Raw genomic sequence first — 57,671 nt, 5'->3', positions numbered from 1 at the left:
TGCGATCCGGGCAGGCGTTCGGCGACCTGCCGGGACCGCGCCAACGGGCATGCCATGCTGACTGTGGAAGAACTGAAACAGGGCTTGCGCCCGCTGCTTGCGGGCGAGACCGGGTCTCGCGGGGGGGCGGATGCCGGTACCGGCGCTGCTCCGTCCGGGGGCGCCTGGTTCGACGCCCTGGCCCTGCGCCTGGAGGACGGGCGCCTCGTGGTTGGCTTTCCGCACAGCTATTTCGCCCGCTGGTTTTGCGCCCACAAACAGGCCGGCTTTGAAAGTGCGCTGGCCCGCTGTTTTCCCGAAATGCCGGGCATCCGGTATGAGGAGGCGCCGGGGGGGCCGGCCGGCCTTTTCGCACTCCGTGAGGCCCCCCGGATGGCCCAAGAGGCCGTGCGCGCCCCGGAAACAAATTTCCCGGCCGCGGACGAAACTGCGCCGGACGAAGATATGCCGGCCGAAGACGCTTTTGGCCGCTTCATCGTCAACGCCAAGAACGCCTTCCCCCTGGCAACGGCCAAAAAAGCCGCGGCCGAGGGCGCTCCGGCCGACGGTGGCGCCCTGGTGTTTTGCGGCAAGAGCGGCACGGGCAAGACGCAGCTGCTCACGGCCATGGCGGCCACGCTGGCGCGCCGCCTCGGGCCGGAGGCCATTACCCTGTGCGGCGCGGCGAAATTTTGCGGCGCTCTTGACGAAGGGGGCGCCGCCCCTGTGCAAGGGCGCGCGGAAGGTTTCTGGCACAAGTGCCACGCGCTCCTGCTGGATGACATGCAGGATCTGGCCGGCGAGACACGCTGGCAGCGCAGCCTCGCGGCCCTGATGGACGGCCGGCCGGCCGGGCGCCTGCTCGTGTTCGCCCACGCCGGCCCGGCCCGAGAGCTCGCCCGCCTTGTGGCTCGCCTGCGCAGCCGCCTTGAAAGCGGCCTCGTGCTGGAGCTGCTGGAGCCCGACCTCGACGTGCGCCTGCGCTATCTCCAGCGCGCCGTGCGCGAGCGCGAGCTCCCGCTCACGCGCGAGCAACTGCTCTATCTCGCGCAGCGCTGCGTGCAGTTCAGCCTGCTCCAGGGCCTGTTGCGCAAGGTGGAGGCGTTTGCCCAGCTCAATGGCCGGCCGCCCCTGCAGGCGGACCTTGAGAACATCGTGCGCACCGGGGGCAGCGTGCGGCCCGCGGGCTGCCGCGAGATCGTGGGCTTTGTGGCGCGGGGCTTCAACCTCAGGGCCGAGGACGTGCTCGGCACTCGGCGCCGCCCGGACCTCGTGCTCGCCCGCCAGGTGGCCATGTATCTCTGCCGGCGCAAGCTCGGGCTCTCGTATCCTGAGCTCGGCCGCGCCTTTGGCGGCCGCGACCACAGCACGGTCATCCATGCGGTGAAGAAAATTCGCAAATTGCTGGATACGGACAAAGTTGTGCACACCCTGGTGACAGAGCTGGAAAATACGGTGCCCTGAGCGTCCCCAGGGGCGCGTCACGCCGCCGACGCACCCGCGGGCTGTGCGCCCCGTGCGCAGACCGTGCGCAGGAATGGACGAAAATTTTCCCGCAATCTCAACAGGCTGCCGCAGTTAAGCACAAAGGTTCACCCCCAATAACAAGGACAATCAAATGAAACTTGCCGTTAACAAAGAGCAGATCATCGAGGGCCTGCAAAAGGCTGCGGCCATCATCCCCTCCAAGGCGGGCGCGGCCTATTTGCGCTCCATCTGGCTCCGCGCCGGCGAGGACGGGCTTTCGCTCATGAGCACGGACGCCAACATCGAGTTTACCGGCACCTATCCCGCCGAAGTGGCGGAGCCGGGCCTCATCGGCGTGCAGGGCCGCTCCTTCGTGGACCTCGTGCGCCAGCTGCCCTCGGGCGTGCTGCACCTGAGCCTCGACGACGCGGGCACCCTGCTCCTCGAGCAGGGGCGCCGCTCCTACCGGCTGCCGGTGAACGGGCCCGAGTGGTTCCAGAACTTTTCCGAATTTCCCGAGGAGAATGCGGTCATCTGGTCGGCCGATATCCTCTCCGGCCTGCTCGACCGCGTGAGTTTCTGCATCAGCGACGACGACGCCATGGACGCCATCGCCTGCCTGTGCCTCAAGCCACGGGGCGAGGGCCGCATCGACGTGTGCGGCCTCAACGGCCACCAGTTCGCGCTCGTCACCATCACCCATGACGAGCTCGCGGCGCGCCTCCCCGAAGCCGGCGTCCTCATCCAGAAGAAGTATCTCCCCGACATCCGCAAGTGGCTCGGCGAGGACGAGATCGAGCTCAACCTCACGGACAAGCGCTTCTACCTGCGCCGCCTCGACCGCGCCGAGACACTGAGCCTGCCCCGCGCGCTCTATGACTACCCGGATTATACGGTCTTCATGGCCCGCCTTGAGGACGAGGGCGCGAGCCGGCTCGACCTTGACCGCAAGGAGGGGATGGACGCCCTCGGACGCATCCTTATCTTTAATACGGAAAGCGACCGCTGCGTCTATTTTGACCTTGCCCGGGACGAGGCGCGCCTCTCCGCCCAGGGCGCCGACGTGGGCTCGGCGCAGGAAAACCTGGAAGTGCGCTATGACGGCAGCATCAGCCGCATCGCCTTTCCCACGCGCAACCTTATGGACGTGTTCTCGCACTTCGTTTCGCCGCGCGTGGACATGACCCTCACCGGGCCGGAGGGGCCCTGCGGCATCCGCGGCGCCGAAGACCCGGACTATACGGTCATCATCATGCCCATGAAGGTTTCCGAGGCGGCCTACTATTCCGAGGACGACGTGTAGGCCGTCCGCCCGGTATTTTGGTTTAAGCCGCTTCTGTTTCGCCCTGAAGGAAGGAACCATGTCGCAAAGCCAGCTCCCCGCCACGCCCGGAACGCCCGCCGCGCCCCAAGCTTCGGGCGCCTCCGGCTACAATGCCTCGTCCATCACCATCCTCGAGGGCCTGTCGGCCGTGCGCAAGCGCCCGGCCATGTATATCGGCTCCACGGACGCGCGCGGGCTCCATCATCTCGTGTACGAGGTGGTGGACAATTCCATCGACGAGGCCATGGCCGGCTATTGCACCAAGATCACCGTCACCCTGCATGCGGACAATTCCGTCACCGTGCGCGACGACGGCCGCGGCATCCCGGTGGACATCCATCCCAAGGAGGGCGTGCCCGCGGTGCAGGTGGTGATGACCAAGCTCCACGCGGGCGGCAAGTTCGACAACACGAGCTACAAGGTCTCGGGCGGCCTGCACGGCGTGGGCGTGTCCTGCGTCAACGCCCTTTCCGAGGAGCTTACGGTCACGGTGCGCCGCGAGGGGCGGCGCTACCGCCAGCACTATTCGCGCGGCGTGCCGCAGGATGCGCTCGCCGTCATCGGCGAGGGCGTGGAGGGCCACGGCACCACGGTGCGCTTCAAGCCGGACGAAGAGATCTTCGAGGTGCTGGAATTTTCCTTCGAGACTCTGAAAAAGCGCTTCGAGGAGCTGGCCTATCTCAACAGCGGGCTCACCATCGAGTGCATNGACGANCGCACCGGCGAGAGCCACATCTTCCACGCCGAGGGCGGCATCCGGCAATTCGTGGGCGACCTCAATTCCGGCGAGCAGGGCATCCANCCNGTCATCTCNGGCGACGGCGTGNTNGACAGCGTGAGCGTGGANTTNGCCCTGCAATANAACGCGGGCTACAAGGAAAATATCCTCACNTTNGCCAACAATATCCGCACCAAGGAAGGNGGNACNCACCTCGTGGGCTTCCGCACGGCGCTCACCAGGGCCATCAACGGCTATATCAAGGGCCAGCCCGACCTTGTGAAAAAGCTCAAGAACACGGCCCTTTCCGGCGACGACGTGCGCGAGGGCCTGACGGCCGTGGTCAGCGTCAAGCTGCCCCAGCCGCAGTTCGAGGGCCAGACCAAGACCAAGCTCGGCAACTCCGAGGTGGCGGGCCTNGTGGCCGGNCTCACCTATGACCGGCTNAACGTGTTNTTTGAGGAAAATCCGCGCGATGTGCGCCTNATCATCGACAAGGCGCTGGACGCGGCCCGCGCCCGCGACGCCGCCCGGCGCGCCAAGGAGCTNGTGCGCCGCAAGGGCGCGCTNTCNGACAATTCGCTGCCCGGCAAGCTCGCCGACTGCCAGAGCAAGGACCCNGGNGAGTCGGAGCTGTTCATCGTGGAGGGCGATTCGGCCGGCGGNTCGGCCAAGCAGGGCCGCAACCCCAAGATCCAGGCNATCCTCCCNCTGCGCGGCAAGATCCTCAANACCGAGCGCACCCGTTTNGACCGCATGCTGGCNAANAANGAAGTCAANGCGCTCATCACCGCCATGGGCGCGGGCATCGGCGANGAAGACACGGACCTCGACAAGCTGCGCTACCACAAGATCATCATCATGACCGATGCCGACGTGGACGGCGCGCACATCCGCACCCTGCTNCTGACCTTCTTNTTCCGCCAGTACCAGGAGATGGTGGAGCGCGGNTTCGTCTATATCGCGCAGCCGCCGCTCTACCGCGTGCACAANGCGCGCATGGAAAAATTCATCAAGGACGACGCCGAGCTCAACGCCTTNCTCCTCTCGCGCGTGAGCGAGGACGTGAGCGTGGTGGCNNCCAACGGCAAGACCTTTGCCGGCAAGGAGCTNATCGGGCTCATGCGCCGCATCGAGACCCTTGAGCAGCGCGTGGCCGAGGCCGAGAGCGGCGGCATGNCGCGCGACCTCTTCCTCACGCTCGTCACCTANCCCACNNGGGTGGACANGGAGACGCTGGAGGAGCTGCTTGCCAAGGGCGAGNGCGAATTCACCGAATGGCTCAACAAGAACGGCTACTTGCTCACNCTNGAGCGCGAACGCAGCGAGGAGGACGACGANGTGCGCCTCTTCGCCAATTTCGAGAACGCGGGCAGCCACCACACCAGGCGNGGCATGGAGTTTTTNGCCTCNNGGCTNTACCGNCGCACCTGGCAGCTCTTNANCGAGCTGCGCGAGGAATGCGGNGGCCTTGCCTTCACNCTNGTGCGCAAGGACGGCGAGGCCAGCGTGGACGATGTNTTCCGCCTGCTCGCNCAGGTGCTGGACGAGGCGCGCAAGGGCATCAATATCCAGCGCTACAAGGGCCTTGGCGAGATGAACCCGGAACAGCTCTGGACCACCACCATGAACCCGGAAAACCGCGTNCTGCTCCAGGTGTCCGTGGANGACGCGCTCTCGGCCTCNGAGGCCTTNGAGGAGCTCATGGGCGACCGCGTGGAGCCNAGGCGCGAATTTATCGAGCGCAACGCGCTTTCCGTGCAGGACCTCGACATCTAGCNGGCAGGGAGAAAGCACATGGCCGAGCAGCATGACGACGCGCNGCAGNTGGCGGAAAGCGCCNCGGCGAAAAGGCCCACCGGCTGGCTCTCCTGGGTGGTGGCCGTGGCGGGCTGGCTCATCTGCGCCGGNTTCTGCCTCTGGCTGACCATCGCCCTCGAGGCGTGGCCCTATGCCTATGAGGTGTTTTTCCCGGCGATTTTGCTCATCCTGTTCTGCAATATCCTGGTCTTCCTCTTTGTGGCCACGCGCTGGGCNAGCCAGACCAGGCGGCTTTTCGGGGCCGTGGCCCGCGTGTGCNTNGGCGAGGGGCTNTTGCTCCTCCTCATGTANGNNGCNGGCCGCTACGGCATCGGCAGCATANCNGGCNCTTNCCCCTTTCACCGTCATTTCCCTGCGAGGGCAGCGTGGCAGACAGCGAACAGTATCCGGCCGAAACGCATCCGCGCATCAATATTGAAAAGGAATTGCGCCAGTCCTATCTGGAGTATTCGCTTTCGGTCATCATCGGCCGCGCCATCCCGGACGCGCGCGACGGCCTGAAGCCCGTGCATAGGCGCATCATGTACGCGCAGCACGAGCTCGGCAACAGCTACAACCGGCCGCACAAGAAGTCCGCGCGCATCGTGGGCGATGTCATCGGCAAGTACCACCCGCACGGCGATTCGGCGGTCTATGACGCGCTGGTGCGCATGGCCCAGGATTTTTCCATGCGCGACCCGCTGGTGGACGGGCAGGGCAATTTCGGCTCCATCGACGGCGACTCGGCCGCGGCCATGCGCTACACCGAGGTGCGCCTTTCGCGCCTTGCGCAGGAATTTCTCGGCGACCTCGACAAGAACACCGTGGACTTCCGGCCCAACTACGACAACACGCTGGAAGAGCCCACGGTGCTGCCGGCCAAGGTGCCCAACCTGCTCCTCAACGGCTCCTCGGGCATCGCCGTGGGCATGGCCACCAACATCCCGCCGCACAACCTGGGCGAGCTTTGCGAAGCCCTGCTGCTGCTGCTCGAAAACCCGCAGGCCCCGGTGGACGAGCTCATGGACATCGTGCGCGGGCCGGACTTCCCCACAGCGGGCTCGGTCTATGCCGGCAAGGGCCTTGCGGACGCCTACCGCACGGGCCGGGGCACCGTGAAGGTGCGCGGCAAGACCGTCATCGAGGAGCGAAAGAAGGGGCTCCAGTCGGTCATCATCACCGAGATCCCCTTCGGGCTCAACAAGTCTTCGCTGGTGGAAAAGATCGCGGCCCTCGTCAATGACCGCAAGCTGGACGGCATTGCGGACTTGCGCGACGAATCCGACCGCAAGGGCATCCGCATCGTCATTGACTTAAAGCGCGGCACCATCCCGGATATCGTCATCAACGCGCTCTACAAGTTCACGCCCCTGGAATCGAGCTTCGGCATCAACATGCTGGCCGTGGCCGACAACCGGCCCGTCCTGCTCAACTTGAAGAGCGCGCTCACCTGCTTCATTGACCACCGACGCGAGGTGGTCATCCGGCGCACGCGCTTCGACCTTGAAAAGGCCGAGGCCAGGGCCCATATCCTCGAGGGCCTGCGCATCGCCATCGACCATATCGACGAGGTGGTGGCGCTCATCCGCGCCTCGGCCACGCCCGAGGAGGCGCGGCTCGGCCTCATGCGCACCTTTGACCTCTCGGAGGTGCAGGCGCGCGCCATCCTCGACATGCGGCTCCAGCGGCTCACCGGGCTCCAGCGCGACGAACTGCTCGCCGAGTACCAGGAATTGCTCAAGAAGATCGAGTTCTTCCGCTCGGTGCTGGAAAATCCCGAAGTGCTGCGCGGCGAGATGGAGCGCGAGATCCGCGAGGTGAGCGAGGCCTTCGCCACCCCGAGGAAGACGGAGATTTTGCGCGAGCCCCTTTCCGGCATCGAGATGGAAGACCTCATCCCGGACGAGGAAGTGGTCATCACGCTCTCGCGGCGCGGCTACATGAAGCGCACCAATCTCGAGAACTACCAGCAGCAGAAGCGCGGCGGCAAGGGCATCGCCGCGGTGCACACGTCCGAAGACGATTATGTGCAGGAATTCCTCGTTACCTCCAATCACCAGTATCTCTGTCTCTTCACCAACAAGGGGCGCATGCACCAGCTCAAGGTGCATCAGGTGCCCGAGGGCAGCCGCACGGCCAAGGGCGTGCATATCAACAACCTCCTCCCGCTGGAGGAGGGCGAATGGGTGACCACGGTGCTGAGCTTACGCGAGTTCGCCGAAGACAAGTACTTCCTCTTCGTGACGAAGCGCGGCATGGTCAAGCGCTCCTCGGCGTCCCTCTACGCGCGCTGCCGCCGCAGCGGCCTCATGGCCGTGGGCCTGCGCGAGGACGACGAGCTCGTGGTGGTGCGCCCCATCCGCGACGACGAGCACGTGGTGCTGGCCACGGCCGACGGCCTGGCCATCCGCTTCTCCTGCGCGGATATCCGGCCCATGGGCCGCACGGCCACGGGCGTCAAGGGCGTGGCCCTCAGGCGGCACGACAGCGTGGTGGCCTGCGTGGTGCTGAAAGACACGGACCAGACCACCGAGATCATGTCCATTTCCGCCAACGGCTACGGCAAGCGCACGCGCGTGGACCTCTACCGCGTGCAGTCGCGCGGGGGCAAGGGCGTCATCAATTTCAAGGTCACGGGCAAGACCGGCCCTGTGGTGGGCGCCATGCCCGTGCGCGAGCGCGACGGCCTCATCCTGCTCACCTCGGCCAACAAGGTGGTCCGCATCGGCGTGGACGAGGTGGGCAGCAAGGGCCGCGCCACCATGGGCGTGATGCTGGTGCGCCTCGACGAGGGCGCGCGCGTGGTGGGCTTCGACCGCGTGGACGACGGCGGCCAGCAGGGCCCCGGCATGATCGAGGACGAGGAAGTGGCCGAGGCCGTGGCCGCGGAGGACGCGGCGCTGGCGGCCGATGATGCGGAAAATTCCGGCGACGGGGACGCGGATGCCTGAGCGGCGGCTCGCGGCCCTCGCGCTCCTGTGCCTTCTGGCGTTTGCGGGCGCAGGCTGTGACCGCGGGCAGATCCTCGCCGACGACCTGGCGGACGCGCGCGCGGCCGTGGCCGAGCGCAACTGGCCCCTTGCCGAGCGCCTTTTGGAGCGCTATCTCCGGGAGGAGACGAAGGACGCGGAGCGCCGCGGCCCCGAGGCCGAACGCCGCTGGGAGGCTTGGCAGCTTTTGCTGCAGGTGCTCAATTCCGCGGGGCCCGAGTCGCGCGCGAGCCTGGAAGTGCTGGAGGCCATGCGCGCGGAATACGAGGACGACGACGGCCGCATGGCCGACATTTTGGAGCACATGGGCCTTGTGTGCGAGCGCCTGCGCCGCTATGACCAGGCGGCCGGGGCCTGGGCGGCCTATACGGGTCTGGCGGGCATCGGCGGCGCCCGCCGGGTGGAGGGCTTCCGCCATCTCGCGGCCATGCAGTTCAGCCGCCGGCGCTTCGAGGCCGGGGAGGAAAGCCTGGCCCAGTGCCTTGCGCTCCCCCTGCCAGACCATGACAAGATCCGCTGCATGCTCGACCTCGCGGACCAGAACATGGCCCGCGAGCGCTGGCAGGAAGTGGCGGACCTGTGCCAGCAGATTTTGGACAGCGGCCCGGACGAGGAAGTGCGCGGCCAGGCCGGCTACCTCCTCGCCGATGCGCTGGAACAGCTCGGCCGCCGCAAGGAGGCCCTCGCCCAGTTCGAGGCGGCGCGGGACGCCTACCCGAACCCGGCGGTCATGGACAACCGCATCGCGCATTTGCGCAAGACACTGAAGAGCGGCCAATAACGCCACTACGGGAACAAGAAGCACAATGATACGGCATGAATGCGGCCTTTTCGGCATCTACGGCCACGACGACGCGGCCAAGCTCGCCTATTTCGGGCTCTACGCCCAGCAGCACCGCGGCCAGGAAAGCGCGGGCATCGTCACGGTGGACGCGGACGGCATGCACGACCACAAGAGCATGGGCCTCGTGCCCGATGTCTTTTCCGAGGAGGTGCTGCGCCGCCTCACCGGGCGCACGGCCATCGGTCATGTGCGCTATTCCACCACGGGCGGCGCCTCGCAGCGCAACGCGCAGCCTTTCATCGCCCGCTTCCAGGGGCAGGACATCGCCCTCGCGCACAACGGCAACCTCGTCAATGCGGCGGAGCTTCGGGCCGAGCTCGAAAACGAGGGGGCCATCTTCTCCACGGGCAATGACAGCGAGGTGTTCATGCACCTCCTCGTGCGCTCGCTGCGCCACAAGGACTTGCCCGAGGCCGTGGCCGAGGCCTGCTCGCGCCTTAAAGGCGCCTATTGCTTCCTCATCCTCTGCGGCGGCACGCTCATCGCCGTGCGCGACCCCTACGGCTTCCACCCGCTGGCGCTGGGGCGGCTCGACGGCGCCCCGGTGTTCGCCTCCGAGACCTGCGCCTTCGACCTTCTGGAGGCCGACTACGAACGCGCCGTGGAGCCCGGGGAGATGATCGTGGTGGACGCCATGGGCGAGCACTCGAGCCGGCTTCCCGGGCCGCATCCGGCGAGGCCGCGCCAGTGCATCTTCGAGCTCGTCTATTTCGCCCGGCCCGACTCCTACGTGTTCAACGAGCAGGTCTATGTCTGCCGCAAGCAGATGGGCTGGCAACTGGCGCACGAATCCACCCCGGACGTGGACTTCATCATGCCCTTCCCCGATTCCGGCGTGTATTCGGCGGTGGGCTTCGCCCAGTGCGCGGAGCTCCCCTACGAGCACGCCATGATCCGCAACCACTATGTGGGCCGCACCTTCATCCAGCCCACGCAGAGTATGCGCAATTTCGGCGTCCGCGTGAAGATCAACCCGGTGCGCGCCATGATCGAGGGCAAGCGCATCTGCATCGTGGACGACTCCATCGTTCGCGGCACCACCATGATGACCCGCGTGAAAAAGCTGCGCGAGCTCGGGGCGAAAGAGGTGCATATCCGCATCTCAAGCCCGCCGGTGAAGTTCCCCTGCCACTACGGCGTGGACTTTTCCTCGCGCGGCGAGCTCATCGCGGCCCAGTGCGAGATGGACGAGATTATCCGGCGCCTGGATGTGGATTCGCTGCATTACCTGAGCATCGACGGCCTGTTGCGCTCGGTCATGCACTCGGACGACTTCTGCCTCGCCTGTTTCAACGGCGACTATGCGGTGCCCTGCGAGGGCTGCGCCAAGTTCTCACTTGAGGGGAAGCGGTCATGAGCGAGTCGCGCGGTATCAGCCGCATCAAGGGCTTTGCGGATCTCTTTCCGCCGGAGAGCGACGCCTTCACCCGCATGGAAGCCTGCGGGCGCGACATCTTTACCCGTTACGGCTTTGCGGAATTGCGCACGCCGCTCCTCGAGTTCACGGGCCTTTTTCAGCGCTCCATCGGCGCGGAGACGGACGTGGTGCAAAAGGAGATGTACACCTTCCCTGACCGCAAGGGCCGCTCCGTGACCTTGCGGCCCGAGGCCACGGCCGGGGTCATGCGCGCCTGCATCGAGGCCGGCCTTGCGGACGGGCGCGGCGGCCCGCAGCGCTTCTTCACCATGGGGCCCATGTTCCGCTACGAGCGGCCGCAAAAGGGCCGCATGCGCCAGTTCCACCAGATCAACTGCGAGTGCCTGGGCACGGAAAGCCCCTTTGCGGACGCCGAGCTCATCGCCATGCTCTGGCGCTTTTTGGCCGCCCTGGGCATCCGCGGCCTCACGCTCAAGCTCAATTCCCTGGGCTGCGCCACGTGCCGGCCCGCCTATATGGAGGCCCTGCGCCGGTATCTCGCCGGCGTGGACCAGAACGCCCTCTGCGAGGACTGCCGCCGCCGCGCCGGGAGCAATCCCCTGCGCGTGCTCGATTGCAAGCATGAAGGCTGCCGCAGACTCACAGAGGGCGCCCCGCGCCTCATTGACCACAATTGCCCGGACTGCAAACGCCATTTCGACACCGTGCTGGAACTGCTGGCGCAGCAGGGCATCTCTGCCGAGATCGACCACCGCCTCGTGCGCGGCCTTGACTATTATTGCCGCACCACCTTCGAGGTGGTGAGCGGCCATATCGGCGCGCAGACGGCCGTGGCCGGGGGCGGCCGCTATGACGGGCTCACCGCGCAGCTCGGCGGCCCGGATGCGCCGGGCGTGGGCTTTGCCTGCGGCATGGAGCGCCTCGCCCTGCTGCTGCCCGAAGTTGCACCCGCCCGGCCCGACTGCTTCCTCGTTGCCCCTGACGAGGCCGGCCGCGTGCAGACCTTCGCTCTCGCCGAAGCCCTGCGCAAGCTGGGCCTCGCCTGCGAGCTCGAATATGCCGGCGGCTCCTTCAAGAGCCTCATGCGCAAGGCCGCCCGGAGCAGCGCGCGCTATTGCTGCATCATCGGCCCGGACGAGGCGGCGGAAGGGCGCGTCACCCTCCGCGATATGGAAAACGGCGAGCAGGCCACGCTGCCGCAGGCCGAGGCCCCGGCGAGGCTCGCCGACCTTTGCGCCAAAACCCCTTCCAGCCCGAACCACAACGGATAAGCCATGGACAAGACCCAGGAATCGCAGGATCTCCAGCAGGAGCATGGGAAATTCATCACCGGCCTTGGCGGCTGGAAGCGCAGCCACGATTGCGGCAGCCTCACGGCGGCCGACATCGGCGCCGAGGTCTGCCTCATGGGCTGGGTGCAGTACCGCCGCGACCACGGGGGCCTCATTTTTGTTGACCTGCGCGACCGCGAGGGCCTCACCCAGGTGGTCTTCAGCCCGGACATCGCGCCCAGGGCCCACGAAAACGCCCATATCCTGCGCAGCGAGTACGTCATTGCGGTCAAGGGCAAGGTGCGCCACCGCCCCGAGGGCATGGTGAACCCCAACATGCCCACCGGCGAGATCGAGGTTGTGGTCAACGACTGGAAGCTGCTCAACACTTCCAGGACCCCGCCCTTCCCCATCGAGGACCGCGCCGACGCCGGCGAGAACCTGCGCCTCGCCAACCGCGCACTGGACCTTCGCCGGCCGCGCATGCAGTCCGCATTGCGCTTGCGCCACACTGTCGCCCAGGCCATGCGCCGCTATCTCGACGGCGAGGGCTTTGTGGAGGTGGAAACGCCGGTGCTCACCAAGTCCACGCCCGAGGGCGCGCGCGACTTCCTCGTGCCGAGCCGGCTCAATCCCGGCGAGTTTTACGCCCTCCCGCAGTCGCCGCAGCTTTTCAAGCAACTGCTCATGGTGGCCGGCTTTGACCGCTATTTCCAGATCGTGCGCTGCTTCCGCGACGAGGATCTGCGCGCCGACCGCCAGCCCGAATTCACCCAGGTCGACCTTGAAATGAGCTTTGTGGACGAGGAAGCGGTCATGAGCGTGGCCGAAGGCCTCATGAAGGCCGTGTTCAAGGCCGCCCTCGGCCGCGAGCTTGCGCCGCCCTTCCCGCGCATGACCTGGGAGGAGGCCATGGCCCGCTATGGCGTGGACAAGCCGGACACCCGTTTCGGGCTGGAGCTCCACGACATCACGGAGCATGTGCGCTGCTCGGGCTTCAAGCTCTTCAGCCAGGCGAGGCTCGTCAAGGCCATGCGCGTGCCCGGCGGCGAAAGCCTGACGCGCAAAGAGATCGACGAACTCACGGACTTTGTGCGCATTTACGGCGCCCAGGGTCTCGCGTGGATCAAGATCCGCGAGAACGAGTGGCAGTCTCCCATCGCCAAGTTTTTGTCAGAAAAGGAGCGCGAGGCCATCGCCCGCGAGCTCGGCCTCGAAGTGGGCGACATCGTGTTCTTCCAGGCCGGGGAGCCGGCCATGGTCAACGCGGCCCTGGGCAATCTGCGCGTCCGCCTCGGCCAGCAGCTCGGGCTCATCCCCGAAGACAGCTTCAACTTCCTGTGGGTGACGGAATTCCCGCTCTTTGAGTATGACGAGGAAGAAAAGCGCTATGTGGCCTGCCACCATCCTTTCACGTCCCCGGCCGAGGGACACGAGGCGCTCATGAGCAGCGACCCGGGCGCCACGCGCGCCCGGGCCTATGACCTCGTGCTCAACGGCAACGAGGTGGGCGGCGGCTCCATCCGCATCCACCGGGCCGAAGCACAGCGCGCCATGTTCAAGGCCCTCGGCTTCACGCCGGAGTCGGCCGAGGCGCAGTTCGGCTTCCTGCTGCAGGCGCTGGAGCAGGGCGCGCCGCCGCATGGCGGTCTTGCGTTCGGGCTGGACAGGCTGGTCATGCTGCTTTCGGGCGCATCGAGCATCCGCGATGTTATCGCTTTCCCCAAGACGCAAAAGGCCACCTGCCTCCTCACCCAGGCGCCCTCCCCCGTGTCGGCCGCGCAATTGCGCGAGCTGGGCCTGCGCCTGCGCGAGGCCGCCAGGCAGGAGCAGAAGGCGGAAGCCGCCGCGGAAAGTGCGGCCCGCGCAGAGGCTTGAACCGCCATGCTGCTCGAGATCGTCACTTACCCCGACCCGCGCCTCAAGGAGAAGTGCGCGCCGGTGGAGGAGATCACCGACGAGATCCGCCAGCTCGCCGCGGACATGACCGAGACCATGTACGCCGCCCCGGGCGTGGGCCTCGCCGCGCCGCAGGTCGGGCGCTCGTTGCGGATGCTGGTCATGGACCCGGGCGTGCAGGAAGGCGAGCGCGCCCCGCGCGTGCTCATCAATCCCGAACTCGAGCCCATGGGCGAGGTCATCACGAGCGAGCAGGAGGGCTGCCTCTCGGTGCCCTTGAGCTACCGTGCGGACGTGCCCCGCTGGAGCAGGGTGCGCCTCAAGGCCATCGCCCTCGACGGCACGCCCATTGATGAAGAGCTTGACGGCTTCCCTGCTGTCGTGCTCCAGCACGAGGTCGACCACCTCAACGGTACGCTCTTCATCGACCGCGTGAGCCGCCTCAGGCGCACCCTTTATGACAGCAAGGTCAAGAAATGGCTCAAGCGCAAGACTGCCGGATAGTCTTCATGGGCACCCCGGGCTTTGCCGCGGCGGTGCTGGAAAAGCTCGCGCAGTGGCGGGGCGGCCGCGTGATTGCGGTCTATACCCAGCCGGACAGGCCGCGCGGGCGGGGCATGCGGCTTGTGCCCTCGCCGGTGAAGACGCTTGCGCAAAGCCTGGGCCTTGAGGTGCGCCAGCCTGTGAATTTCAGGAGCGAGGATGACCGGCGCGCGCTTGCGGAGCTTCACCCTGACATCATCGTGGCCGCGGCCTATGGTCTGCTCCTCCCCAAGGCGGTGCTCGATGCGGCCCGCATTGCGCCCCTCAACGTCCACGCCTCGCTTTTGCCGCTCTATCGCGGCGCCGCGCCCATCCAGCGCTGCATCATGGAAAACTGCTCGCCGGACGCTGTGACCGGCGTCTCCATCATGCACATGGAGCCGAGCCTCGACACCGGCCCGGTCTATGCCACCCGTACCGTACCCATCGGCTGCTGCCATGCGGGCGAGCTCACCGAGGCGCTGGCCAGGGCCGGTGCGGAACTTTTGGTGGAGACGCTGCCCGGCATTCTTGCCGGCACCGTGACCGCAATACCGCAGGATCATGCAAAAGCCACCCATGCGGCCAAGCTGCTGAAAGAGCATGGCCGCATCGACTGGTCGCTCACGGCGGCGCAAGTGGACGCGCACATCCGCGGCGTCACTCCGGCGCCGGGGGCACGCGCGCGCTTGGAGTGCAAGGGCGCACCCGAGCCGCTTGAGGTGCGCATCTTGCGCGGCCACGTTTCTTCTGCGGAGCGCCCGTCAAGTTGCGGGCTTGCACCAGGGCAGGCCATCCCCCTCAACGAGGGTCTCGGCATCGTCTGCGGCGAGGGTGTGTACATCCTCGACACCGTGCGCCCCAACGGCCGCAAGGACATGAGCGGGCTTGACTTCGCCAACGGGTATAAGCCCTTGCGTGCCCTCTTGCCAGATGCCCAGCAGTCGCCGGAGGGCGCGGTCTGACCATGTGGCCGGCCAAGTCGCCGCATTCGCTGCCGCCGGCGCAATATGGCGGGGGCCGCAAGCGCATCTTCATCGGCCTCATGGTGGCGAGCTGCGTAGCGGTCTGCCTTACGCTTTTCGCCTTTCTCGTGCTGCCGTGGCTGCTGCCCGGCGTGACCGCCTCCTGGCTGCCGCTTCTCAGCGTGGGCTTTGGGCTTGCGGGCATCATCCTCCTGGCGTGGCTCTGCGCCAGCCTCATCTTCCATATCTATACCGGCCGGCGCCTTCCCGGCATCTCCTGGGTCCGGCATGTGCTGCTCAGGTTGTTCCTGCCCTTTATGGAGAGCCTGGGGCGCCTGTGCGGCATCGGGCGCACGGCGGTGCGCCGCTCCTTCGTCAAAGTCAACAATGAGCTTGTCCTTGCGGAGGGCATCCGCGTGCCCGCGCGGGACCTGCTCCTGCTCCTGCCGCATTGCGTGCAGAACAGCCGCTGCCGGCACCGTGTTTCCCCGCAACCCGACAATTGCCAGCGCTGCGGCGCCTGCCAGATAGGCCCGCTGCTCGACCTGCGCGACAGGCTTGGCTTCCGTTTTGCCCTTGCCACCGGGGGCACCATTGCGCGCCGCATCGTTGTCGAGTGTCGTCCGCGATGCATCATTGCGGTGGCCTGTGAGCGCGACCTTGTTTCCGGCATCCAGGACAGCTATCCCTTGCCTGTTTTCGGCGTGCTCAACGAGCGGCCCCACGGCCCCTGCCGAGATACACTCGTCCCCCTTGCTGCTGTGGAAGATGCGCTGTCGCGCTTCCTGTTGCCTGCGCCCGGGTCATCCGCAAACGCGGAGCAGCCATGAGCGGGAGTGGGCACGGCCGCAGCAAACGCAGCCATGGCGCAGATGCGGCATCCCCCGATGCCCGCGAGCTCGCGCTGCGGGCGCTTGCACTCATGGATGAGGGCACGCCCGTGCAGGCGGCGGTGGACAGCGTGCTTGCCGCAAGTCCTGCGCCGGGCCGGGAACGGCGCCTCGCCTCAGAGCTTGCCTATGGCAGCGCGAGGGAGCGCATCCGCACAGAGGCCATCCTTGCGCGGCTCCTGCGCAAGCCGCAGGGGCTGCCCCGGCCCATGCGCCACATTCTTGCCATTGCCATCCACAGCCTGCTCTTTCAGGACGGTATCCCCGCTCATGCGGCCATCTCCGAGGCCGTGAAGCAGGTGGAGCACCGCTATGGCGTCCGGCTCGCGCGCGTTGCTAACGGCGTTTTGCGCTCGCTCCAACGCCTGGGCCAGGCCCCCTTGGAGCAGGCGTGGTACGAAGATGCTAGAGACGAGCACGCAGTTCGGCAATGGCGCGCAGCCTGCCGTTTCTGGAGTCTGCCCGAAAGCATTGCGGATCTTTGGCGGGATGCCTATGGCGAGGAAGGCGCGCTTGCGCTCATGCGGCGCAGTTTCCAGCGCCCATGGACGGGGATCCGCATCAATGCGCGGCATCCGCAGTCAGCGGCGCTCCGTGATGCGCTTGCCGCTGCTGTGCCCGAGGCTGAGCGCGCATCTCTCGGCGCCTGGGGCATGGCTTTTGCTCCCGGTGCGCTCCCGGAAGAAGTCCTTGGCCAAACGCCTGCACAGTTGCGGGAATCTGGCCTTCTGGCCTTTCAATCCGCAGGTTCGCAAGCCGTGCTTGCCGAACTCGGGCTCGATGCTTGGCGGGAACCGGTGTGGGACGCCTGCGCCGGCGTTGGCGGCAAGTCCCTGGCCCTGCTTGAGGCCGGTGTGCCGGTACGGCTCGCCACAGACACTTCTTTGGCCCGGCTTTCGCGCCTTGCGGCGCTTTGTGATTCGGCTGGGGCCGCGCCATTACTGCTCGCGCTTGCGGATGCGGCGATGCCGCCTTTGAGCCGCTGGAGCGGGCATATTCTGGTCGATGCCCCCTGCAGCGGCCTGGGCGTTCTCGCCCGCCGCCCGGACATCCGCTTTCCCGGGAGGCGGAGCCGGGAAATATTGCGGTCGTATCCGCGAACGCAAGTCCGCATCCTGACTGCGCTCGCCACGCGCCTCCAGCCCGGGCGCGAGCTCGCCTACCTCACCTGTACGCTCAACCCGCAGGAAAATGAAGAAGTTGTCGCCGCCCTTCTTGAACGGGAAAGAGGGCTGGAACTCGTGCGCTCGTGGACCACGCCCATGGATCACCCATGGCTGGAGGGCATGTACGGGGCTCTCCTGCGCCGGCGCTGAAGCGTACTGTTGCGCAATTGCCGAAAAGTTCAGCGCCGCAAATCCTTTAGCCGGCTTCCTGGCTGTCCAGGCCCAGACGCGCGAGCAGGGCGGCAAGATCCTCCGGGCTCGTATAGGCGAGGGTGATGCGCCCCTTTCTCTGCGTGCCGCTGATGCGCACCTGCCGGTCAAGGGCACTGGACAGGCGCTCGCGCAGCTCTTCGAGTGGTTGCGCAAGGGGCGTGCGCGTGGCTGCGGCCTTGCGTTCGTGCCCGGCAGGTGCGCCAGCTTCCGCTTCCCAGGGATAGGTGCCCGTATCCCGCAGGTGGGCGACCGCCTCTTCGGCCTCGCGCACGGTCATGCCCGTGAGGACAATGCGCTGGCGCAGGGCTTCGGCCGCGTCGCCCTCGCCCACGCCCACGAGGCAGCGTCCGTGGCCGGCAGTGATGCGCCCTTCCCGCAAATCGGCAAGCGCGGCTTCACCGAGCTGGAGCAGGCGCAGGGCATTGGCTATTGCCGGGCGGCTGCGGCCAAGGCGCGCCGCAAGCTCCTCCTGAGTAATGTCCAGGGTTGTGCGCAGGGCGTTGAGGGCTTCAGCTTCCTCAACGGGGTTGAGGTCTTCGCGTTGCAGATTCTCGATAAGCGCGGCGGCCATGGCTTCCTGCTCGTCCATGGCACGCACATAGACCGGCACCTCGGCAAGGCCCGCTTTTTCGGCTGCCCGCCAGCGGCGCTCGCCGGCCACGATCTGGAAGCGCTCCCCGTCCTCCAGGGGGCGAACCAGCAAGGGTTGGATAATGCCCTGCTGGCGGATGGAGTCCGCCAACTCGTCCAGCGCTTCCTCGGTGAAGGTGCGCCGTGGTTGCGCGGGATTGGCCACAAGGGCGGAGATGGGCAGGGTGCGCGGCGGCTCAACTGGTGCGCGTTGTTGCGCAGAGCCCTCGAACAGGGCGTCCAGCCCCCGGCCCAATCCCCGTGCGTTCGTCGCCATGACCACTCCCCTCTTGCTTGCAGCTTGTTGCCGGATAGATGATGCCTGTAGCCCGCGCCCGCGCATGCTCAGGCGCCATCCTTCAAACGCAATGCGCCAGTCTGAAATGCGCAGACAGGGCGCTCCAGATTCATTTTGCCTTTTTGCATCCCACAAGGTACAACACGCTTCACTCCACGCAGCCGCGCCCCACCTCAGGCGCAATGCGCTCTCCCCACAGTCTTCCAACGCGTTCCCCACGCCACACTCGCAGGAGCCGCCATGAAAGATCAGATTTGCTATCTCACCGATGCCCAGGGCACCGTTGTCGCTGTGCAGCTTTCCCTCGCCCTGTGGGAAAGACTCAGGCCGGCTCTGGAGTCAGAAGCTCTTGCGGAGACTCCACCTGAGTCCGTTGCGCCTGAACCCATGGACGGCTTTGCGGATTTCTTGCGCTTTTGGGATTTTCGCTATCCCTATGACCCTGCCGTGAGCTGCCCGCATTGCGGAAGTCACGTGGATGACTGGCGCACCGCGCCCGGCCATCCCTTCCGCCTTGCCAACGCCAACCTGGGCGGGCTGCTTGTGTTCCATTGCCAAGGTTGCGGTGCCACCATCCGCCAGAAACACTTTCGCGATCATGTGGCGCTGGAGTCCACCCCCCGGGGCTGAGCCTGTGGCGTTGCGCCTTTGCGCGAGGGCCGGCGCAAGACCACTTCCTTGGCAAGACCAAGGTATGCCTCGGCCCCCTTGGACTTGATGTCATAATGGATGATGGACTTGCCGTGGCTCGGCGCTTCCGAGAGACGCACATTGCGCGGAATGACCGTTTCAAACAGATGGTCGGGAAAGCATCGGCGCACCTCGTTCTTGACTTCGCGCGTGAGCCGGTTGCGGATGTCATACATGGTGAGCACCACGCCGAGGAGGTCGAGCTTCGGGTTGAGGCGCTTTCTCACCTGCTCGTAGGTTTGCAGCAGCTTGACGATGCCCTCAAGGGCAAAAAATTCGCACTGCAAGGGAATGAGCAGTTCGCGCGAGGCGCAGAGCGCGTTGAGTGTGAGCAGCCCGAGCGACGGCGGGCAATCGAGGATGATGTATTCATAATCGTCATGGACGCGCTTGAGGCATTCATCCAGAAAAAACTCGCGCGCCATCTTGTCCACCAGCTCCAGCTCAACTGCCACGAGGTTGGTGCTCGCCGGCAGCAGGTCGAGAAAGGGCGTGCGGCAGGGCACGATACACTCGCGCACATTTTCCGGCGTGTAGAAAGTGGAATAAAGGTCGCCCTTCAAGTCTTCCTGATTGAACCCAAGGCCGCTGGTACTGTTGGCCTGTGGGTCGCAATCCACGAGAAGCACCTTTTTTTCCATGACGGCCAGGGCCGCGCTCAGATTGATGGCGGTGGTTGTCTTGCCCACGCCGCCCTTCTGGTTGGCAATGGAAATGATGCGCGCCATGAACATTCCTTTCTTTGCTCCTTATGAGCTGCTGGCACTGCGGGACAGCAGGCGGGGAGCATTTTTTCCGATTCCTGGTGGTGAAGCCAGCTCACGTGCGGCTCAATGATGTTTCACATGAAACATTGCGCTTGAGGCTGTGAGCGCACAGAAAAAAATTTCATGCTGGACGGAAACTTTCGTCATGTTTCACGTGAAACATGACAGAGGAAGTGTCCGCCTTGTGTGATGGGTTGTAAAAAAGGAGCGGCGTGGAGTCAAGGTGTCGGTGTGTGAGCAGGGACTTGGGGAGGGAAGGGGAATCGTCTCCGCGGGGCTTGCGTCCATGGCTGCTTCAGGCTATGAAAACCTAGATAATGCGGGCGCCACAGGGCATTGCAGCAGGGTGGCGCAGCTTCTTTTGGGCAACTTTCACGAATTTCTGGGGTGAAAAATATGAAAATTCCGCTTCATTTCCTGGGTGCCCTAATTTTTGGCGCAGCGCTCTCGCTCCCCCCAGTGGGGGGTGTCCGGGCAGCGGAGCAGGCGGTGGACCCCGCGCTCGCGGCCGCGCTGGAAACACTGCTGCGCGAACGGCCCGAGCTGGTGCTGGATGTCTTGCGGCGCAACAGCGAGGCCGTGCTGGACATCGCGCAGCAGGGCTCCAACCTTAGGCGCAAGCATAATCTCGAAGTGCAGTGGCGCAAGGATATGCAGGCGCCCAAGAGCATAAAGCTCGAGGGGCGGCCGGTGCGCGGCAAGAGCGACGCCAAGGTGCGCATCGTGGCCTTTTCTGATTTCACCTGCCATTTTTGCGAACAGGCCTCAAAGAATGTGGACGCCCTGCGCAAGACTTATGGCGATGATGTGAGCCTGGTCTTCAAGCACCTGCCCCTTGATGAAAAAGGCCCTGGTGGCATCGCCTCGGCCTATTTCATCGCCATTGCCCAGCAGGATGAAGGCAAGGCCTGGGAATTCCATGACCTCATGTTCGCCAATCGTGACCGCCTGCTGGCCGAAGGCGAGCCCTTCATCAAGGAGAGCGCACAAAAACTGGGCGTGGACATGAAGCGGCTGGGCAAGGATGTGCGCAGCAAAAAGGTCACGGACATCATGGCCGAAGACCAGAAAGAGGCCCAGAAGCTCGGCGTGGAAGGGACACCCTATTTTCTTGTGAATGACCTTGTGGTGCGTGGGGCGCTCCCGCTGGATCTTTTCCGCGATGCCGTGGAGATGGCGGCAAGCGGAAAGAAAAATGCGCAATAGGGTTGCGATAGCGAGCCTGAGAGGAGGATTTTCCTCAGTGCGAAACGCCCGGCGTAGCATGGCGCCGGGCGTTTTTGTCATGGAAGATCGGGGAGATGACCGGGGAGGGAGGACCCCCTTGCGTTCATAGCATTGCCGCAACAGGCCGCAATGCTGATTGACGGCCTACGGACAGTCACGAAAGGCGAGGGGAAAGTCTGGCTGCCGAGCAGCCGGGGTCAGTTGGCGGGGCTGTCCTGGGCTGCCATCCCGCGCTGGCGGACGAGCCTCTGCATCCATGTCCGCAATTGTTCGAGGTCTTCCTGTTGCGTTTTTTCGGAATTTTGCAGGAGCAGGCGCAAGGTCTCCAGATCGGTGCGCAAGCGTTCCTGCTCCCGTCCAAGGTCGGAACCTGCGCCGGCCTGCGGCGGGACGCGTTCCAAAAAGAGGCGCATGAGCTCGGCGATGAGTTCGAGGGCGTGGGTCTGGCGCTCGAGCAGGTGCAGCGCCCCTGCGGAAAGCAGGCTCGGGGGCGCGCTGTTCACCGCGGCGCACTCGTGCTCATTGCTGAGGGCGAGCGCATTGCGGGGAAAGCGGGCATCCAGCGCGACCTCAACAGCGGCAGCCGTACGGGATTTCTGCATTTCTTCAAGGATGGCTGATACCACCTCAAGCGTCTCCTTGCGGTAGCGGCGCCTGCGCCCCTCGCCAACGCTCGGGATAAAGGCCGCAAAGCGCTTGCAATAATAGCGCGTGGTGGATTCGGGCAGGGAAAAGTGGCGGGAAATATCAGCAATGCTCAACAGGCTGTCGTCGGCCGGCGCGTTGCTCATGGGTGCCCCCTTTACGCGCCGAAGAGCCTTGGCGGCGAACCGGCGCACTCTGCATCTCAAGATTTTTTAGAAGTAGGCCATGCCGGTAAAAAAAGCAAGTCCGCAATTGCGCGGGCAAGCCGCGACAATGCGCAAGTCATCAACGAAGTGAGAGGGGAGAGTAGACCGGCGTGCCACCGCGCAGGATGTGGCGAAACGTGTGCCGATAAAGATGGCAATGAGGGAGGGGGCGTATGCGAGAAAGAGGCGTGGAAAGGTGAGCTGGCGCCCAGGCCTGTGCGGTTGCGGAGCCGTACTTAATGCACGACGCGGCGCACGGCAATGAGCTTGCTCTTCCAGTAGGGGACATCCAGGCTTTCCATGCGCACGCGCTCGCCCTTGCGCGGGCTGTGGATGAAGGAGCCGCCGCCGGCGTAGATGCCGGTATGGAGGCCTCGCGGGCTGTTGCCGGTGCGAAAGACAACGATGTCGCCCGGCCTTGGGCGCGCCTTGGGCACGGCATGGCCGGTCTTGGCCTGGTCCGTGGTGATGCGCGGCACGCTGACGCCGTGCTGCCGGTAGGCCCACCAGATGAGCCCGGAGCAGTCAAAGCCCTTTTGCGGTGAGGCGCCGCCGGAGCGGTACTGCTTGCCCATCTGGCTGTATGCGGTCTTCACCACCTTATGCGCCTTGACCGGGGCGGGGCCGCTGTCAGCTGTCCTTTGCCCGAAAAAGCCGCAGCCCCCAAGCAGGAGCAGGCAAAGCAGCAGCGGCGCACAGCGCAGGAAACGGGGACAAAGCGGCAAAAAACAGCGCATGACACTTCCGCACGGGCTTGGGAGATCAGGGGGGCACTTCCCCACGGGATGCTTTCCTTCTTCTTATCGGCGTCTGCGGCAAAAACTTGAGCCATGCCGGGTGCCCAGCCGGGCTGACCAGGCAGTCGTAACGAGCAATGCGGTAGGGCAGAGGGGGGGACAGAAAATATGGGATAAAAGGACGCGTGCCGCTCAGAGGCCTCGTGAAGCGCAATGCGCGTTCTGGAGATATATCCCTGCGAAGAAAGTGAAAAATGGCTGGGGCCACGGGAATGCGCCATGATGGGCATGCGGGCTCTGCCTTGCGTTGTGCGGGGAAACACGCTATGGAGAAAAAAATCCCATGTTACAGAGGCGCAGGCGGCTATGAGCAAGAGTCCCGTAACAGTCAGAGGCTATGTGTCGAGCCTCCCGCGTGCGGTGGACGCGCGCCAGGCGAGCGTGGCCATTGTCCAGGATGGCACGGAGTACCGCATCCTCCCGCGCGGGGCCGGTGTTGACCTTGATGATGAAGTCAATGTGGCCGTGGAGGCCACGGGCCTCGTGGAGGAAGCGCCGGACGGCGTCCTCTATCTGGCCGTACGCGGCTACAAAGCCTTGGAAGACGCCGCCGGCGAGGACTCGGCCTGGGGCGACGAATAGGCCGTCTCCCGAGGCGTCGGAAGCGGTTTTCACGCGGCGCGCTCGCCTCACGCCCACGGGATGGGCTATCCCGGTGGCGCCCCTGCTTCGCGCGTTTGCGCAAGGATTGGTACCCGGCGGTACTGCGGGGCGCCACCGGCGTCGTCAATGCTTGCCAGTAGAGCGATGTAAATCCCTCCCCCTTCATAAATCCATAAAGAAAGGCCGGAACGGCGCCTGCACGCCGCCCCGGCCCTGCTGCCGATTTTTCCGTCTCGTCAATAGCGGTACATTTCGTTCTTGTAGGGACCCTCGACCTTGACGCCGATATATTCGGCCTGTTCGGGCGTGAGCCTGGTCAGCTTGGCGCCGAGGCGCGCGAGGTGCAGGCGCGCCACTTCCTCGTCCAGCTCCTTGGGCAGGGTGTAGACGCGGTTTTCGAGCTTCTCGGTGGCGAGCTTGATCTGCGCGAGGGTCTGGTTGGTGAAGCTGTTGGACATGACGAAGCTGGCATGCCCTGTGGCGCAACCCAGGTTGACGAGGCGCCCCTCGGCCAGCACGATGATGCTGCGGCCGGACTTGAGCGTCCACTTGTCCACCTGGGGCTTGATATTGATCTTGGTCACGCCCGGGGTGCGCTCCAGGTAGGCCATGTCGATCTCGTTGTCGAAGTGGCCGATATTGCAGACGATGGCCTCGTCCTTCATGCCTTCCATGTGCTCGCCGGTGATGACGTGGTAATTGCCCGTGCAGGTGACGAAGATGTCGCCCTCGGCCAGCGCGTCCTCGACAGTGACGACCTCAAAGCCCTCCATGGCCGCCTGGAGCGCGCAGATGGGGTCGATCTCGGTGACAAGCACGCGCGCCCCGAAGCCGCGCATGGACTGGGCGCAGCCCTTGCCCACGTCGCCATAGCCGCACACGACCACCACCTTGCCGGCCACCATGATGTCCGTGGCGCGCTTGATTCCGTCGGCCAGTGACTCGCGGCAGCCGTAGAGATTGTCGAACTTGGACTTGGTGACGGAATCGTTCACGTTGATGGCCGGGAAGAGCAGCTTGCCCTCCTTCTCGAGCTGATAGAGCCGGTGCACGCCCGTGGTGGTCTCTTCCGACACGCCCTTGACCACGGCCGCCACCTTCTGCCAGTGGCGCGGCTCTTCCTTGAAGCGCAGCGCCAGCCGGTCGAGCACGCACTGGAGCTCCTTGTTGTCGGTCTTCTGCTCAAGCAGCGAGGGCTCGTTCTCGGCCTCCACGCCCTTGTGGATGAGCAGGGTCGCGTCGCCGCCGTCGTCCACGATAAGGTCGGGCCCGGAGCCGTCCGGCCAGGTGAGGGCCATTTCCGTGCACCACCAGTAATCCTCAAGGGTCTCGCCCTTCCAGGCGAACACCGCGGCGAGGCCCATGTCCGCCACGGCCGCGGCGGCGTGGTCCTGGGTGGAGAAAATGTTGCACGAGGCCCAGCGGATGTCGGCGCCCAGGGCGTGCAGGGTCTTGATGAGCATGGCCGTCTGGATGGTCATGTGCAGCGAGCCGGAGAGCTTCAGCCCCTTGAGCGGCTTGGAAGGGCCGTATTTGCGGATGCACTCCATGAGGCCGGGCATCTCGCGTTCGGAAAGCTGCATCTCCTTGCGGCCGAAATCGGCGAGCTTGATGTCCGCCACCTTGTAGGGCAGGGAAAGGTCGAGAGGTTTGGTCATGGTCAACTCCTTTGCGGGTTGGATTGATGGCAGGGAATGGCGGGCGTCCCTCAGCGGGCCGTCGCCGTCATGAGCAAGAGGGTGAGGCCGCGGCCCACAGGCTCGCGTCGGCACTGTGCGGCTGCGAAACCGGCGCGGTCGAGTGCGGCGTGCAGGGTGTCCTCGTCAAAGCCGAGCCAGTGGTCGCCATAGCGGCTGCGCATGGTCTCGTCGTTGTGGCTCAAAAAGTCGGCCAGAAAGAGCGTGCCGCCGGGCGACATGATGCGCCGCGCCTCGGCGAGGCCTTCGGCCGGGACAGGCAGGTGGTGGAGCACAAGGTTGATGCAGGCGAAGTCCGCCTCCTGGTCGCGCAGGGGCAGGTGGCTGAGCTCGCCGATGCGCAGCGAGACCTTGCCGCGGGCCAGCTCCTCGTCGTGGAAGCGGCGGCGGCAGAGGTCGAGCATGCGCGCGGAGCCGTCCACCCCGATGAGTGTGCCGGCGTCGGGCAGGAGGCGGTGGAGCACGGCCCCGGTGCCGCAACCAAGGTCGACAGCTGTGCCGCAGCCGGCGGGCAAGGCCGCGCTCACGATGCCCGCAAGGTCGAGCGGCCCCAGGACCTCGCGGTTGAGCTCGTCCCAGTCTTCGGCGATGGCGTTGAAAAACTGGCGTGTCTGGCGCGCCCGCTCCTCCAGCACTTGGGCGGCGAGGCTGAGGTCGGCCCGCATGGCGGCGTCAGCCGGCACGAAGGGGAGCACCGCGCGCAAAAAGGCGAGCCTGGGGCCACTGGCAGGGGCGGAATAAAAGACCCACAGCCCGTCGCGCCGCGAGGCCAGGAGACCGGCTTCGGCGAGGATCTTGAGGTGCCGCGACACGCGCGACTGCCCCATGCCGAGGATACGGACAAGCTCATTGACCGAAAGCTCATAATGGAGAAGGATATGCACGAGCCGCAAGCGTGTGGCGTCGGAAAGGGCTTTGATCGGGAGCAGGTCCATGAACTATCCTTGGGGCGACTATATCCGCGTGGGCGCATACATATGCGTTTTTCCTGATATGGTCAAGCGGGCACACCGGGCGGTCGGTCTGCGGGGGGGCGCCTGATGGCGCGCTGGCAGAAGGATGGCGGGGTGGGCCGGGGGCGCCGCTCGGGGCTGTGGCGCGGCAGGCGCCCGGGAGCCTCCGCAACGGCGGAGCCCCTGGGAGACGGTCTTCGCGCCCTGCTTGCGGCCATGGGCGGCACGCCCGGGCGCGCGGGCCTGCAGAACCTGTGGGACAATTGGGAAGCGGCGCTTGGCGTTGAGCTCGCGGAGCTTGCCCGGCCGCTCGGGCACCACGAAGGCCACCAAAGGGAAGACACCGGCAGCCATGCCAGCGCAGGCGGGGCCGTGCTCCTGCTCGGCGCCGAGGATGCCATGCTCCTGCAGGAGCTGCGTTTTCGCGGTGAGGAAATCCTTGCCAGGGTCAACGGCTTTCTCGGCCAGGCCTACTTCAGCGAGGTGCAGGTGCAGCTCCCCCTGGGGCGGGGCGAGCCCGTGCGCAGCCGCCGGGAGCAGAGCCGGGCGGAGCAGCGGGAGGAATCGGATGCTCCGGCGCAAGGCCCGAGCGGCATCTTTTTGGCGAGCATGGACAGCGCTTCGCCGGTGGCGCGCTGCTATGCGCGCTTTGCAGCCATAAGGGCCGGCAAGCCCGTGCAGGAATGAAGGAAGCGAGAGCATCCTCGAAAAATGTTCAATACTTGGTGGTTAGCGATTGTTTAGACATTTTCTGTAAAGGAACACATTAAAACCGCAATGCGAACTTTAACTTGAAGGCAGAACAAACCCGTGCTGGCTAAAAGGTAACTTAACATCTTGAATTTCAAGTGTTTTCAAGGATGACTCCCAGAGCTCAACCTCTTGGGATGAAGCGCCGACTCAGCGAAAATCCGCTGAAGGGCGGGCCAGAATACGGCTATCGGCTGCTGAACTGCGGGGCGGCTGGGATCAAAAGATATTGCGTATCAACAGGTTGGTCATTAAAAATGCCTGTTGGCTGCGTTTTTGCTGTCTGGTTGCTGCGATTTCTTGACAAGGTTCTGGGCCGGTGCTAGCGTTCTGCCACTGGAACGGCGCCGGCGTCCCGGGTCTTTCGGCGCGGGACGGAGCAGGGAAGCGCCCCGGCACGGGGCGGCGCAAGCGGGGAGGGCATTGTGCAGAAATCCATGGATGATATTTGTCTGAAACATGACAACGGTGAAGATCTCCGCTTCCGTGGCCGCCTGTTTTCCGAGTGCTCCTGGTACGACGAGGAGTCCGGCACGCTCACCCGCCAGCAGCTCTATGTGACCGACACGCGCGAGCAGGTGTACTACATCGTGCGCTCGCGCGGCCATGAGCGCACCCGCCACGCCTACCGCCTCTCCGTGCGCGGCGAGACCTGCGTCATCCACAACGGCGCCACCGAGATGGTGCTCCAGTTCGACATGCTCATGCTCGCTGTGCGTGGCCTTTGCGGGCTTGACGACGGCGCCACCCCCTCCCTCGAGATGGTGGAAGACCTGCTCAAGGCCGCCAACGCCTGAGCGGCCGCAGGAATTTTTCTCCTTTGCCTGTGGGCGCCGCCATCCGCGGCGCCTTTTCTTTTGCCGCGCGACCGGAACCCCTGAGCGGGCCGAGCCGCGGGTGCGCCGCCGTGCCGCCTGTCTGCGATTATTTGCCTCCAACATATTGTCAACCGGGAAGATTGGTGATACCCCTAAGGCAGACCGCGTTGTGGCCTTTGGGGCCAAGTCCCGGCTCGCCCGGCTTTTCCTGTTTCTGGGTCCTCCCGGCGCAGGTTGAGCGCACGGGCGCGCCCCCCGCACCCCGCATGGCCGGGGGCGTGAACCAGCGGGCGCACCGGCGAGCCGGAACCGCGCCGCAAGCAGTGGCGGCCGCCGTTTGGCGCGGCGGCATGACGCAAACCATAGTGGAGGTATGGCAATGGCGAAATATCCGACTCCCATGTTGGACGAGCTTGAAAGCGGCCCCTGGCCGAGCTTCGTGTCCGACATCAAACAGGAAGCGGCCAATCGTAAGGCCAATCCCAAAAATCTGGACTACCAGATCCCGGTGGACTGCCTTGAAGACCTGCTCGGCCAGGTGGAGCTCTCCTACAAGGAAAAGGAGACCCACTGGAAGCACGGCGGCATCGTGGGCGTGTTCGGCTACGGCGGCGGCGTCATCGGCCGTTATTCCGACCAGCCCGAAATGTTCCCCGGCGTGGCGGCCTTCCACACCATGCGCGTGGCCCAGCCCTCCGGCAAGTACTATGATACCAAGTTCCTGCGCACCCTCTGCGACATCTGGGATCTGCGCGGCTCCGGTCTCACCAACATGCACGGCTCCACGGGCGACATCGTGCTCCTCGGCACGCAGACCCCGCAGCTCGAAGAGATCTTCTGGCAGCTCACCCACGAGATGCACAACGACCTCGGCGGCTCGGGCTCCAACCTGCGCACGCCCGCGGCCTGCCTCGGCATGTCCCGCTGCGAGTTCGCCTGCTACAACACGCAGGACATGTGCTACCAGCTCACCATGGATTACCAGGACGAGCTGCATCGCCCGGCCTTCCCCTACAAGTTCAAGTTCAAGTTCGACGGCTGCCCCAACGGCTGCGTCTGCGCCATGGCCCGTTCCGACTTCGCCGTCATCGGCACCTGGAAGGACGACATCAAGATCGACCAGGAGAAGGTCAAGGCCTATGTCGCCGGCGAGATCAAGCCCAACGCGGGCGCCCATGCCGGCCGTGACTGGGGCAAGTTCGACATCGAGAAGGAAGTCATCGCCCGCTGCCCCACCAAGTGCATCAAGTGGGACGGCAGCAAGCTCTCCATCAAGACCTCCGACTGCGTGCGCTGCATGCACTGCATCAACACCATGCCCCAGGCCCTGCACATCGGCGACGAGCGCGGCGCCTGCATCCTGGTCGGCGCCAAGGCCCCGGTCGTGGACGGCGCGCAGATGGGCTCGGTGCTCATCCCCTTCATCTCCTGTGAAGAGCCCTACGATGACATCAAGGAAGTCATCGAAAAGATCTGGGACTGGTGGATGGAAGAAGGCAAGAACCGCGAGCGCGTGGGCGAGACCATGAAGCGCCTCTCCTTCCAGAAGCTGCTCGAGGCCACCGAGACCCCGGCCATGCCCTGCCAGGTCAAGAATCCGCGCACCAACCCCTTCATCTTCTTCAAGGAAAGTGAAGTGCCCGGCGGCTGGACGCATGACCTCGCCGCTTACCGTCAACGCCATCAGCGCTAGCCGCCAAAGGGGGACACAGACATGGCATTCATCTCTACGGGGTACGATCCCAAGAAACCCATGGAAGGCCGCATCTCCGACATCGGCCCTCACAAGTACAGCGACTACTTCCCGCCGGTCATCGCCAAGAACTTCGGCAAGTGGGTCTATCATGAGATCCTCGAGCCCGGCGTGCTCCTGCATGTGGCCGAGAGCGGCGACAAGGTCTACACCGTGCGCTGCGGCGGCTCGCGTACCATGTCCATCACGCATATCCGCGAGATCTGCGACATCGCCGACAAGTACTGCGACGGCTACGTCCGCTGGACCACGCGCAACAACATCGAATTCATGGTGAAGGACGAAGCCACCATGAAGGCCCTGCGCGACGACCTCAACTCCCGCAAGTTCGAGGGCGGCTCGCAGAAATTCCCCGTGGGCGGCACGGGCGCGTGTATCTGCAACATGATCCACACCCAGGGCTGGATCCACTGCCACACCCCGGCCACCGACGCCTCCGGCCCGGTGAAGGCCGTCATGGACGCCCTCTTTGACGGTTTCGTGCACATGCGCATGCCCGCGCCGGTGCGCGTGGCCCTCGCCTGCTGCATCAACATGTGCGGCGCCGTGCACTGCTCCGACATCGGCCTTGTGGGCATCCACCGCAAGCCGCCGATGATCGACACCGCCTGGGTCGACCAGCTCTGCGAGATCCCGCTGGCCGTGGCCGCCTGCCCCACCGCCGCCGTGCGCCCCACCAAGGTGGAGTTTGACGGCAAGAAGGTGAACTCCGTGGCCATCAAGGAAGACCGCTGCATGTACTGCGGCAACTGCTACACCATGTGCCCCGCGCTCCCCATCGCCGACGGCGAGAGCGACGGTATCGCCATCATGGTGGGCGGCAAGGTCTCCAACCGCATCACCTGGCCCAAGTTCTCCAAGGTCGTGGTGGCCTTCATCCCCAACGAGCCGCCGCGCTGGCCCACCCTCACCAAGACGGTGCGCCACATCATCGATGTCTACTCGGCCAATGCCGAGAAGTACGAGCGCCTGGGCGACTGGGCGGAGCGCATCGGCTGGGAGGAGTTCTTCAGGCTGACCGGCCTTGAGTTCTCCGAACACCTCATCGACGACTTCCGCGAATCCGCCTACTACAGCTGGCGCCAGAGCACCCAGTTCAAGTTCTAGGCATTCCCTGCGGCCCGGCCTCCCACGGCCGGGCCGCTTTTTCAGCAGGAGAGATATCATGGCCGACGTTACGGAACAGCAAAAAGAGACTGTTGTGGACTTCCTCAAGGGCAAGTCCGCCGCCAAGTCCAAGTTTTACTTCAATGACTTCGTTGCCCTCTTCCCGGACATGAAGCCGCGCGAAGTGAAGAAGATCCTCACCGCCCTGGTGAATGACCAGGTGCTGGAGTTCTGGTCTTCCGGCTCCACCACCATGTACGGCCTCAAGGGCGCGGGCAAGCAGAGCCACGCCGAGGGCGAAGACTAGGCGTAGCAACGCTAGCTGCGCCTGCCTGGCGGACGCAGACATGGCGAATCAAGAGGTGCCGCAACCCATGGTTGTGGCATTTCTTTTTTGTGGGCTGCACGGTGAGTGGCCGCACGGCATTGCGGTTGCGGCCGCTGGCGTAGTTGGGATGATCCTTTCTTCCATGGGGCCGGCTTCTGTGGTGGGAAGAAGCCGCGACGACAGGCGCATGCAGACAAGCTGACCGCACTGCGGTCGTGAGGAGGTGGCATGGGGCTTTCATTCGATCTTGACGCAGCAGAAAAGGCGTGGCTCAGCAGGCTTGCGCGGCAGTCCATTGCGCTTGCGGTTGGCGCTGCTCCCGTGCTGACCGGGGTGACAAGCCTCACGGAGGCTATGGCCAGCCCCGAGGCCCTGAACGGAGAGGAGCACCCCGTGCTCCGGCGCCCGCTCGGCGCCTTTGTGACCATCACCCTTGGCGGGAACTTGCGCGGCTGCATCGGCACCATCGTGGGCCGCGAGCCGCTGGAAGAGAATGTCTGGCGCATGGCGCGGGCCGCTGCGCTGGAAGACCCGCGCTTCCCGCCGCTCTCGGCCCGCGAGTGGGAGCGGGCGAACCTTGAGATTTCCGTGCTGGACGAGCTCACGCCCTGCCCTGACCCTGCGCGCGTGGAGGTGGGCCGCCATGGCCTCGCCCTGCAATATGGAGGGCGCAGCGGCGTCTTCCTGCCCCAGGTGCCGGTGGAACAGGGGTGGGACAGGGAGGCGTATCTCGACCACCTTTGCGTCAAGGCCGGTGTGCCGGTGGGCGCGTGGCGGCTGCCGCTGGCGCGTCTCTTCTGGTATGAGGCGCAGGTCTTTCCGGCGTGAAGCTGGGGGAAGGAAGAAGGCTTGCGCTCTTGCGTTGCGGAATGCGGGGCGCCTAGATTTCCGCGGCCGCGCGGGAATCGTCTGCCGCGTGGGCGTCGTCGATGTCGTCAAGCGGCGTTGCGGTGCCCGAGCTGCCGCGCAAGGGCTGCGGCGGGGCTGTGCGCGCGGCGGTGGCGTTCCACGGTCGGCTGCAGCGGGCCAGTGGCAAGGCGCACGCCGTGCCCGTCGGCATGCGCCGGTGCTGCACGGCCAGCTCGGGCGCGGGGAAGGGCGCCTTGGGGTGGCGCGTCATGAGCAGGCCCGGCTCCGGGTCGACGGCGGCAGCCAGATAGTCGCTCACGGTGACGAAGCGGCGGCAGCCGCCGGCCAGCAGGTTGGCGATGATGCGCGGCAGGTCGTCCACCGTGCTCTTGTGCGTGTCGTGAAAAAGGAAGATACCGCGCAGCTCGCCATCGTCATACTGGGTGCCGCGGGTGGTGCGCAGCTTGGCATAATCGGCGGGCAGATGCTTCCAGTCATGACTGTCCATGGACCAGAGGATGACGCCGACGCCAAGATTCCGCGCGATCTCGAGCGTATGCGCGTCAAAATTGCCATAGGGCGGCCTGAGATAGGAAGGGCTCGCCCCGAGCGCGCGCAACAGGGCGTCGGTGGCGCTGATCTCCTGCTCCTGCGCTTCAGGTGCCAGAGTCCGCAAATTGGGGTGCGACCAGGAATGGTTGCCCACTTCGTGCCCTTCCGCAATGATGCGCCGCACCATGGCGGGGTTGCGCTCCGCATTGCCCCCCAGAAGGAAGAAGGTGGCCGGGATGCCGTAGCCCGCCAGCATGTCGAGCAGGTGGGCGGTGTAGCGGGAGGGGCCGTCATCAAAGGTGAGCGCGCAGAGGTTCTCGCTCATGCGCTGGTCCATGATGCGGTTGCCGTCGATGACCGCCGCCGGGGCCTCGGCGGGGAGCAGGGGAAGAAAGGTCAGGGCGAGGATGAGCCCCCATGCGCGCGTGGTCGTCATGTCCATTCCTTGCATCCGTGTGGCGCAAGAACTAACACCGCCCGCGCCCAACGGCAAGGCGCCCTGAGGGCCTTTGCGCGTGCTGGAAAATTTTTTTCTGGAGTTCCAGCCACTTGGAAAAAATATTTCGTAAAAATTTTTTTACGGATATTTTGCCTTGACGCATGGCCCCAAGTGGAATAAACAAATTGCTCCGGGAGGGCAGTTAGCTCAGCTGGTAGAGCACCGCCTTCACACGGCGGGGGCCACAGGTTCAAGTCCTGTACTGCCCACCACCACTCGCCCGGCCCGGCGCCAACCCCGCAATGCGGGGCGGGCCATCACGGAGCGGTAGTTAAGACGGTTATAACGCCGGCCTGTCACGCCGGAGGCCGAGGGTTCGAGTCCCTTCCGCTCCGCCAAAAAAGCTTCCAACTATGTGTGAGAAAGCCCGCTAAGCCTTGAGCAGAGCGGGCTTTCTCTGTTTTTATCTTCCGTTAGTGTCCGCTAAGTTCCGTTGACAGCCACGAAAAAGGGGGGCAACAATGGGGGCAAGTTTGGCGTTGCCAGTTGCCCCTTCCCGGAGTTGCCCCTATGCCCTTCAAGCTCACAGATACCGCCATCCGCAATGCCAAGCCGAGGCAAAAGCGTTACAAGCTGGCAGACGGAGAAGGCCTGTATATTGAGGTTGCCCCCACTGGGGGCAAGTGGTGGCGCATCAAGTACCGTTTCGGGGGCAAGGAGAAGCGGCTTTCCCTGGGCGTCTATCCTGCCGTAGGGCTGAAAGAGGCCCGGAGCCGGGCAGGGGAAATTAAAGACCTGTTGCGGCGCGGCATCGACCCCGGCGAAGAAAGGAAGGCTGCCAAGGCGGAAGCGGCGGCAGTGGAGATTGCCAGAGGGCAGACCTTTGAAGCCGTGGCTCGGGAATGGCATAAAAAGAAAAGCTCCGGGTGGACGCCCCGGTATGCCGTGCAGGTGATACAGAGGCTGGAGGCCAGCATCTTCCCCGAGCTTGGACCGCGCCCCATTGCCGAACTGGGCGCACCTGACTTCCTTGCGGTGATCCAAAAGACAGAGGCACGGGGACGCCTTGAGATGGCGCACCGGCTGGCGCAACTCTGCGGGCAGGTAACGCGCTATGCCCGTCTTGCCGGTATCGTTCAGGCGGATGCCGCCAGCGGGCTCACAGAAGCGCTTGCCCCCGCCCCTGTCCGCCACCATGCCGCCATCACCAACCCGAAAGAGATCGGGGCGCTCCTGCGGGCGATAGATGACTATCCCGGCGAAGTGGTGACGCGCTATGCCCTGAAAATCCTCCCGTATGTCTTTGTCCGCAGCGGGGAACTCCGGGGCGCTCCTTGGGCTGAAATAGACCTTGAAACCGCAACGTGGCTCATTCCTGCTGAGCGGATGAAGAAGCGCCGCCCTCATGTAGTGCCGCTTGCCCCGCAGGTGGTGCGCCTCTTTCACGAGTTGCGGGAGATCACCGGTAACGGTCCGCTCGTCTTCCCCTCGACCTTTTCCGCCACCCGCTGTCTGACTGATATGGGCCTGCTCAATGCCCTGCGGCGCATGGGCTACGATAAAGAGACCATGTCCATTCACGGCTTCCGGGGGCTGGCATCCACGCTGCTCAATGAACAGGGCTACCGCCCGGACGTGATAGAGGCGCAGCTTGCCCACGGCGAAAAGAACGCGGTGCGCGCGGCGTATAATCATGCCGACTATCTGCCAGAGCGCCGGGCCATGATGGAGGCATGGGCGGACTATCTGGACGGCTTGAGGGAATCCGCCGGGCATTCCGCTGTCGGAGGACAGCTATAGCCCCTATACTTTGCAGACGCAAAGCCGTGGGCGAGCGCCCCGCTCGACCAGGCAGGAGAGGGAAGCAGGGAGCGCGTTTTTTTCAGGGTGAAAATCTAATACCCAATATGCCCATTATTCCCAAAATTCATTTTTTGGGGAATGAGCGAAGGGAAACCACACGCCCCTGCGCGCGGACACGGCGAAGGACAGGAAACAGATTTCCCATTTCCCCGGCTAGGCATGGCGTCATGAACCATGCGGACAAGGGCGGACACCCTTGCCGCCCCGGGGAAGAGATGAGAGCGGATATATTGTTTCGCAAAGTGGATTGGCGAAAAAAAATTCATGAACAAATGGATACAAATAGCGAATAAGGCAAGTATTCATGCAAATCCAGTTATTTTTGATAGTTACCAAGGGAGATTTCTCTTATGAAATGATTTATACCAACACCTGATAAACCATTTGGTACATTTTAGTATTTTCTTTTTATTGACAAAGAGCAACATGGACGTGCTATAGCTTGCGCGAAAGAAGGCGGCAAGGTGCTGCAACACCCTGCCGCCAAGAGCCGGGCCGAATGGCCCCAACACTTCCCGCCGGGCGGCAAACCAGTAGCAAGGCACCACCCGAGCGTCAAAACCGCCCCGAGGGGCCGTCTGCTGTTTCTATGCCGCAAAACTCGTTGCATTGCAACGCAACGGGTAAGGGGGCGGCATAGCCAGCCCGGCCCTGGGGCAAAGGAGCCTTCCCTTATGTCTCAGGCGAAAACCCACTCCACCGCCTCCACCACACCCACGCCGCCCCCGCTCACCGCGAACCGCATCTTGCGACGCCCCGAGGTGCAGGAGCTCACCGGGCTTTGCACCAGCGCCATTTATACGGGGATGAAGCGAGGCACCTTTCCCCGGTCTGTTCAACTCGGCCCACGGGCCGTCGGCTGGCGAGCCCAGGACATCGCGGCCTACCTTGAACACGGCGTGGCGGGGGTGCGGAATGACAACAAATAGCCCTGAAATGAGAAGCCGCCCCGATGGCGTTCAGGGCGGCACGAAAGGACAGGAGCTCAAAGGACTCTCTGGAAGAGAGTATGCACCAAGTGCGGGCAATTTTCAAGCCTCAAGGGGGCTGGCATGAGCAGCGCCCTTGACTTCCAGGCATTGAACGAGGCGGCGCTGGCCCACTGTCCCGGCCTGCTGGAAAGGCTCCTTCCCGGTGGCAAGCTCAGCGGGGCCGAATACGTTTGCGGCAACCTTGGCGGCGGACCGGGAGCTTCCTGCTCCGTCAACGTCCATTCAGGCAAGTGGGCTGACTTTGCGGCGGGACAGGGCGGCGGCGATCTCATTTCCCTGGTGGCCGAGCAACGCGGCGTGAACCAGGTGGAGGCCGCGCGCCTGCTCGGGGACATGGTGGGGCGCCCCGTGGAGACTCTGCCGCCCCGGGCGAACACCGCCGCCGCCAAGCCGCAAGCCGTGATGCCCGTTCCTGATGGCGTCTTCCCTCCTGCCGAACACAAGCACCCCCGCCTCGGAACAGCCGCCGCCGTGTACCGTTACGAGGACGCGGCCGGGCGGCTGCTCGGCTTTGTGGCCCGGTTCACCAAGCAGGAGATGGACAGTCGGGGCAAGCTGCACAAGGAGTTCGCTCCGCGCGTCTATACGGTCAAGGGCTGGCGCTGGCAGGGCTTCACTACGCCGCGCCCCCTCTATGGACTGCCACGGCTCGCAAAAGCGCCCGCTCCGGCCCCCGTTGTGCTGGTGGAGGGCGAAGGCAAGGCCGATGCCCTGCAGGCCGTCCTTGGGGGCACTGTGCCCGTCCTCGGGCTTTTCGGAGGAAGCGGCGGCGTGAAGCAGATGGACTTTGCGCCATTGGCCGGGCGGCGCGTGGTGTATTGGCCCGATGCGGACGCACCGGGAGCCAAGGCGGCGTTGCTTGTGTGCTCCCTGCTGGAACAGGCCGGGGCCGCAGCGGTGAGTGTGGCCGTGCCTCCAGAGGGCGCGCCTCACGGCTGGGACGGCGGGGACGCGGTAGGCGCTGACGGCTGGGACTATCAGCGCGTGGTGGAATTTCTTCGGGATGCGGCCATCTCCCCTGCGGACTTCGCCAACGTGGCGGCGGCGCGCTGGAATGTGACCGCGCCGGGCCCTGAACTCACGGCATCCACCACCGGGGACAGCTCGCAAGATACCTGGGGCGAGCCTGTTCCTTTTGCGGCTCATGATCTGCCCGGGCTGGATGCGGCGAGCCTGCCGCCCATCCTCGGAGACTTTTGCTCGGCGCTGGCAGAGGAAAAGCAGGTGCCCGTGGAAATCGCCGTGGCGATGGCTCTGGCGGCATTGGCCACAGCGGCGCAGGGCCGGTTTATGGTGCGCATCCGGGAAGGATACGAGGAACCGCTGAACCTTTATACCCTCTGCCCCTTGGAACCGGCGAACAGGAAAAGCGCGGTTGTTGAAAGCTGCATCGCCCCTCTGCGGGAGTGGGAACGGCGCATGGCCGAAAACATGGCCCCGCTGGTGAAGAAGGCGAAAAGCGCCCGGCTGACCATGGAGAAGGCAATAGAGGCGGCGCGAGCCCGCGCTGCGAAAAAAACCAGTCTTGAAGAGATTCAGGCGCTGCAATCAGAAGTTGAGGAGCTGGAAGAACAGCTTCCCGAAGTCCCGGCCGTTCCCCGCCTCCTCGCGGACAACACCACCCCGGAAGCTCTGGCCGCTCTCATGGAGAATGTGGGGGGATGTGTGGCGATCCTCACGGCTGAGGGCGGCATCTTCGACATCCTTGCCGGCATGTATTCCAAGGGAACCCCGAATCTTGACCTCTTCCTGAAAGCTCATTCCGGGGATTCCTTTCGCGTTGATAGGCGCTGGGCCGCGCCCATCCTGCTGGACCATCCGCGCCTGACGCTCGGAATATCCCCGCAGCCCGTCACGCTGTCGCAGCGTGAGGCGTCAAGAGTATTCCGGGGGCGCGGGCTTGACGGGCGCTTTCTCTACTTCATGCCTGAATCGCTTCTGGGGCGTCGCAAGATGGAACCAGACCCGATGCCCGCCCCGGTGCGGGACAGGTTCCACAACGCCATTCTGGACCTGCTCCCCCGCCAGTGGGATGGAGACCCGCCCGCGCCCATGCGCCTCGAGCTGTCACAGGACGCCTACAGGCTTTGGCATGACTTCGCCGCTGGCGTGGAGAAGGGACTTGCCCCCGGCGGCGAATTTGAGGGGATGAGCGACTGGGGCGGCAAGTTGCCCGGTGCCGTGGCAAGAATTGCGGCGCTCTTCCATCTGATTGGCCATGAGCGGCCGGCTGACGCCAAGATAGACGGCGAGACCATGAGGAGAGCGGCCTATATGGGCGCACTCCTCGCAGCGCATGCCAAAGCCGCTTATGACCTCATGGGCACTGACAACCGGCTGGAAGGGGGCAAGCGCGTCCTTGAATGGATACGGCGCCGGGCATTGCAGCAGTTCAGCGCCCGCGATTGCTTCCACGGGGTCCGGGGGCAAACCTCAATCTTTACCCATATGGAGGTGGTACAGGCTGCCCTCGAGGAATTGGAGGAGCGCGGCTTTATTCGGGAACTTCCACTAGGACGGCCAGCAGGGCCGGGCCGCAAGCCGAGCCCGCAATACCAGGTGAACCCCGCCACGCTGAGGGGGTGAAGCAATGGGCTTGTGGGAAGATTTTGGAGCGAGTTTTCAGGTTGGAAACCCTATGCCCAATATACCCAATAATCCCGGAATTCATTTTATGGGAGCGCAGGGGAAAGATTTGGAGCATGTGGGGACGATCCTTTCGCCCGAGGACTCCACTCCCGCATCCCTGCCGGGGGAACCGTTACGGTGCTTTAGCTGTCTCTGCTGGCAGCGGCTGCCGGGGTTGGCGTATTGGTCCGGGCGCTGCGCCGCCACCGGGCGAAAACTCAATATGCAGAGCAGGTGCGACATGGGCTTTGAGGAACGGCCGACACCACTCCTGCCGAAGCGAACAGCGCCGCAAACGGGGGCGCGCCACGCGTATCGCGGTTGATAGTAGGGAGCTTGGCAATCAGGCCAAACACAACATTTTGGGCACATGAGAAGGCAGCATGGCAATACGCATTCAGCATTACAGTACGCCGCCCCGGAATATCCATGCCGGGGGCATTGACGCTGGCTTTGCGCAACCGCTCATCCGGGACGCCGGGCGCTCGACCGACGCGGACATCATCAATGAGATGGCCAAGGCCGGGATGCAGATAACGGAAGTCGGTTTCCGCGAATATGTGAAGGACCAGAGCACGGCCGTGGCCCAGGCCCTGAACGATTACCGGCGGCAGCTCTCCGAGGAGCGCGAGCGTTACACCACGGAGAACAAGGGCAAGGACGCCGTGAACGCGGGCGAGCATTTTGACGCGTTCGCGCGCGAGGCCGCCCAGCCGCTGGCCGACCAGTTTTCCGGCCGGGCGCGGGAGATGTTTTTGCGGGACGCGGCCGCGACCGGGCTCCACTTTACCGAGCAGGGGCAGGCCTATGGGCGGCGCGAGAAGGAGGTATGGCAAAAGAGCGTCTTTGAAGGCGACATGAGCGAGACGCTCAACGCCATCGCCAATGACCCGGGCAACGCCGAATTTGTGCAGCACAGCCTCGCCGGGCTCAAGCAGCGCATGGCGGACATGACGCCCGGCCTCGACCACCGCGCCATGGAGGCGGACCTGAACCGCAAGGTGGCGGGCGTGACAATCGACGCCCTGCTCGCCCGCAAGAATGTGGCCGGAGCACAGATCGCGCTTGACCAGGCCAGCGGTTACGGCGGCGTGGGCTCGCTCGCCGCGGTGCATGAATCGGCCATGGACCCCGGCGCCATCTCTCGGGACACGGGCGGCTCCAAGTCCTACGGGCTTTTCCAGTTCAACAACAGAGGCGGCAAGGGCACGGCCAACAGCTTCATGGAATCGCTGAAAACCACACACCCAAAACTCCATGAGGCGCTTGGCGGCGGCAAGTATGCCGTGGGTTCCGAGGAATTCGACAATGCCTTCAGACAGGCGGCCAATGGCCCCCTGCGGGCGGAGATGGTTCAGGCACAGCGGGAACACCTTACGAGCCAATACTTGCGCCCAATTGAACAGCGCCTCAAGGGAAGCGAGCTTTTCGCCGCCTTTGGGGACAATGCGGCCATGCGGGAAGTGATGCTTTCCACGGCCATTCAGCACGGCCCCGCCGGCGCAAAACGCATCCTGCGGGAAGCCTGGGGCATGGTGGACAAGGGCGCGGACAAGCAGGCGCAGCTTGAACAGTTCATCACGGCCACCTACGAGCTGCGCGGTCGTCCCGGCGAGTTCAGGACGGCGCTTGCCGAACAGAAGGACGAAGCGGGCAGGCAACGCCTCCTAAGCTCCCAACGCGGGCGCTATGCCAAAGAGAAAGAGCAGGCCCTTGCCCTCGCACGCTCCGGGCCGGAGGCAATGCTTCCCCCTGCTGAGCTGATGCAACTTCAGGGCAAGATCGACCACGCCCGCCGCGAGCAGGCGCAGGAAGCCGGGCTGACCACGCAGGCTTTCGGCAATCATCTGGAATACGGCCTTGAGAAGGGCGACTTCACGGCGGCGGAAAAGGACGTGACGGCCTTGCGTTCCCTCGGGTTTGCCTTGGAGGCGGCGGAGCTTTCCGGGCGTCTCGAGCTTGCCCGCACGGCCCACAGCGCGCTCAATGACGTGAACGACCTTCCCCTTGCCGAGCAGGGCGCGGCGGTTCATGCGCAGCTCGACAGCATGGTGACCCCGGACAATGCCAAGTCGGCCACGGCCATGCGCGACAATGTGGTCAGGGTGCTGGCCCAAAAGCAGGCCGCGTTCATCAAGGACCCGGCCGCCAGTGTGTCGGCGCTCCCGGCCATGCAGGGCGAGATGCCCCCGCAGGAGCGCGTGCGCCGCTCCCTTGAGCTTCAGGAGCGCATAGGCGCGGGCCTTGCCTTTGAGCCGCGCGTGCTGCCGGTGGAACAGGCAAGGCAGCTCAAGGCGGCCTATGACAAGCTGGACGCCCCGGTGTCGCGGGTGGCGTGGCTCGGGGAGCTCAGCAAAACCTACGGCCCCTATGCGCGGCAGGCATTGCATGAAATGCAGGTGCCCGAACAGGTGGTCACTCTCCTGCCAGTGCTTGGCGTCATGAACGAAAAAAGCATGGGGCTCGCGCTCACGGCTCTGGAGGTGAAGGACGGGGACATTCCGGGGCTGGACAAGGACGCGAAGCAGGCTGCCGTGGACGCCGCCGCCGAAAACAGGCTGCTCAAGGATGTGCTCACGCTCTCCCGCGCCTTCCCGGCCAATGAGGCTATGCGCCGCTTCGGGCAGGGCATGGAAACCATGCTCACCAATTATGTGAAGCTGGGCGGCAACCTTGAGGACTTTAACAAGGCTTTTGAAAGCGCGGCCAACGGGGAGTGCTTCCTCATGCTGCCGCGCAACGCCGCCTATGATGTGGACGACGTGCTGGACGCCACAAGGGACGTGCGCGAGGACCTGCGGGAGAAGCTGCTTGCCGGTGTGCCCGAGGATACGCAGCAGGGGTGCCTCGACCGCGCCAACCTGTCCGGCCTCATCGAGCGGGGCGTGTTCGTGTCGGACGAAACGGGCACAAGGGTGACGCTCATTGACCCGCAGCACGGGCGCCCCGTCGTTTATGGAGACGGCACGCCCCTATCTTTTGAGATTGCCACCATTGTCAAGGAAGGGGCGGAGCGCAAGGCGCGCCTGCAGCAAGTGGCGGAATCCTTCGACGACGACATGGCGGGGCTGGAGGCAGAGCTATGATGGGCCACGCTTTTGACCGTTTGCAGGGCGTCAGCATCGACCAGTACACGGGCGCTTCTGGCCTCCTCCAGACGCCCACGCGCTCCGAATACCTCGGCGCGCATGTGGCGCAGGGCTTTGAGCGCACCACTACCGGGCGCATCCTTGAAGAAACGGACATCATGGACGCGGAACGCCGTGAAGGCACGGCGGACGAGGAGTACCGCCAGAACGCGCAAATGCTGCTCGCGCAGGGCATGACGCCGGAAGCCGCAGGCATGACCCACGCCCGCGCCATGTCCAAGGAATCATGGGAAGCGTCGCCCTGGTTCCGCAAGGGCATGGAGTACCGGCCCGACATGACCCAGACCCGAGCCCGCATCATGGCGGAAAATTACGACGAGCGCCGCTACCGGGAACAGGTGGTGACCGCTGGGGACGCCTCGTACGGCCTGCTCACGCGCAGCCTTGGCTTCGGGGCCATGCTCATCGGCAGCCTGCCGGACCCGGTGAATTTCGTTTCCTTCGCCGGGGGCGCGGTAAAGGCGCAGGCGGCCTTGCGCGCGGCGGCCGGCGCGGGCGCTGCCGCCAAAGCCGGGGCAATCGCGGGCATGAAGGCGGGCATCGTCGAGGGCGCGCTGGGCAATGCCCTGGCGGATGCCATTGTCTTGCCCGATCTTGCGGCGCGCGGCGAGGACGTCGGCTTTACCGATCTCATGCTGGACACGATATTCGGCGCAATCATCGGCGCGGGCATGGGGAGCGCGGGCGGTGCTCTCGCGGGCTATGTGGGCGCAAAGCGGCTTGCACGGCTGGAGGGGCTGACGCGGCGCATGGAAGGTGCCGAGCCTGCCCCCAATGCCCGGCCGCAGCAGGATGCCGGGGAGTTCGGAACGCCGGACAATGACTTCCTTGCCCGCGTAGGCGGCGGCGAAGATGTGGCCCGCATGGAGGATGACTTTCACCTCCCGCGCAATGACGACGCGGACATGGCCCGCGCCTCCCTGACGGGGCGCGACAAGCGCGACGCCGCCCGCGCCATGGAAAAGGCGGTTTCCGACGTGAGCGACGGCCGTCCCGTGGACGTGGGCCCGGTGCTCAGGGAATCGCAGGCGCTGGGCCGGGCCTATGACACGGTGCGCGAGAATCCGCTGGGCGGCCCTGCGGATGAGGTGCTCGCCTCACTCTCCTCGCCGGAATTTGAGCGCATCCTTGTGGAGCGCGGCCCGGGAGTGGAAGGGCCCGAGGGTGAAATCATCGTCAAGGATGACGCTTTTGTGAAAACTCATGGCAGCCGGGGCTGGGGGCTAGTCAAAATCCTCTGGCGGCACGGCGAAAAAAGCAAAGCGGACCCGCGCTTTCAGGTGACGCGCGAGGATATTGTCGGGATGCCGCAGCGCATCCGGGAGTTTGAGCCTGTTCAGGAAGCCACGCGACAGATGGCAAAGCGGGAAACCCGTTGGACGATAGACAACGGCGACGGAACGCGCACGGTATATGCCATTGCCAAGCGGAAGAAGGGGCACGACTCGCCCACGCTGATAACCGTTTTTCGCACCGGTACTGACGGCTACGGGCTATCAGAAAAAAGAAAAGCCCCTTACTTCCTTGGCGGGAGAGAACCCTCACATGGAGGCAAATCCCCTAACTACCAAGATACTGCCGGGGGAGGTCTTAAATCACTCGTCCCGGAGGCAAAGGGCAAAGAAAGCATAAGCACCGGCCGCCCCAATGTCAACTTTGCCGTGGAGCAGCGGGAGAACTACGCCCCCGCGCCGGACGTGGAAGCCCATGATGCTCAGGGCGCGCGCGACGCGGCCGACGCCGCCACGCTGCAAAAGCTGGAGGAGATGACGGCCTCCGGCCGCATGGATGAGGAAAGTGCCCGCGCGCTGGCGGAATCGCGCGACATGGCGGCCCGCGCCGAGCAGTATGACGAACTCGGCCAGAGCGTCATTGAATGTATCTGGAAGGCGGAGGCATAGGCATGGCGGCCATCAGCAAGAGCGACTGTATCACGGCACTGAGGAACAACGGCGCGACCGAAAGCGAAGCCAACGACATCGTGGATATGCTCCTTGCGGAAAAGGCACGGCTCAAGGCAGCGGGCAACGCCACGCCGCAAAACCTCTCCGCCGCATGGAGTAACACCGCGCAGGCTATGCAGCACGAGGCGGCAATGCGCCTGCGCCGTCAGGCCATTGCCACCGTGCGCTATGGGGAGGCGACCGCCTTCATCGACAATTGCAAGGCGCAGGGTGTTTCCGGCATGGACGCCATTCAGGCGTTCATGGTGGGCATCTCCCAGCGCTTTGACGGCGCGCGCCGCTCCGTTTTCGCGCTGCGCAACGGCATCTACAAGTCATGGACAGCCCCCATGCTCACGGAACTGGAACAGGTGGGCAATGGCGCGGCCATGCGCCTGATGCGCGAGGACAAGGGCTTCCATGATGCCATCTTCCGCGAGATGCGCGAGCCGGGGAGCACCGGCAACCAAAGCGCGGCAGAAATTGCGGGCATCTTCGCCCGCTACATGGAGCAGGCGCGGCAGCAGCTCAACGCCGCCGGGGCGGACATCGGCAAGCTGGACGGCTGGACGCCGCAGAACCATGACCCCTACAAGCTGCTCGGGGGCGGCGCGGGCGGCCGGCAGGCGTGGGTTGATTTCGTCTTTGAGCGCCTTGACCTTGAGCGCACCTTTGACGGCATCGGGCTCGTGGACGCGGCGCGGGCAAAAGAAATCCTCGGCGGCGTCTATGACAACCTCACCCTGGGCAAGATGCCGCACATGCCGGGCGCGGGCGAAAGCACGGGCGGCGGCCCGAAGCGCCTCACGAAAAAGCTCGAGCAGCAGCGCGTGCTCCACTTCCGGGATGCGGACGCGGCCTTGCAGTATAACGACCGCTACGGGCGCGGAAACATCTTCGACGCCATGCTCAGGCATCTGGAGATGGACGCCCGCGCCCTCTCCCTGCTGGAGCGCATGGGGCCGGACCCGCAGGACATGCTCGCGCGCCTGCTCAAGCGGGAGCAGATTGCCGTGCATGAGAACCCCGACCTCTCCCTCACGGAAAAGCAGAAGCAGCTCCGCGAGCTTTCCACCGCCTTTTCGCCGGGCATCATGACGCAGGGGCGCGCGGCGGCGTGGCTCGCGGAGCTCACCGGGGAAACGAACATCCCCACGCGGCCCACCTTCGCCCGCGTCATGTCCACCCTGCGCGCCACGCAATCCCTCGCCAAGCTGGGCGCGGCCAGCCTGTCCGCCGTGGCGGATGTCTTTGTCAAGGCGTCCAGCATGCGCGTCAACGGCGAGACATGGCCCGGTGCCATCACCAAGAGCCTCGGCCAGTATTTCGCGGACTACGGCCACGGCAAGCGCGAGGCGGCGCGGCAGTGCGGCGCGTTCCTCGACCAGATACGGGGCGACATTGCCGCCCGCTGGGACGACAACGCGGGCACGCCCGGACTCATGGCCGCCCTTCAGGACAAGCTCTTCCGCTGGAGCGGCCTCAACTGGATGACGGAACGCGGCAAGGCGGGCTACACGCTCTGGCTCTCCGGACACCTGGGCGAAGTGGGCGAAAGGACTTTCGACCAGTTGGACGGCCCGCGTCGGGCCATGCTGGAATATCACGGCATCGACGCCCCCCGCTGGGACGCCATGCGCAAGATGGTAAAGCAGGGCCCGGACGGCAAGCGCTACTTCTTCCCTGACGAGGCGGCCAACCTGACGGACGCGGACCTTGCGCCGCTCTTGCCGGAGAGCCTGCGTGCCCATCCGCCGGGAAAGAAGGGCTCGCGCAAGCGCTCCCAGTGGGAGGCGGCCCGCGCCGAGGAGCTTGAGAGGCTGCGCCGCAACCTGCGCTTTGACTCCATGGCAATGCTCGCCGACGAGACGGGCTTTGCCATCATCGAGCCGGACGACGCCACGCGCGCCATCATGCGGCAGGGGCAGAGGCCCGGCACCGTGCCCGGTGAAGTCTGGCGGTCGATCATGCAGTTCAAGTCCTTCCCCATTGCCTACATGCAGCGTGTGCTCGGCGGCAGGCGCTGGGTGCGCGGCGACCGTCAGCAGGGGATGCGCTTCGGCTTCAACGCCGGGGCGGCGGCTGACGCCATCACCCGGGACATGGGCGGCCTGTTCGGCTTTATGCTCTCAAGCGTGGCTTTCGGCTACGCGGCCATGACCCTGAAGGACATCAGCAAGGGGCGCACGCCGCGCAGCTTGACGGAAAAGGAGACCTGGATGGCGGCACTCGTGCAATCCGGCGGCGCGGGCATCTTCGGGGATTTCCTCTTCGGCACGGTCAACCGCTTCGGCAACTCCTTCGCCGAAACCGCAGTCGGCCCCCTGGGCGGCGCGCTGGGCGAAGTTGTCAAGGTGTCCGGCGAGCTTGTGCGCGGGGACTTCGCCAATGGCGCGGAAGATACCCTGCGCCTCGCCATGAGCAACATGCCCTTCGTGAACCTCTGGTACACGCGCGCCGCCTTGGACTGGGCGCTCCTTTACCATGTGCGCGAAATGCTCTCCCCCGGCACCCTGCGCCGTACAGAGCGCAAGATGAAGAAGGAGTTCGGGCAGACCTTCATCCTGCCGCCTTCGGAATACATCAAGCGGGGCGGCGGCTTCAGGTAGGAGCATTGAGGTGGCCCGAAAAACCGAGTGGAGGAAGAAGAGAACATGGAGAGCTTGAAAGGGGATCTTTCCGCCTTTCTCTCCGCCTATCGGACAAGCCGGAATGTTGCGCAGGCGGAAAAAGAGAGCGGCTACAGGCTCGGCACGGCGTACCCGCCCGCGGGGTTCTACGTCTATGCGCTGATTGACCCGGTCACTCAGGAAATTTTTTACATCGGCAAAGGCATCGGCGGCCGCGTCCTCAAGCACGAGGAACGGACGCGCCGCGGAGTGCTGCAAAACGCCGCCAAAGTGAAGCGCATCCAACAGATATTTGCTGCCGGGCATGAAGCAGAGCGGCGCATCCTCTTTGTTTCGGAGAGCGAGGAAGTGGCCCTGTCCGTGGAGGACAACATCATCCACGAACTGGCGGACTTTGGCCTCACCAACATCATTGGCGGCAACGCCATTCAGCACCCTCTTGTGCGTAGGGTAGCGGCTGAACTCCGAAAGGAGCTTGATGAGTTTCGGCGTGAGTTCGTCAAGGGTTGAGCAAGGGCGCAGAGAGAAAGGGGCATGGATCTTGCGCTGGGCTGGGTAGCCATCGGGAGGATCTTCGGGGCCACCGGCAAGCAGGTGAAGGACTGGGCGCAAGCCGGCGCGCCTATCCTCCTGCTGGGGGACAAGCCCGTGGCCAGCGTTGACGACCTGTGGAAGTGGCTGCTCGAGAACCGGGAACAGGCCGGGGACATGGTTCACGAACTCGGCCCCAGTGCCGCCGAGACAAAGAAGATCATCCCCGAAGATGAGGAGCTTGCCCTGGTGGCGGCGGTGGCCGGAAGACAGTGGCGCAAGTCGGGCAAAAAATGACCCGGAAACCACATCGAAGCGAAGACGAAGCGAAGAACTTTGGCGTTCCGGGCGCTGGCGAAGCTCTCCCCCCTCTGCTGGAAAAATCAGGCCGAAGATGGCGAGTCAGAGCATCGAAGCTCGAATGAAGCCCGAATCGAAGCGAGAATGAAGCGTGAAACGAAGCGCGAGTGAAGCGCGAATCGAACCAAGAATGAAGCAAGAAAAAGGGGCGTTCCTGGACGTGGGAGCGCCCCTTTTTGCCGGGTGAAAATCGCGGGCCGAAAATGCCAGCAGGGACGTTGAAGCAAGTGGGAAGCAAGTGAGAATGGGCGGCTCTGAATAAAAAGCCCCCGCCGCAATGGCAGGGGCCGTTTGTATGCTGGCAGGGAGTGAACGCTATGACAGGAGCGGTGAGCCATTCTCCTGTTCTTCGTGTGGATACTCCCAGGGGCCTTCCACACCCACGAGCTCTCGGAACTCATAGACGAGGGGCAATTTCTTCAACCCCTCCCATCCGTCGCGGCTCAACGCGCCCAAAACGGAGGCAAGACCGTTCCGCCCCACCGTCGAAAACTCGAGGGTTTCGCCCTTGTTGGACACTATCATTTCTTGCAGCGCAAGCAGGCTATCAAGCATAGACTGTATGCGCTCGAAGCCTTCCTTGTAGTCTTTGGCCTTCTTCTCCCTGACTTCCAGTGAAATGCCGCTATACATTGCCCGCCTCCTGCGTCATGGCGTCCGGCACATCCTCGGCCACGGCGAAAGTCACGAGCCCGGAGAGAAGGCTGACATGGGCCATAAGCGCCGTGATGCTGGACTGGACATAATCAAGATGGTGGTAGGTCTCCGCATCGAACTTCTCCAGGATAACCTTCCACGCCTGCCTGTTGCGGCCATGGAGCAGCCGCCCCTTCATGAGCTTCACCGCCTGCTGGAATGTCTCAACCTGAGCGCCCAGAGCCTCAGCCGCCTTTTCAACGGCGTCCCGCTCCTCGCTGAGTGCCACCTTGGCAAACAGCACGTTGGGGTCCACTGAGTCCGGCAGCGGGGCCGGCTCTGGGTTGATCATCTCCGAGAGCTCGGCAAGCTGCTCCTGAATGTCCTCCATCTGCTCGTAGGAGGATTCAAGGAGAGTGGCGAGCCGCGCCTTACTGGTGGAGTCGTCCGGCTTGCTGGTGTCATCCGTCTTGACCTGGGCCTGTTCGTCGTGGGAAATTGTGTCAGCCATACTTCGCGCCCTCCTGAGACGCTTAGGTGGTCAGGCTCGGCAGGGGAACGGCTATTCTCCTGCCGGGCCGCTTTTCAGTTGTCTGACTTGTTTAGGTACTCGTTCAGGGCCTCAATGGTCACACGCCATTGGCGCCCCACTTTTTTGGCCTTCACCTCTCCAGAGGTTATCAGCTTGAACATGGTTGAGCGGCCAATCTTGAGGAACTCGGCGGCCTCCAGCACATCAAGGGGCCTCTGAGCCTTCTCGTTTTCCGTGAGCGGGCTCACTCTGTCACCTCCTTTTTCGGGAAAGTAGTTGACAAGGTTCGTGTTGTCAAGTGATATGTCATGCTAATTTATGCTATATAATACTATCTAAGATTACATAATCACCTATTATGGGACATTTTCCCGGAAAAATGTCCAGTGTTTCCGCATGTTTCACAAGCCGCCATTCCGCACCTGCAAAATCGTGCTACGCGTGCCACGCCCGGCCCCGTGAAACATTTCGCCCGGCAGGAGGGGGAGGCCGGTCGCTTGCCACCGTCGCGCCCTTTCCCCAGGGCACAAGGCCCCATTCCGTTCATTTCCCCGACACCGCCACAAGCCCGCGCTTCTGGTGAAGGTCGTTGAAGTCAGCCTTGGCCCCGTCAATGGCCGGGCAAAGCGTGTTTCGCCTTGTTGCAGGGCCGAAGGTTTGCGCTAAGTGGCCGGCTGGTATACCATGTCAAGCAAAAATTTTTTGCCGGAAAAGCCGGGGAAATTGAAGGAAAATGAAAATTTCCTAAAAAATTAGTACGTTAAAATTTGTCACGAAATACACATATTTCACATATAAAAATTTACAAATTGCCTTTTTGGATTTATTGTTGTATCGCCTGCCCCGCACTTTCGGGGCAACCCGGGGCGCGCTTTGCTTGGAGGAGCTAGCAAGGCGGTCATCTTCAACACCCTTCACCTGGATGCGGCACCCGCCCGCATCAGCTGGAAGCGGACAGGAGGCAACGCTTCCGGCCCACTCTATCCCCTCCTAAAGGGGTATCCTATGCTTTTCCCGGATCAAATCAGGAATCGCGTCCAGAACATGGCTATCTATTTTGTGGCGAACACAAAGAACGTCAACCGCATGAAGCTGAACAAGCTTTTCTATTTCGCGGACAAGCTGGCGATTGAGTGGACGGCTTTTTCCATTTCCGGGCAGGACTATTTCGCGGACGATTTCGGGCCGGTGCCCGTTTCCATTGACCTTGCGAAGAATATCATCCCCAAGTTTTCCCTGACAACCGTTATCCGCGAAAACGGGGATGGAGTCTTTAATCTTGTGGAAGGAAAGGAATTTATAGACGATGAGTTTAATGATAAGGAACTGAAGGTTCTGGCGAATATTTGTAAAAAGTATAAGAATACGACTGGCGAAGAGATGTCAAGAATCTCCCATGCCCCCAATGAACCGTGGGATATTGTCTGGAACAGACAAAATGGCGGTAAGGGTAAGGGCAAGCAAATTCCACTCGAAGCCTTGGTAGACGATACTCTTCGCCCCCAAGAAAAAGAGCGGCGGCGGCTTCTGCGTGAAAGTGTCGCCAAGGCCAATGCGGCGTTCCTAAAGTTGCCGGGTGTGAAAGCTCGCATGGAAGGGACACGATGAAAGACGGCGATATTTTTAAAGTCGAAGGTTCAATATATCTGCAACTTGGGGAGCTTCAGGGGAGCCCTGAAGCTCCCTACCTTGTTTTTCAGGTCGCTGAAGCCGGAGTCAGCTTTCCTTGCCAAAAAAACCTTAAAAAATTCTTTATCCCCAAAGACTGGATACCGAAACTTCCTCCCAGCCATTATTATGTTGACCTCTCTAAAGATGCTTATACCTTCCTTGATTGTGATAGCTTTGATGAGGAAACTTATGTTACTAGATTAACTCCTGATAACATAAGGCTCATCAAAGACTGCGCATCGAGCCTTGGGCTCCCGTCACAGAAAATCAAAAAATTTTTTTCTAACGAGACATAACGGGACAATTCAGCCCCCCCGCCGGAAGTTCCGGCAGGGGGCTTCCTGTTTTCTTCCATATCCCCGGCAGTTGCAGGGCGAGCTTTTATCCAGCCTAAGGACGCAGACATACCACGCCCGGCCGCCGCTCACGCGCGGGCGCCGTATCTTTGCCGTGGCCTTCATAGAAACAAGCAGCAGCGCACTCTATGCGGGTATCATCTGCTGCCTGCTAGGCCTGAAATTCCATCGGAAGGGGAACCCGAAATGCTGAACACAATCCTTTTTTACGGGGGATCGACCGCTATTCTTGGCGTTTGGAGTTATCTGGACTTTGGTTTCGGGCGGAAGTAGCCCTTCCGCCACCCCACTCCTCAGGCCGCTCCCACCGGGCGGCCTTTCTTTTGTCCTCGCGCCTGTGCACGTACGGTTCCGCTTTTGAACCTACGAGGATGCCTAGCAGGTTGCCCCACCGCCCCTGCTGAGTCATTCGGGATTCCCGAACCACTGACGCGCAACGCGCCGAGGGTATTCTGGGCATTTTGGGCATATTGGGCATATACTCTTGCCCCTGAAAATCGTCTGGTCCGGGATAGGGGCGGCAGGGGAAGAGAGATAATTTTGGGTATTTTGGGCATATTGGGTATATGCTCTTTACCCTGCTGAACCCCCAAAAAGAGAGTGACGCCGCCAGTGGGGCAGCGTAAAAAATTGGGGGCAACTTTGGGGGCAACAGAAAAAATATTATTTTTGAATATTCATCAAATATAATAAGTTGTATTGATAGTTCGGCTGACTTCCGCTCCGCCAGCCTCCACCTCCCCTTGCGGGAGACCGATATTCGCCCCTGGTTCCCTGCGGAACCGGGGGCGTTTGCGTTGCTTGCCAGCGGGAATGCGGCCGCCGCTCAGTTAGCCTGCGGGGCGGCAAGCGCCTGGGCCGTATAGATTCCCTCCTCTGCCATCTGGAGCAGTTCTTCCGCAATACCGCCGCCGCGCATGGGGTGGCCGAACAGCGCCGCGCGCTGGTGCGCGAGGCCGCGGGCGTCCACGGCATGCGGCAGGGTGGGGGAGAGCAGATCGGAAAGCCGACTCGCCATGAACCACGACTCGGCGCCGTCCGCGAACAGGTCGAGCAGCCTGTCGAAGCGCGGGCCAAGGCGCGCCCAGAGGTCATCCAGCGCAGCCCGGGCGGCATCGCGCCTGCGGTCTTCCGCAGTGGCTACGGCCACTTCCGCAAGTTCCGCAAAGGCTGCCATGAGGTTGTTGCACGCCATGCCGGGGAGGCCGGCCCGCCAGCCCCGGAGCCAGGAAGTGCGCCGGAAAAAAAGGCGCTGCGTGACGCCGAGCTCGAGCAGGGCGCGGATGCGGGCGCAGGCACGGCGCGCCGATGCCGCCGGGCCGTCCTTGCGGGCTGGAGGCAACGGAGTCTCGCTGTCAAGCTGCCACGCGGGCACGGCGCGGTCCCCCGCAACCGCAATGCCGAAGCCGCGGAGGATGCGGGCGAGCCAGGCATTGGCGGCCGGGCTTTCCGGCGTTTCGAGATGCGAATAACTGAGCAGGTAGCGGCCCGCGCCGAAGCTGCCGCACACGGCAAGGGGCTGGCCGGCGAGAAAGTCCGGCGAGAGGTCCACGCCGTAGCAGTTGCGCCAGGTCTCCAGCACCCGGGGGGATATGCCGGCAAGGGGCAGGTCGGCGAGCCAGAGATCGGCGTCCGGGCCTACGCTGGTGGCGAGCACGGTCACGTCGGGCGAGCCGCTTTCCGGCGCAAAGCGGCCGGGCCACCAGACGGGCAGGGACACTACCCCCGCCGTCCTTGAGGCGTCTGCGCCCGCATCCGTTGCTCTGGCGAGCAAATGGCCGGAGATGAGGTGCTGGAAGCGCTGCACATAGGGCGCGCGTGTCCAGGGGCACAGGCCGAGCGGGGCTTCATCTCTCCGTCCTTCTGGCGCGGGGCTCAGGGCGAGGCCGGCGCCGCCGCAAAAGCCGAGATAGGTGCCGCCCTTGCGTACGAAGTCCCGCACGGCCTCGCGTCCGGCGCTGCCCAGCAAGGCGGCCTTGCGGCCCGCGCTCCCTCCGGGCACCAGCAGGAGGCGGGCGCGCCCGTGCCGCCCCGGCTTGCCAGAAAGCGCGCCTTCGGCTATTTCTTTAGCCTTGACCAGCCGCGAGGGCACGCCCAGGGCGCGCAGGGCGCGCCAGGCCATGAGGCCCCAGATGTGGGAGGCATCCCACAGGATGTGGACGCTGCTTTCGCGCTGCATGGCGCACTATTGCCGCCTTTTCACGGAGAATGCAAGATGGCGGAGACGCTCCCCAAGGGCTACGAGCCTAAGGACGTGGAACGCCGGTGGCGCAGCCACTGGGAAGACAGCGGGACTTTCACCCCGAGCCCGGACGCCCCGGGCGAGCCGTATTCCATCGTCATTCCACCGCCCAACGTGACCGGCGCCCTGCACATCGGGCACGCCCTCAACCTCACGCTCATCGATGTGCTCTGCCGCCATGCCCGCCAGAAGGGCAAGAACGTGCTCTGGATACCGGGCACCGACCATGCCGGTATCTCCACGCAGAACGTGGTGGAGCGCGCGCTGGCCAAAGAAGGCAAGAGCCGCAAGGATCTCGGCCGCGAGGCCTTTGTGGAGCGCGTCTGGCAGTGGCGCGCCGATTACGGCCACCGCATCCTCGAGCAGATCGCGGCGCTGGGCTGCTCGGTGGACTGGTCGCGCCTGCGCTTCACGCTCGACGACGGCCTTTCCGCGGCCGTGCGCAAGGTCTTCGTGCAGCTCTATAACGAGGGCCTCATCTACCGCGGGGACTATATCATCAACTGGTGTTCGCGCTGCCACACCGCGCTCGCCGATGACGAGGTGGAGCACGAGGACCAGCCCGGCCGCCTCTGGAAGGTGGCCTACAAGCTCGCCGACGGCGACGGCGAGATCGTCATCGCCACCACCAGGCCCGAGACCATCCCGGGCGACACGGCCGTCTGCGTGCATCCCGAGGACGAGCGCTACGCCGGCCTTGTGGGGCGGCGCGTGGTGGTGCCCGTGCTCGGCCGCGAGATCCCCATCATTGCGGACAGCTATGTGGACCGGGAATTCGGCACAGGCGCGCTCAAGGTGACGCCCTCGCACGACCATAACGACTGGCTGCTCGGCCAGCGCCACGGTCTGGAATTTCTTCAGGTCATCGACGAGGACGGCCGCATGAAGCCCGAGTCCGGCCCCTATGCGGGCCTGACCAAGGAGGAGGCCCGCAAGCGCATTGTGGAGGATATTGCGGAAGCCGGCCTCGCCCGCGGCGAGGAGGAGCTGAACCACGCCGTGGGCCGCTGCTACCGCTGCCACACCGTGGTGGAGCCGCATGTGTCGCGCCAGTGGTTCGTGGCCACCACCAAGATGGCGCCGGCCGCGCGCGCCGCCGTGCCCGAGCTCACCCGGCTCTTCCCAGAGACCTGGCTCAAGACCTATTATCACTGGCTCGACACCATCCGCGACTGGTGCATCAGCCGCCAGATCTGGTGGGGCCACCGCATCCCGGCCTGGACGTGCCAGCAGTGCGGCGAGCTCATCGTGGCCGAGACCGCGCCCGAGACCTGCCCGCGCTGCGGAAGTCACGAGCTCGTGCAGGACGAGGACGTGCTCGACACATGGTTCTCGTCCGCGCTCTGGCCCTTCTCCACCCTGGGCTGGCCGGAAATGACGCCCGAGCTCAAGCGCTGGTATCCCACGAGCGTGCTCGTGACGGGCTTTGACATCCTCTTTTTCTGGGTGGCCCGCATGATGATGATGGGCCAGCACTTTCTCGGCGAGCCGCCCTTCCGCGACATCTACCTCCATGCGCTCGTGCGCGACGCGCAGGGACAGAAGATGTCCAAGTCCAAGGGCAACGGCATCGACCCGCTGGCCATGATCGAAAAATACGGGTGCGACGCATTGCGCTTCACGCTCACGGCCTTCGCGGCCATGGGGCGCGACATCCGCCTCTCGGAGGAGCGCATCGAGGGCTACCGCCATTTCGTCAACAAGCTCTGGAACGCGGCGCGCTTCGTGCTCATGAACCTGCCGGAGACGGCGCCTGCGCCCGTGGACCTTTCGGGGCCCCTGAGCCTGCACGAGGCGTGGATACTGGACCGCCTCGAGGCCGTGAAGCTGGACATGGACCAGGCGCTGGAGGACTACCGCTTCAACGACGCCGCGCAATGCGGATACAAGTTCCTCTGGAACGAGTTTTGCGACTGGTACCTGGAGCTTTCCAAGCCGGACATAGCCTCGGAGGACCCCGCGGTGCGTGCCCGGGCGCAATATGTGCTCTGGCTGACCCTGCGCGAGATTTTGCTGCTGCTCCATCCCATTATGCCCTTTGTGACCGCCGAGATCTGGCAGGCGCTCCCGGTGCCCGCGGGCGAGGCGCCCACGGACATCGCGCTTATGCCCTACCCGCCGGCGCGGCCCGGCTGCGTGCGCCCGGACGAGGCGCGGGCCATGGAATTCGTGCAGGGCGTCATCGTGGCCGTGCGCACCATCAAGGCAGAGCTCGGCATCAGCCCCACGCGCAAGGTGCGCCTTTTGCTGCACCCGGCGGACGAGGCGCAGGCCCGCATCCTCGAGCAGAACCGCGTCTGCATCGAGACCCTGGCCCGCCTTGAGGAGTTGATTATCGATGCGGCCATGCCCGCGCCCAAGGCCGCCGCCTCGGCCGTGGCCGGGGGCTGCCAGGTCATCGTGCCGCTGGCCGGCGCCGTGGATCTGGCTGACGAGCTCGCTCGCCTCGACAAGGAGCTCGCCAAGCTGGAAAAGGACATGGTGGACGTGAACCGCAAGCTGCGCAACGAGAGCTTTGTGAGCCGCGCCCCTGCGGAAGTGGTGGCGCGGGAGCGCGAGCGCGCCGAAAAGATCACCGACGCGCGGGACAAGCTGGCCGCGCGGCGCGAGCTTTTTACGGAAGCCCTTGCGGAAAGCCGGGAAGCCGAGGGGAATCCCGCAAACTGACCGCAATGCGCGAAATGCGGGCCGCGCCTTTAGAGCAGTGTTGCCTATGAGGAATGAGGCCGCCGTATCATGGGGATGAGGACATTCCATACTCCGTCTGGAGCGAAGCGGAAGACGGATGCTGGTGCCGGTAGAATCCTAAAAAATAAGATTTTTCGGTGCTGGCAAGGAAGATAAAAATTTCCGTAGGGAGTGTACTTAAGTACTCGACCAAGGAAATTTTTCTCTGACGCAGCCAGCACCGAAAAGACTGTTTTTGACGGATAATTTCGGCATTGCGGATGCAGCAGGACACGCGGCTGCATAGCGTAATTCCATGTGTCTGCACAACAATGCCTAAAAAATCCAAGCCAAGGGAGGACTCAATGGCAGAAAAGATCCTGATCATCGGCGGTGTCGCGCTCGGCCCCAAGGCGGCCGCCCGCTGCAAGCGCCTTGCGCCGGATGCCGAAGTGACCCTTGTGGACGAGAATACCTTCATCTCCTACGGCGGCTGCGGCATCCCCTACTATGTGTCCGCCGAGGTGCAGAACCTGGACGAGCTGCGCGCCACCAATGCGGGCGTCGTGCGCGACCCGGAATTTTTCCGCGCGCTCAAGGGCGTCAATGTGCTCACGCGCACGCGCGCGGTCTCCATCGACCGCAAGCTCAAGACCGTGCTCGTGCAGAAGCTGGACGAGAACCGCGAGGAAGTGCTGCCCTATGACAAGCTGGTGCTCGCCACCGGCGCCACCCCGCGCATGCCCGATGTGGAGGGCGCCAAGCTCGGCCACGTGCTCTCGCTGACCCGCCTGGAGGCGGCCCGCACGATCCGCGAGGCCTGCGAGGCGCGCAAGGTCAACGAGGCCGTCATCGTGGGCGGCGGCTTCATCGGGCTCGAGGCCGCCGTGGCGCTCGCCGACATGTGGGGCGTGAAGGTGAGCGTGGTGGAGATGATGGACCAGATCCTCCCCGGCGCGCTCTCGCATACGCTGGCGCTCATGGCGCAGCACGAGTGCGAGGCCAACAAGGTCTCGGTCTACACCTCCGAGAAGGTCGTGCGCCTCGAGGGCGAGAACGGCCTCGTCACCAAGGTCATCACCGACAAGCGCGAGCTCCCGGCGCAGCTCGTCATTTTCGCGGCCGGCTTCATCCCCAACGGCCAGCTCGCCAAGGCCGCGGGCCTTGAAGTGGCGCCCTTCGGCGGCATCCTCGTGGACGACCACCTGCGCACCAATGACCCGCTCATTTACGCGGGCGGCGACTGCGCGGCCGTGCGCAACATCATCACCGGCAAGCCCGGCTACATCCCCATGGGCAGCGAGGCCAACCGCCAGGGCCGGGTCATCGGCTCCAACCTGGCCGGGGTGGACGCCACCTTCCCGGGCTATGTGGGCACCTGGGCGGTGAAGCTCTTCGGCATGTCCTTCTGCGGCACGGGCTTCACGGCCGCCAAGGCGCGCGCCGCGGGCTTCGACGCCGTGGGCGTGGCCATCGAGCAGCTTGACCGGGCGCATTTCTACCCGGAAAAGAAGATGATGAGCCTCGAGATCGTGGTGGAGAAGGGCACGCGCCGCGTGCTCGGCCTGCAGGGCGCGTGCGTGGACGGCGATGCACTCAAGGCGCGTATCGACGCCGTGGCCGGCGTGCTCCAGTACGCCAGGCCCGTGCTCGAGGATATCTCCAACCTCGAGGTCGCCTATGCGCCGCCCTTCGCCGCGGCCATGGACGCGGTGAACACGGTGGCCAACGTGGCCGACAACGTGCTCTCCGGGCGATTTAAGCCCGTCACGGGCGACGAGTTCATGGAACTCTGGAAGCACCGCAAGGAAAACAACATCTTCTTCATGGACACGCGGCCGCCCAAGGCCGGCAAGGCCATTCAGGACCGCGAGCCCGACTGGCACTCCATCCCGCTGGAAGAGCTCAAGGCCCGCATGGGCGAGATCCCGCGCGACCGGCCGGTGGCCCTCATCTGCAACTCGGGCCTGCGCGCCTACGAGAGCCTGCTCATCCTCGCCAATAACGGCATCACGGACACGGTGAACTCCATGGGCGGCATGCAGGCCGTGAACAAGATGGGCCTCAAGCCCTAGGCCAACGCCCGAACCAGCACACCAAGCCCCGTCAGGAGCGCCGCCCGGCCTTCTGGCGGGGCTCAGTTTTTGGGGCAGGCCCCCGGCGCCCGGTGCTCCTTCCCCGCGGCCTCCACCATGGCGTCCACAAGCCCCCCGGGGCGCACATTGAGCGCCGACGCCAGCACCACGAGCATGTCGAGATTAGGGACGCTCTTGCCCCCTTCCAGCGCCGAAATAAAGCCCTTGCTCACGCCCATGCTGTCGGCGAGCTGCTGCTGCGAAAGGCCTGCCAGGGCGCGATAGCGCCGGATGATACCGGGCATGTGCCGCCTTGCGATGCGCTCTTCATTTTCCATGCCCTCTCATAACGCATGCCAATTTGAGCCCGAGTAGTTATGACTACTCGGAACAAGGAATACCGCTCCTCGCATATCGGGGAATGAGGGAAGCGCATGGCGTTTTGGAACTGGTTGCCCTGGTGCTCCGCCAGGGCCACTGCCCGCGAGCTTGCCGAGCTGCACAGGCGCTGTGGCCGAGACTATGCAGAAGTGATGCGCCTGTCCATGGCGGCGCTCATCATGGCGACCGCACAGGGCACGGTGTCACAAAAGAATATCATCAACCTGGAGCAGGTGCTCTCGAAATCCATCCGAAACTATGTGGATCTGGGTGTGCTCTTGTTGTATGTCAATTGGGCGGGGAGGCGGCACAGCTATGTAGAAACCTTTGCGGAGTTTTCGCCGGAAATACGCCACTGGCTTTGACCCTACCCCATTCATGATACCAAGGATAAGTTAGTGGCTCCTGTCCGGTTTGGGGGTTGATGGGCTGCCCGATAAGCCGCCGGGCTTTGCCAGCCAAGGGCGCTGTGGGGGCGGT

The 57,671-nt window shown here is 64.2% G+C and carries 46 protein-coding genes and 2 tRNA genes; 36 read left to right on the top strand and 12 right to left on the bottom strand.

The genetic code is table 11. From position 1 onward, the window contains the following. The first annotated feature begins 54 nt into the window (after positions 1-54). The 12 genes from HDR50_RS05490 (at position 55) to HDR50_RS05435 (ending at position 17,363) form a co-directional block, all read left to right on the top strand. Positions 55-1,443 (top strand): helix-turn-helix domain-containing protein, encoded by a 1,389-nt coding sequence (locus HDR50_RS05490; RefSeq protein WP_291356673.1) that lies wholly within the window; start codon positions 55-57, stop codon positions 1,441-1,443. 154 nt (positions 1,444-1,597) lie between these two features. Next, a complete protein-coding gene (gene dnaN, locus HDR50_RS05485) occupies positions 1,598-2,749 on the top strand; it encodes a DNA polymerase III subunit beta (RefSeq protein WP_291356671.1) in 1,152 nt (383 codons plus the stop codon). A gap of 58 nt (positions 2,750-2,807) precedes the next feature. Further along, positions 2,808-5,267 carry a DNA topoisomerase (ATP-hydrolyzing) subunit B gene (gene gyrB / locus HDR50_RS05480; RefSeq protein ID WP_291356669.1) on the top strand — a complete coding sequence of 820 codons (2,460 nt, stop codon included), beginning with the start codon at positions 2,808-2,810 and terminating at the stop codon, positions 5,265-5,267. Positions 5,268-5,716: 449 nt separating this feature from the next. Then, entirely contained in the window at positions 5,717-8,239 is a 2,523-nt protein-coding gene (gene gyrA, locus HDR50_RS05475; RefSeq protein WP_291356679.1) for a DNA gyrase subunit A, read from the top strand. Next, positions 8,232-9,059 (top strand): hypothetical protein, encoded by an 828-nt coding sequence (locus HDR50_RS05470; protein ID WP_291356667.1) that lies wholly within the window; start codon positions 8,232-8,234, stop codon positions 9,057-9,059. The genes gyrA and HDR50_RS05470 overlap by 8 nt, the downstream gene beginning before the upstream one ends. 25 nt (positions 9,060-9,084) lie before the next feature. Beyond that, positions 9,085-10,479 (top strand): amidophosphoribosyltransferase, encoded by a 1,395-nt coding sequence (gene purF, locus HDR50_RS05465; protein ID WP_291356665.1) that lies wholly within the window; start codon positions 9,085-9,087, stop codon positions 10,477-10,479. Then, positions 10,476-11,771 carry a histidine--tRNA ligase gene (gene hisS, locus HDR50_RS05460; RefSeq protein WP_291356663.1) on the top strand — a complete coding sequence of 432 codons (1,296 nt, stop codon included), beginning with the start codon at positions 10,476-10,478 and terminating at the stop codon, positions 11,769-11,771. Before purF ends, hisS begins: the two co-directional genes overlap by 4 nt. Before the next feature lie 3 nt (positions 11,772-11,774). Further along, the gene (gene aspS / locus HDR50_RS05455) at positions 11,775-13,649 is read left to right on the top strand and encodes an aspartate--tRNA ligase (protein ID WP_291356661.1); all 1,875 of its coding nucleotides are present in this window, start codon (positions 11,775-11,777) and stop codon (positions 13,647-13,649) included. A gap of 6 nt (positions 13,650-13,655) precedes the next feature. Then, positions 13,656-14,174 (top strand): peptide deformylase, encoded by a 519-nt coding sequence (gene def / locus HDR50_RS05450; protein ID WP_291356659.1) that lies wholly within the window; start codon positions 13,656-13,658, stop codon positions 14,172-14,174. After that, positions 14,147-15,157: a methionyl-tRNA formyltransferase gene (fmt, locus tag HDR50_RS05445; protein WP_291356658.1), complete on the top strand. Its 1,011-nt coding sequence runs from the start codon at positions 14,147-14,149 to the stop codon at positions 15,155-15,157. The genes def and fmt overlap by 28 nt, the downstream gene beginning before the upstream one ends. 2 nt (positions 15,158-15,159) lie before the next feature. After that, positions 15,160-15,987 (top strand): DUF116 domain-containing protein, encoded by an 828-nt coding sequence (locus HDR50_RS05440; protein WP_291356656.1) that lies wholly within the window; start codon positions 15,160-15,162, stop codon positions 15,985-15,987. Beyond that, positions 15,984-17,363, top strand: coding sequence for a transcription antitermination factor NusB (locus HDR50_RS05435; RefSeq protein ID WP_291356654.1), 1,380 nt, complete (start codon positions 15,984-15,986; stop codon positions 17,361-17,363). Before HDR50_RS05440 ends, HDR50_RS05435 begins: the two co-directional genes overlap by 4 nt. Positions 17,364-17,409: 46 nt before the next feature. On the opposite strand, the gene HDR50_RS05430 is transcribed toward HDR50_RS05435, so the two are convergent. After that, positions 17,410-18,333 carry a ParB/RepB/Spo0J family partition protein gene (locus HDR50_RS05430; RefSeq protein WP_291356652.1) on the bottom strand — a complete coding sequence of 308 codons (924 nt, stop codon included), beginning with the start codon at positions 18,331-18,333 and terminating at the stop codon, positions 17,410-17,412. A gap of 261 nt (positions 18,334-18,594) precedes the next feature. Between HDR50_RS05430 and HDR50_RS05425 the strand changes: the two genes are divergently transcribed. After that, positions 18,595-18,984 (top strand): hypothetical protein, encoded by a 390-nt coding sequence (locus HDR50_RS05425; RefSeq protein ID WP_291356650.1) that lies wholly within the window; start codon positions 18,595-18,597, stop codon positions 18,982-18,984. Here the strand turns inward: HDR50_RS05425 and HDR50_RS05420 are convergent. Next, complete coding sequence (locus HDR50_RS05420) at positions 18,951-19,772, bottom strand: ParA family protein (RefSeq protein ID WP_291356649.1); 822 nt, start codon at positions 19,770-19,772, stop codon at positions 18,951-18,953. The genes HDR50_RS05425 and HDR50_RS05420 overlap by 34 nt on opposite strands. A gap of 528 nt (positions 19,773-20,300) precedes the next feature. Here HDR50_RS05420 and HDR50_RS05415 point away from each other — a divergent pair. After that, positions 20,301-21,017 (top strand): DsbA family protein, encoded by a 717-nt coding sequence (locus HDR50_RS05415; protein ID WP_291356647.1) that lies wholly within the window; start codon positions 20,301-20,303, stop codon positions 21,015-21,017. A 218-nt stretch (positions 21,018-21,235) separates the two neighbouring features. Here the strand turns inward: HDR50_RS05415 and HDR50_RS05410 are convergent, their stop codons facing one another. Together HDR50_RS05410 and HDR50_RS05405 are read right to left on the bottom strand one after the other, a co-directional pair. Further along, on the bottom strand, positions 21,236-21,829 hold the full coding sequence (locus tag HDR50_RS05410; protein WP_291356645.1) for a MerR family transcriptional regulator: 594 nt from the start codon (positions 21,827-21,829) through the stop codon (positions 21,236-21,238). A gap of 296 nt (positions 21,830-22,125) precedes the next feature. Beyond that, positions 22,126-22,626, bottom strand: coding sequence for a C40 family peptidase (locus HDR50_RS05405; protein ID WP_291356643.1), 501 nt, complete (start codon positions 22,624-22,626; stop codon positions 22,126-22,128). Positions 22,627-22,992: 366 nt separating this feature from the next. On the opposite strand from HDR50_RS05405, the gene HDR50_RS05400 reads away from it, so the two are divergent. Beyond that, positions 22,993-23,268 (top strand): hypothetical protein, encoded by a 276-nt coding sequence (locus HDR50_RS05400; RefSeq protein WP_291356641.1) that lies wholly within the window; start codon positions 22,993-22,995, stop codon positions 23,266-23,268. A 257-nt stretch (positions 23,269-23,525) separates the two neighbouring features. Here HDR50_RS05400 and ahcY read toward each other — a convergent pair whose 3' ends face one another. Together ahcY and HDR50_RS05390 are read right to left on the bottom strand one after the other, a co-directional pair. After that, positions 23,526-24,947, bottom strand: coding sequence for an adenosylhomocysteinase (gene ahcY, locus HDR50_RS05395; RefSeq protein ID WP_291356639.1), 1,422 nt, complete (start codon positions 24,945-24,947; stop codon positions 23,526-23,528). Between the two features lie 50 nt (positions 24,948-24,997). Further along, the gene (locus HDR50_RS05390) at positions 24,998-25,921 is read right to left on the bottom strand and encodes a metalloregulator ArsR/SmtB family transcription factor (protein WP_291356637.1); all 924 of its coding nucleotides are present in this window, start codon (positions 25,919-25,921) and stop codon (positions 24,998-25,000) included. 105 nt (positions 25,922-26,026) lie between these two features. On the opposite strand from HDR50_RS05390, the gene HDR50_RS05385 reads away from it, so the two are divergent. The 6 genes from HDR50_RS05385 to amrA all read left to right on the top strand — a co-directional run bounded on the left by HDR50_RS05385 (position 26,027) and on the right by amrA (position 31,523). After that, positions 26,027-26,626, top strand: coding sequence for a DUF721 domain-containing protein (locus HDR50_RS05385; protein ID WP_291356634.1), 600 nt, complete (start codon positions 26,027-26,029; stop codon positions 26,624-26,626). Positions 26,627-27,126: 500 nt separating this feature from the next. Next, positions 27,127-27,486 carry a hypothetical protein gene (locus HDR50_RS05380; RefSeq protein WP_165078674.1) on the top strand — a complete coding sequence of 120 codons (360 nt, stop codon included), beginning with the start codon at positions 27,127-27,129 and terminating at the stop codon, positions 27,484-27,486. A gap of 400 nt (positions 27,487-27,886) precedes the next feature. Then, on the top strand, positions 27,887-29,200 hold the full coding sequence (dsrA, locus tag HDR50_RS05375; protein WP_291356632.1) for a dissimilatory-type sulfite reductase subunit alpha: 1,314 nt from the start codon (positions 27,887-27,889) through the stop codon (positions 29,198-29,200). A 21-nt stretch (positions 29,201-29,221) separates the two neighbouring features. Continuing rightward, the gene (gene dsrB / locus HDR50_RS05370; protein WP_165078451.1) at positions 29,222-30,367 is read left to right on the top strand and encodes a dissimilatory-type sulfite reductase subunit beta; all 1,146 of its coding nucleotides are present in this window, start codon (positions 29,222-29,224) and stop codon (positions 30,365-30,367) included. A 58-nt stretch (positions 30,368-30,425) separates the two neighbouring features. Then, positions 30,426-30,674, top strand: a complete 249-nt coding sequence (locus HDR50_RS05365) for a dissimilatory sulfite reductase D family protein (RefSeq protein WP_165078450.1) — start codon at positions 30,426-30,428, stop codon at positions 30,672-30,674. Positions 30,675-30,923: 249 nt separating this feature from the next. After that, positions 30,924-31,523 (top strand): AmmeMemoRadiSam system protein A, encoded by a 600-nt coding sequence (amrA, locus tag HDR50_RS05360; protein WP_291356630.1) that lies wholly within the window; start codon positions 30,924-30,926, stop codon positions 31,521-31,523. A 52-nt stretch (positions 31,524-31,575) separates the two neighbouring features. On the opposite strand, the gene HDR50_RS05355 is transcribed toward amrA, so the two are convergent. Continuing rightward, positions 31,576-32,532 (bottom strand): polysaccharide deacetylase family protein, encoded by a 957-nt coding sequence (locus HDR50_RS05355; protein ID WP_291356628.1) that lies wholly within the window; start codon positions 32,530-32,532, stop codon positions 31,576-31,578. A 199-nt stretch (positions 32,533-32,731) separates the two neighbouring features. Between HDR50_RS05355 and HDR50_RS05350 the strand changes: the two genes are divergently transcribed. The 10 genes from HDR50_RS05350 to HDR50_RS05310 all read left to right on the top strand — a co-directional run bounded on the left by HDR50_RS05350 (position 32,732) and on the right by HDR50_RS05310 (position 46,568). Further along, positions 32,732-32,807 (top strand) — tRNA-Val (locus HDR50_RS05350). Between the two features lie 49 nt (positions 32,808-32,856). Continuing rightward, positions 32,857-32,933 (top strand) — tRNA-Asp (locus HDR50_RS05345). Between the two features lie 172 nt (positions 32,934-33,105). Beyond that, complete coding sequence (locus HDR50_RS05340; protein WP_291356626.1) at positions 33,106-34,335, top strand: integrase arm-type DNA-binding domain-containing protein; 1,230 nt, start codon at positions 33,106-33,108, stop codon at positions 34,333-34,335. A gap of 824 nt (positions 34,336-35,159) precedes the next feature. Next, a complete protein-coding gene (locus HDR50_RS12435) occupies positions 35,160-35,327 on the top strand; it encodes an AlpA family phage regulatory protein (RefSeq protein ID WP_365816923.1) in 168 nt (55 codons plus the stop codon). Between the two features lie 123 nt (positions 35,328-35,450). Then, positions 35,451-37,976, top strand: a complete 2,526-nt coding sequence (locus HDR50_RS05335) for a DUF3987 domain-containing protein (protein WP_291356624.1) — start codon at positions 35,451-35,453, stop codon at positions 37,974-37,976. 425 nt (positions 37,977-38,401) lie between these two features. Next, on the top strand, positions 38,402-41,104 hold the full coding sequence (locus tag HDR50_RS05330; protein WP_291356622.1) for a hypothetical protein: 2,703 nt from the start codon (positions 38,402-38,404) through the stop codon (positions 41,102-41,104). After that, a complete protein-coding gene (locus tag HDR50_RS05325; RefSeq protein WP_291356620.1) occupies positions 41,101-43,068 on the top strand; it encodes a hypothetical protein in 1,968 nt (655 codons plus the stop codon). Before HDR50_RS05330 ends, HDR50_RS05325 begins: the two co-directional genes overlap by 4 nt. A gap of 2 nt (positions 43,069-43,070) precedes the next feature. Further along, a complete protein-coding gene (locus HDR50_RS05320) occupies positions 43,071-45,719 on the top strand; it encodes a hypothetical protein (RefSeq protein WP_291356617.1) in 2,649 nt (882 codons plus the stop codon). A 45-nt stretch (positions 45,720-45,764) separates the two neighbouring features. Further along, a complete protein-coding gene (locus tag HDR50_RS05315) occupies positions 45,765-46,250 on the top strand; it encodes a GIY-YIG nuclease family protein (protein WP_291356615.1) in 486 nt (161 codons plus the stop codon). A 24-nt stretch (positions 46,251-46,274) separates the two neighbouring features. Next, positions 46,275-46,568, top strand: coding sequence for a hypothetical protein (locus tag HDR50_RS05310; RefSeq protein WP_291356613.1), 294 nt, complete (start codon positions 46,275-46,277; stop codon positions 46,566-46,568). A 378-nt stretch (positions 46,569-46,946) separates the two neighbouring features. Here the strand turns inward: HDR50_RS05310 and HDR50_RS05305 are convergent, their stop codons facing one another. The 3 genes from HDR50_RS05305 to HDR50_RS05295 all read right to left on the bottom strand — a co-directional run bounded on the left by HDR50_RS05305 (position 46,947) and on the right by HDR50_RS05295 (position 48,047). Next, entirely contained in the window at positions 46,947-47,264 is a 318-nt protein-coding gene (locus tag HDR50_RS05305; protein ID WP_291356611.1) for a hypothetical protein, read from the bottom strand. After that, complete coding sequence (locus tag HDR50_RS05300; protein ID WP_291356609.1) at positions 47,257-47,778, bottom strand: hypothetical protein; 522 nt, start codon at positions 47,776-47,778, stop codon at positions 47,257-47,259. Before HDR50_RS05300 ends, HDR50_RS05305 begins: the two co-directional genes overlap by 8 nt. 74 nt (positions 47,779-47,852) lie before the next feature. Then, a complete protein-coding gene (locus HDR50_RS05295) occupies positions 47,853-48,047 on the bottom strand; it encodes a helix-turn-helix domain-containing protein (RefSeq protein ID WP_291356607.1) in 195 nt (64 codons plus the stop codon). Between the two features lie 796 nt (positions 48,048-48,843). Between HDR50_RS05295 and HDR50_RS05290 the strand changes: the two genes are divergently transcribed. Beyond that, positions 48,844-49,407, top strand: a complete 564-nt coding sequence (locus tag HDR50_RS05290) for a Panacea domain-containing protein (RefSeq protein WP_291356605.1) — start codon at positions 48,844-48,846, stop codon at positions 49,405-49,407. Beyond that, positions 49,404-49,766: a hypothetical protein gene (locus HDR50_RS05285; RefSeq protein ID WP_291356603.1), complete on the top strand. Its 363-nt coding sequence runs from the start codon at positions 49,404-49,406 to the stop codon at positions 49,764-49,766. The genes HDR50_RS05290 and HDR50_RS05285 overlap by 4 nt, the downstream gene beginning before the upstream one ends. 886 nt (positions 49,767-50,652) lie before the next feature. On the opposite strand, the gene HDR50_RS05280 is transcribed toward HDR50_RS05285, so the two are convergent. Then, positions 50,653-52,005: a BPL-N domain-containing protein gene (locus HDR50_RS05280; protein WP_291356601.1), complete on the bottom strand. Its 1,353-nt coding sequence runs from the start codon at positions 52,003-52,005 to the stop codon at positions 50,653-50,655. Positions 52,006-52,041: 36 nt separating this feature from the next. Here HDR50_RS05280 and HDR50_RS05275 point away from each other — a divergent pair, with 36 nt between their 5' ends. Together HDR50_RS05275 and HDR50_RS05270 are read left to right on the top strand one after the other, a co-directional pair. Further along, complete coding sequence (locus HDR50_RS05275; protein ID WP_291356599.1) at positions 52,042-54,735, top strand: valine--tRNA ligase; 2,694 nt, start codon at positions 52,042-52,044, stop codon at positions 54,733-54,735. Between the two features lie 365 nt (positions 54,736-55,100). After that, positions 55,101-56,810 carry an FAD-dependent oxidoreductase gene (locus HDR50_RS05270; RefSeq protein WP_291356597.1) on the top strand — a complete coding sequence of 570 codons (1,710 nt, stop codon included), beginning with the start codon at positions 55,101-55,103 and terminating at the stop codon, positions 56,808-56,810. A 62-nt stretch (positions 56,811-56,872) separates the two neighbouring features. Here the strand turns inward: HDR50_RS05270 and HDR50_RS05265 are convergent, their stop codons facing one another. Then, positions 56,873-57,148, bottom strand: a complete 276-nt coding sequence (locus tag HDR50_RS05265; protein ID WP_291356595.1) for a helix-turn-helix transcriptional regulator — start codon at positions 57,146-57,148, stop codon at positions 56,873-56,875. A 96-nt stretch (positions 57,149-57,244) separates the two neighbouring features. Here HDR50_RS05265 and HDR50_RS05260 point away from each other — a divergent pair, with 96 nt between their 5' ends. Then, positions 57,245-57,556 (top strand): hypothetical protein, encoded by a 312-nt coding sequence (locus tag HDR50_RS05260; protein WP_291356593.1) that lies wholly within the window; start codon positions 57,245-57,247, stop codon positions 57,554-57,556. The last annotated feature ends 115 nt before the right edge of the window (positions 57,557-57,671 follow it).

Origin of the sequence: Desulfovibrio sp. (genome assembly GCF_014803725.1) — a bacterium.
Lineage (GTDB): Bacteria > Desulfobacterota > Desulfovibrionia > Desulfovibrionales > Desulfovibrionaceae > Desulfovibrio.
Note: the sequence above shows the minus strand (reverse complement) of the source record. Positions and strands in the feature narration are given on the sequence as shown.

Excerpts from the sequence above, each read along its gene's own strand:
- HDR50_RS05490 (WP_291356673.1), top strand. The coding sequence starts at position 55 with ATGCTGACTGTGGAAGAACTGAAACAGGGCTTGCGCCCGCTGCTTGCG.
- dnaN (WP_291356671.1), top strand. The coding sequence starts at position 1,598 with ATGAAACTTGCCGTTAACAAAGAGCAGATCATCGAGGGCCTGCAAAAG.
- HDR50_RS05470 (WP_291356667.1), top strand. The coding sequence starts at position 8,232 with ATGCCTGAGCGGCGGCTCGCGGCCCTCGCGCTCCTGTGCCTTCTGGCG.
- purF (WP_291356665.1), top strand. The coding sequence starts at position 9,085 with ATGATACGGCATGAATGCGGCCTTTTCGGCATCTACGGCCACGACGAC.
- hisS (WP_291356663.1), top strand. The coding sequence starts at position 10,476 with ATGAGCGAGTCGCGCGGTATCAGCCGCATCAAGGGCTTTGCGGATCTC.
- aspS (WP_291356661.1), top strand. The coding sequence starts at position 11,775 with ATGGACAAGACCCAGGAATCGCAGGATCTCCAGCAGGAGCATGGGAAA.
- def (WP_291356659.1), top strand. The coding sequence starts at position 13,656 with ATGCTGCTCGAGATCGTCACTTACCCCGACCCGCGCCTCAAGGAGAAG.
- fmt (WP_291356658.1), top strand. The coding sequence starts at position 14,147 with ATGGCTCAAGCGCAAGACTGCCGGATAGTCTTCATGGGCACCCCGGGC.
- HDR50_RS05440 (WP_291356656.1), top strand. The coding sequence starts at position 15,160 with ATGTGGCCGGCCAAGTCGCCGCATTCGCTGCCGCCGGCGCAATATGGC.
- HDR50_RS05435 (WP_291356654.1), top strand. The coding sequence starts at position 15,984 with ATGAGCGGGAGTGGGCACGGCCGCAGCAAACGCAGCCATGGCGCAGAT.
- HDR50_RS05430 (WP_291356652.1), bottom strand. The coding sequence starts at position 18,333 with ATGGCGACGAACGCACGGGGATTGGGCCGGGGGCTGGACGCCCTGTTC.
- HDR50_RS05425 (WP_291356650.1), top strand. The coding sequence starts at position 18,595 with ATGAAAGATCAGATTTGCTATCTCACCGATGCCCAGGGCACCGTTGTC.
- HDR50_RS05420 (WP_291356649.1), bottom strand. The coding sequence starts at position 19,772 with ATGGCGCGCATCATTTCCATTGCCAACCAGAAGGGCGGCGTGGGCAAG.
- HDR50_RS05410 (WP_291356645.1), bottom strand. The coding sequence starts at position 21,829 with ATGAGCAACGCGCCGGCCGACGACAGCCTGTTGAGCATTGCTGATATT.
- HDR50_RS05405 (WP_291356643.1), bottom strand. The coding sequence starts at position 22,626 with ATGCGCTGTTTTTTGCCGCTTTGTCCCCGTTTCCTGCGCTGTGCGCCG.
- HDR50_RS05400 (WP_291356641.1), top strand. The coding sequence starts at position 22,993 with ATGAGCAAGAGTCCCGTAACAGTCAGAGGCTATGTGTCGAGCCTCCCG.
- ahcY (WP_291356639.1), bottom strand. The coding sequence starts at position 24,947 with ATGACCAAACCTCTCGACCTTTCCCTGCCCTACAAGGTGGCGGACATC.
- HDR50_RS05390 (WP_291356637.1), bottom strand. The coding sequence starts at position 25,921 with ATGGACCTGCTCCCGATCAAAGCCCTTTCCGACGCCACACGCTTGCGG.
- HDR50_RS05385 (WP_291356634.1), top strand. The coding sequence starts at position 26,027 with ATGGCGCGCTGGCAGAAGGATGGCGGGGTGGGCCGGGGGCGCCGCTCG.
- HDR50_RS05380 (WP_165078674.1), top strand. The coding sequence starts at position 27,127 with ATGGATGATATTTGTCTGAAACATGACAACGGTGAAGATCTCCGCTTC.
- dsrA (WP_291356632.1), top strand. The coding sequence starts at position 27,887 with ATGGCGAAATATCCGACTCCCATGTTGGACGAGCTTGAAAGCGGCCCC.
- dsrB (WP_165078451.1), top strand. The coding sequence starts at position 29,222 with ATGGCATTCATCTCTACGGGGTACGATCCCAAGAAACCCATGGAAGGC.
- HDR50_RS05365 (WP_165078450.1), top strand. The coding sequence starts at position 30,426 with ATGGCCGACGTTACGGAACAGCAAAAAGAGACTGTTGTGGACTTCCTC.
- amrA (WP_291356630.1), top strand. The coding sequence starts at position 30,924 with ATGGGGCTTTCATTCGATCTTGACGCAGCAGAAAAGGCGTGGCTCAGC.
- HDR50_RS05355 (WP_291356628.1), bottom strand. The coding sequence starts at position 32,532 with ATGACGACCACGCGCGCATGGGGGCTCATCCTCGCCCTGACCTTTCTT.
- HDR50_RS05340 (WP_291356626.1), top strand. The coding sequence starts at position 33,106 with ATGCCCTTCAAGCTCACAGATACCGCCATCCGCAATGCCAAGCCGAGG.
- HDR50_RS05335 (WP_291356624.1), top strand. The coding sequence starts at position 35,451 with ATGAGCAGCGCCCTTGACTTCCAGGCATTGAACGAGGCGGCGCTGGCC.
- HDR50_RS05330 (WP_291356622.1), top strand. The coding sequence starts at position 38,402 with ATGGCAATACGCATTCAGCATTACAGTACGCCGCCCCGGAATATCCAT.
- HDR50_RS05325 (WP_291356620.1), top strand. The coding sequence starts at position 41,101 with ATGATGGGCCACGCTTTTGACCGTTTGCAGGGCGTCAGCATCGACCAG.
- HDR50_RS05320 (WP_291356617.1), top strand. The coding sequence starts at position 43,071 with ATGGCGGCCATCAGCAAGAGCGACTGTATCACGGCACTGAGGAACAAC.
- HDR50_RS05315 (WP_291356615.1), top strand. The coding sequence starts at position 45,765 with ATGGAGAGCTTGAAAGGGGATCTTTCCGCCTTTCTCTCCGCCTATCGG.
- HDR50_RS05310 (WP_291356613.1), top strand. The coding sequence starts at position 46,275 with ATGGATCTTGCGCTGGGCTGGGTAGCCATCGGGAGGATCTTCGGGGCC.
- HDR50_RS05305 (WP_291356611.1), bottom strand. The coding sequence starts at position 47,264 with ATGTATAGCGGCATTTCACTGGAAGTCAGGGAGAAGAAGGCCAAAGAC.
- HDR50_RS05300 (WP_291356609.1), bottom strand. The coding sequence starts at position 47,778 with ATGGCTGACACAATTTCCCACGACGAACAGGCCCAGGTCAAGACGGAT.
- HDR50_RS05290 (WP_291356605.1), top strand. The coding sequence starts at position 48,844 with ATGGCTATCTATTTTGTGGCGAACACAAAGAACGTCAACCGCATGAAG.
- HDR50_RS05285 (WP_291356603.1), top strand. The coding sequence starts at position 49,404 with ATGAAAGACGGCGATATTTTTAAAGTCGAAGGTTCAATATATCTGCAA.
- HDR50_RS05280 (WP_291356601.1), bottom strand. The coding sequence starts at position 52,005 with ATGCAGCGCGAAAGCAGCGTCCACATCCTGTGGGATGCCTCCCACATC.
- HDR50_RS05275 (WP_291356599.1), top strand. The coding sequence starts at position 52,042 with ATGGCGGAGACGCTCCCCAAGGGCTACGAGCCTAAGGACGTGGAACGC.
- HDR50_RS05270 (WP_291356597.1), top strand. The coding sequence starts at position 55,101 with ATGGCAGAAAAGATCCTGATCATCGGCGGTGTCGCGCTCGGCCCCAAG.
- HDR50_RS05265 (WP_291356595.1), bottom strand. The coding sequence starts at position 57,148 with ATGGAAAATGAAGAGCGCATCGCAAGGCGGCACATGCCCGGTATCATC.
- HDR50_RS05260 (WP_291356593.1), top strand. The coding sequence starts at position 57,245 with ATGGCGTTTTGGAACTGGTTGCCCTGGTGCTCCGCCAGGGCCACTGCC.